Source organism: Methanoregula sp. (assembly GCF_035543475.1).
In the GTDB taxonomy this organism is placed as follows: domain Archaea; phylum Halobacteriota; class Methanomicrobia; order Methanomicrobiales; family Methanospirillaceae; genus Methanoregula.
Genome location: NZ_DATKKA010000001.1, coordinates 1 through 50,111 on the forward strand (window position 1 = coordinate 1; position 50,111 = coordinate 50,111).

General features: G+C 57.3%; 43 protein-coding genes. 23 read left to right on the forward strand and 20 right to left on the reverse strand.

Annotated features, from left to right (window positions below; translation table 11 throughout):
- The 6 genes from VMS83_RS00005 to thiC all read right to left on the reverse strand — a co-directional run.
- On the reverse strand, positions 1-1,516 hold a 1,516-nt coding region (locus VMS83_RS00005; protein WP_325408691.1), incomplete at its 3' end, for a DHH family phosphoesterase.
- 526 nt (positions 1,517-2,042) lie between these two features.
- Complete coding sequence (gene rnz, locus VMS83_RS00010) at positions 2,043-2,981, reverse strand: ribonuclease Z (protein WP_325408692.1); 939 nt, start codon at positions 2,979-2,981, stop codon at positions 2,043-2,045.
- Entirely contained in the window at positions 2,978-3,751 is a 774-nt protein-coding gene (locus VMS83_RS00015) for a sugar phosphate isomerase/epimerase family protein (protein WP_325408693.1), read from the reverse strand. The genes rnz and VMS83_RS00015 overlap by 4 nt, the downstream gene beginning before the upstream one ends.
- A complete protein-coding gene (locus VMS83_RS00020) occupies positions 3,748-4,296 on the reverse strand; it encodes a dephospho-CoA kinase (RefSeq protein WP_325408694.1) in 549 nt (182 codons plus the stop codon). Before VMS83_RS00020 ends, VMS83_RS00015 begins: the two co-directional genes overlap by 4 nt.
- Positions 4,293-5,105, reverse strand: coding sequence for an anaerobic ribonucleoside-triphosphate reductase activating protein (locus VMS83_RS00025; protein WP_325408695.1), 813 nt, complete (start codon positions 5,103-5,105; stop codon positions 4,293-4,295). Before VMS83_RS00025 ends, VMS83_RS00020 begins: the two co-directional genes overlap by 4 nt.
- Before the next feature lie 85 nt (positions 5,106-5,190).
- The gene (gene thiC, locus VMS83_RS00030) at positions 5,191-6,468 is read right to left on the reverse strand and encodes a phosphomethylpyrimidine synthase ThiC (protein ID WP_325408696.1); all 1,278 of its coding nucleotides are present in this window, start codon (positions 6,466-6,468) and stop codon (positions 5,191-5,193) included.
- 210 nt (positions 6,469-6,678) lie between these two features.
- Between thiC and VMS83_RS00035 the strand changes: the two genes are divergently transcribed.
- The 19 genes from VMS83_RS00035 (at position 6,679) to VMS83_RS00125 (ending at position 27,501) form a co-directional block, all read left to right on the forward strand.
- Positions 6,679-9,090, forward strand: a complete 2,412-nt coding sequence (locus VMS83_RS00035; protein ID WP_325408697.1) for a CDC48 family AAA ATPase — start codon at positions 6,679-6,681, stop codon at positions 9,088-9,090.
- Between the two features lie 147 nt (positions 9,091-9,237).
- The gene (locus tag VMS83_RS00040; RefSeq protein ID WP_325408698.1) at positions 9,238-9,693 is read left to right on the forward strand and encodes a hypothetical protein; all 456 of its coding nucleotides are present in this window, start codon (positions 9,238-9,240) and stop codon (positions 9,691-9,693) included.
- 152 nt (positions 9,694-9,845) lie between these two features.
- Positions 9,846-10,100, forward strand: coding sequence for a hypothetical protein (locus VMS83_RS00045; protein WP_325408699.1), 255 nt, complete (start codon positions 9,846-9,848; stop codon positions 10,098-10,100).
- Positions 10,101-10,318: 218 nt separating this feature from the next.
- Positions 10,319-12,910 (forward strand): ATP-dependent chaperone ClpB, encoded by a 2,592-nt coding sequence (clpB, locus tag VMS83_RS00050; protein WP_325408700.1) that lies wholly within the window; start codon positions 10,319-10,321, stop codon positions 12,908-12,910.
- Positions 12,911-12,954: 44 nt separating this feature from the next.
- A complete protein-coding gene (locus VMS83_RS00055) occupies positions 12,955-13,443 on the forward strand; it encodes a nucleotide exchange factor GrpE (protein WP_325408701.1) in 489 nt (162 codons plus the stop codon).
- A complete protein-coding gene (gene dnaK, locus VMS83_RS00060) occupies positions 13,436-15,307 on the forward strand; it encodes a molecular chaperone DnaK (protein ID WP_325408702.1) in 1,872 nt (623 codons plus the stop codon). Before VMS83_RS00055 ends, dnaK begins: the two co-directional genes overlap by 8 nt.
- A gap of 21 nt (positions 15,308-15,328) precedes the next feature.
- The gene (gene dnaJ / locus VMS83_RS00065; protein ID WP_325408703.1) at positions 15,329-16,396 is read left to right on the forward strand and encodes a molecular chaperone DnaJ; all 1,068 of its coding nucleotides are present in this window, start codon (positions 15,329-15,331) and stop codon (positions 16,394-16,396) included.
- A gap of 185 nt (positions 16,397-16,581) precedes the next feature.
- Positions 16,582-17,061, forward strand: coding sequence for an Hsp20/alpha crystallin family protein (locus tag VMS83_RS00070; protein WP_325408704.1), 480 nt, complete (start codon positions 16,582-16,584; stop codon positions 17,059-17,061).
- Positions 17,062-17,204: 143 nt separating this feature from the next.
- Positions 17,205-17,504 (forward strand): winged helix-turn-helix domain-containing protein, encoded by a 300-nt coding sequence (locus VMS83_RS00075; protein ID WP_325408705.1) that lies wholly within the window; start codon positions 17,205-17,207, stop codon positions 17,502-17,504.
- Complete coding sequence (locus tag VMS83_RS00080) at positions 17,505-17,966, forward strand: hypothetical protein (protein WP_325408706.1); 462 nt, start codon at positions 17,505-17,507, stop codon at positions 17,964-17,966.
- A gap of 138 nt (positions 17,967-18,104) precedes the next feature.
- Positions 18,105-20,402: a hypothetical protein gene (locus VMS83_RS00085; protein WP_325408707.1), complete on the forward strand. Its 2,298-nt coding sequence runs from the start codon at positions 18,105-18,107 to the stop codon at positions 20,400-20,402.
- A 251-nt stretch (positions 20,403-20,653) separates the two neighbouring features.
- A complete protein-coding gene (locus tag VMS83_RS00090) occupies positions 20,654-21,556 on the forward strand; it encodes a class 1 fructose-bisphosphatase (protein ID WP_325408708.1) in 903 nt (300 codons plus the stop codon).
- A gap of 17 nt (positions 21,557-21,573) precedes the next feature.
- The gene (locus VMS83_RS00095) at positions 21,574-22,713 is read left to right on the forward strand and encodes a class II fructose-bisphosphate aldolase (RefSeq protein WP_325408709.1); all 1,140 of its coding nucleotides are present in this window, start codon (positions 21,574-21,576) and stop codon (positions 22,711-22,713) included.
- 83 nt (positions 22,714-22,796) lie between these two features.
- On the forward strand, positions 22,797-23,894 hold the full coding sequence (gene fbp, locus VMS83_RS00100) for a fructose-1,6-bisphosphate aldolase/phosphatase (RefSeq protein ID WP_325408710.1): 1,098 nt from the start codon (positions 22,797-22,799) through the stop codon (positions 23,892-23,894).
- A 101-nt stretch (positions 23,895-23,995) separates the two neighbouring features.
- Positions 23,996-24,232, forward strand: a complete 237-nt coding sequence (locus tag VMS83_RS00105) for an LSM domain-containing protein (protein WP_325408711.1) — start codon at positions 23,996-23,998, stop codon at positions 24,230-24,232.
- Between the two features lie 23 nt (positions 24,233-24,255).
- A complete protein-coding gene (locus VMS83_RS00110) occupies positions 24,256-24,600 on the forward strand; it encodes a helix-turn-helix transcriptional regulator (RefSeq protein ID WP_325408712.1) in 345 nt (114 codons plus the stop codon).
- Between the two features lie 37 nt (positions 24,601-24,637).
- On the forward strand, positions 24,638-25,177 hold the full coding sequence (locus VMS83_RS00115; RefSeq protein ID WP_325408713.1) for a hypothetical protein: 540 nt from the start codon (positions 24,638-24,640) through the stop codon (positions 25,175-25,177).
- A gap of 146 nt (positions 25,178-25,323) precedes the next feature.
- A complete protein-coding gene (locus VMS83_RS00120; RefSeq protein WP_325408714.1) occupies positions 25,324-27,003 on the forward strand; it encodes a PAS domain S-box protein in 1,680 nt (559 codons plus the stop codon).
- A 90-nt stretch (positions 27,004-27,093) separates the two neighbouring features.
- A complete protein-coding gene (locus tag VMS83_RS00125) occupies positions 27,094-27,501 on the forward strand; it encodes a hypothetical protein (protein WP_325408715.1) in 408 nt (135 codons plus the stop codon).
- Between the two features lie 1,689 nt (positions 27,502-29,190).
- Here VMS83_RS00125 and VMS83_RS00130 read toward each other — a convergent pair.
- The 7 genes from VMS83_RS00130 to VMS83_RS00160 form a co-directional block, all read right to left on the reverse strand.
- Positions 29,191-29,688 (reverse strand): hypothetical protein, encoded by a 498-nt coding sequence (locus VMS83_RS00130; RefSeq protein WP_325408716.1) that lies wholly within the window; start codon positions 29,686-29,688, stop codon positions 29,191-29,193.
- A gap of 84 nt (positions 29,689-29,772) precedes the next feature.
- A complete protein-coding gene (locus VMS83_RS00135) occupies positions 29,773-31,845 on the reverse strand; it encodes an acetate--CoA ligase family protein (protein ID WP_325408717.1) in 2,073 nt (690 codons plus the stop codon).
- 92 nt (positions 31,846-31,937) lie between these two features.
- The gene (locus VMS83_RS00140; protein ID WP_325408718.1) at positions 31,938-33,050 is read right to left on the reverse strand and encodes a glutamate-cysteine ligase family protein; all 1,113 of its coding nucleotides are present in this window, start codon (positions 33,048-33,050) and stop codon (positions 31,938-31,940) included.
- Positions 33,047-33,541, reverse strand: a complete 495-nt coding sequence (locus VMS83_RS00145) for a YkgJ family cysteine cluster protein (protein ID WP_325408719.1) — start codon at positions 33,539-33,541, stop codon at positions 33,047-33,049. The genes VMS83_RS00140 and VMS83_RS00145 overlap by 4 nt, the downstream gene beginning before the upstream one ends.
- Before the next feature lie 6 nt (positions 33,542-33,547).
- Positions 33,548-34,420, reverse strand: coding sequence for an ATP-grasp domain-containing protein (locus VMS83_RS00150; protein WP_325408720.1), 873 nt, complete (start codon positions 34,418-34,420; stop codon positions 33,548-33,550).
- Positions 34,417-35,193: a hypothetical protein gene (locus VMS83_RS00155; protein WP_325408721.1), complete on the reverse strand. Its 777-nt coding sequence runs from the start codon at positions 35,191-35,193 to the stop codon at positions 34,417-34,419. Before VMS83_RS00155 ends, VMS83_RS00150 begins: the two co-directional genes overlap by 4 nt.
- A gap of 354 nt (positions 35,194-35,547) precedes the next feature.
- On the reverse strand, positions 35,548-36,030 hold the full coding sequence (locus VMS83_RS00160; RefSeq protein ID WP_325408722.1) for a YkgJ family cysteine cluster protein: 483 nt from the start codon (positions 36,028-36,030) through the stop codon (positions 35,548-35,550).
- A gap of 154 nt (positions 36,031-36,184) precedes the next feature.
- On the opposite strand from VMS83_RS00160, the gene VMS83_RS00165 reads away from it, so the two are divergent.
- Entirely contained in the window at positions 36,185-37,108 is a 924-nt protein-coding gene (locus VMS83_RS00165) for a DUF475 domain-containing protein (RefSeq protein ID WP_325408723.1), read from the forward strand.
- Between the two features lie 29 nt (positions 37,109-37,137).
- Here the strand turns inward: VMS83_RS00165 and VMS83_RS00170 are convergent, their stop codons facing one another.
- From VMS83_RS00170 to ercA, 7 genes are all read right to left on the reverse strand, one after another.
- On the reverse strand, positions 37,138-37,944 hold the full coding sequence (locus tag VMS83_RS00170) for an epoxyqueuosine reductase (protein ID WP_325408724.1): 807 nt from the start codon (positions 37,942-37,944) through the stop codon (positions 37,138-37,140).
- Between the two features lie 113 nt (positions 37,945-38,057).
- Positions 38,058-38,474 (reverse strand): secondary thiamine-phosphate synthase enzyme YjbQ, encoded by a 417-nt coding sequence (locus tag VMS83_RS00175; protein WP_325408725.1) that lies wholly within the window; start codon positions 38,472-38,474, stop codon positions 38,058-38,060.
- Positions 38,475-38,507: 33 nt separating this feature from the next.
- A complete protein-coding gene (locus tag VMS83_RS00180) occupies positions 38,508-39,032 on the reverse strand; it encodes a hypothetical protein (protein WP_325408726.1) in 525 nt (174 codons plus the stop codon).
- 81 nt (positions 39,033-39,113) lie between these two features.
- Positions 39,114-41,615, reverse strand: a complete 2,502-nt coding sequence (gene gyrA, locus VMS83_RS00185; RefSeq protein WP_325408727.1) for a DNA gyrase subunit A — start codon at positions 41,613-41,615, stop codon at positions 39,114-39,116.
- Positions 41,605-43,734 (reverse strand): DNA topoisomerase subunit B, encoded by a 2,130-nt coding sequence (locus tag VMS83_RS00190; RefSeq protein ID WP_325408728.1) that lies wholly within the window; start codon positions 43,732-43,734, stop codon positions 41,605-41,607. Before VMS83_RS00190 ends, gyrA begins: the two co-directional genes overlap by 11 nt.
- A gap of 146 nt (positions 43,735-43,880) precedes the next feature.
- Positions 43,881-45,005 carry a PAS domain S-box protein gene (locus VMS83_RS00195; RefSeq protein ID WP_325408729.1) on the reverse strand — a complete coding sequence of 375 codons (1,125 nt, stop codon included), beginning with the start codon at positions 45,003-45,005 and terminating at the stop codon, positions 43,881-43,883.
- Positions 44,989-46,146 (reverse strand): alcohol dehydrogenase-like regulatory protein ErcA, encoded by a 1,158-nt coding sequence (gene ercA / locus VMS83_RS00200; protein WP_325408730.1) that lies wholly within the window; start codon positions 46,144-46,146, stop codon positions 44,989-44,991. Before ercA ends, VMS83_RS00195 begins: the two co-directional genes overlap by 17 nt.
- A 379-nt stretch (positions 46,147-46,525) precedes the next feature.
- Between ercA and cbiM the strand changes: the two genes are divergently transcribed.
- From cbiM to VMS83_RS00215, 3 genes are all read left to right on the forward strand, one after another.
- Positions 46,526-47,254 carry a cobalt transporter CbiM gene (gene cbiM / locus VMS83_RS00205; protein WP_325408731.1) on the forward strand — a complete coding sequence of 243 codons (729 nt, stop codon included), beginning with the start codon at positions 46,526-46,528 and terminating at the stop codon, positions 47,252-47,254.
- A 10-nt stretch (positions 47,255-47,264) separates the two neighbouring features.
- Positions 47,265-47,612, forward strand: coding sequence for a PDGLE domain-containing protein (locus VMS83_RS00210; protein ID WP_325408732.1), 348 nt, complete (start codon positions 47,265-47,267; stop codon positions 47,610-47,612).
- 115 nt (positions 47,613-47,727) lie between these two features.
- Positions 47,728-50,111: MEMAR_RS02690 family S-layer glycoprotein (locus tag VMS83_RS00215; protein WP_325408733.1), on the forward strand; the 2,384-nt coding region annotated here is incomplete at its 3' end.

Consider the following 50,111-nt stretch of genomic DNA (forward strand, 5'->3'; position numbering starts at 1 on the left):
CGTCGAGGAGGAAGAGGCGCACGCTGTTTGGAAGCTTCCGCTCCTCCACGTGCGGCATCGAGGCCTCGACCTGCTCGGCGATGGCGAGGTTCGCCTGCTCGACGAGGTGGGCGACCAGGGCACGGTGCCGGTCGGTGTTGCCGTTCAGGTCGAGGAGGTCCTTCACGAGCTCCCGCCCGTCGTTGAACCGGAGCCAGAACTGGAGGTAGTCGAGGGCAAGGGCGATGTCCTTGCAGTGCGTCTCGGGGTACGCCTCGCCGGCGATGGCGAGGTACCGCTGCCGCTCGGGTGCCTCGGACCGGTCGCCGACGGCCGAGACCGCGGCGATGTGCCGGACGAGCGGCTCGACCGGCGCATGGACGAGCCGGGCGAGTTCCACGCCGAGCATCCCGCTCGTCACCCCGAAGTCCCCGCCGACGTGGTACGGGTTCACGTGTCCCTCGAGGAACGGGTCCACCACCTCGTCGGGGTGGTGGTGGTCCACGACGAGCATGGAGAGGTCGTACACGGCCGCCATGCGGAGGGAGGGGATGTCCTCCTCGGTTGAGCCGTTGTCCATCAGGATGATGAGGGGGAGCTTCTGGCCGAACCGCTGGAGGTCCTTTAAGGCGAAGTCCAGGTCCCGGGTGATATCCTCGATCTCGTAGAAGGGCGCCTTTGAGGGGGCACGCTTGAAGAGGTAGTAGTCGGCGTCGAAGTCCCCGCCAGACTCCTTGATGAGCGACACAACCGCCTGCTCGATCGCAACCGCGGAGCAGATGCCATCGGCATCGGCATGGTGCCGGAGGATGATCGGCTGGGCGGTAAAGACCGCCCGCCGGATGATCTTTGCCACCTTGCGCATCTCGGGCATGAGGCTGTCGAGGACATCGCTTTTCACCAGCGGTCTGATGTTCTCGGGCTCTGCACGCTCGTCAAGCGCCTTTTCGATCCGGGCCCGGACCGTTTTTTCCTCTTCATCGCTGAGCGCAGCAACCGCATCGGCCTCAATCTGGAGCTGGTTGTTGCGCATCATGACTTCCCCGATGACCTTTACGATCATGTTGAGTTCCACTTCGGGGTAGGCACGGACACCGGCTTCCACGAACGCGGCCACGTTCTGGGTCCCGGATTCATCAACGATAGTAAAGATGGTGGGGCCGCTCGTCTGCTTGATCTGGGCGACCTCTCCCTCGATGGCGACAGTTTTTCCCTGCTTGGTGCCGAGATCCGCGATCCTCACGGTGGTTGACGTGCGCTCAACTTGCTTTACCTGGTACACCTGGATCAGCTGTTCCTCAAGATCGATATTCCCGTTGGGCCGGATCTGGCGGACCCGTACAAGGACGGAATCCTTTTCCTTGTGCTCGGCCTTCATGCTGGTCTTGTGCACCAAGCCCTTGATCCGGTCATTGAGCTGGACAAACATCCCGAACGTGGCAAAACCCTGGACCTTGCCGAGGTAGATCTTGCCCTCCTCGACATCGGACAGGTCACAGCCGGCGGCCAGGCGAAAAACTTCAGTATCATTCTGCATTTTCTCTCTCCACACGCGATACGGCGAAACGAAACGATATGGTATGCGGCTTATTTTTTGTATTTGTATCGTTTTCTCGTTAACCGGCACACAGCAGTGCCAGCGTGTACCATGATTGGTCACCGGAGGGTTATGTTAGTTGTGATGGGTGTAGGTGGAGGATACTGGCGGGTTTGATTCTTTTCATTTTCACACGCGGAGTCGTTCTTTTTTGATTCTTCAGCTCGTGACCCGGACTTTTCCGGAAATGCCTGAACCAGAAAGTATGCTCATGATTGTGTTGTGGGGATATCGTGGGGGCTGTCATCCCCATACCCCCGCAAGCGAGGAGTGCAGCCGCCCCCGACAGGAAGCCCCCGTGGCGGATCGGGGGGATAAAACCGCACTCACCCCGCCGTGCCCCGGAGGGGCCCTGAGGCGGGGAGCCCTCGTATTTTATTCGCATGTGTTTACCGTTTTGGCGAATCCTAGTGCAAATGCATTTAGCTCATGCCCGGGTTCCCCAAGCAAAAAAATCGGACTCCGCTCAGTTCCGGTACGTAACATCCAGCATAACCAGATCGTCAGGGACAACAATCGTCCCGGCAAACGCAGCCTTTGCCTCAGCAGCGTGGCACGAGGTATCCGTGTACCGCGAACTGATATGGGTGAGGGCGAGGACACGGGCATTTACCGCTGCGGCTGCCTGCCCGGCCTGCGCTGCGGTGGCATGGTAGAACTCCGCTGCCCGTACCTTCTCGCTCTCATCGTACGTCGCATCATGGATAAGAAGGTCTGCGTCTTTTGCGTACGCGACAAGGGCCGGGACGATCGGGCGGGTATCCCCGGTATACACGACCTTCCGGCCCGAGCGGGGCTCTCCCATCACGTCCGAGGGAAGTACTTCGCACTCCTGCCCGTCTTTGGTGACTTTCACCATCTCGCCCCGCTGGAGCCGGCCAAAGAGTGGGCCGGGCTGGACGCCGAGTTCGATGGCACGTTCGCGATCGAACCGTCCCGGCCGCGGGTCTTCCTCGAGCACGTATCCGAGCGCCGGCAGGCCGTGGCTTGCAGCAAAAGCGGTCACCGTGTAGCCGTCAAAACGTACCCACGAGCCCTCCTCGAGCTCGACCGAATCGAGGGAAAACTTGAGGTTGAACCGGCTCACCTTCTTTACGGTCTCGACAAACTCGTGCACCCAGAGGGGGCCGTAGATGGTCAGGGGTTCGGTCCGGCCGTTAAAGGACATGGTCTGGACAAGGCCGAAGATCCCCAGGAAATGATCGGCATGCCAGTGGGAGACAAAGATGGCATCGACAGTAAACCCGCACCGGGCCCGCATCATCTGCTGCTGGGCCCCCTCCCCGCAGTCAAAGAGGAGAGTGTCGGTGCCGCGCCGGATCATGATGCAGGACGGGTTGCGCACCGGGGTTGGGAGCGCTCCCGCCGTCCCAAGGAAGTACACCTGGAGGGTCTCGCCGCTCATACGAAACACTCCTGAAAGACCGCAAGGCTCTTTTTGGCCTCCTCAACCGAACGGCCCTCAATCACGGCTACGCCGCTGTACCGGGCAGCGATTGCTTTTCCCACGCTCTTCCAGTCGATCGTCCCGGCACCCAGCATTAGGTGCTCGTCCAGGACGCCGCGGTTGTCGTGGATATGGATGTGGTTGGCCGAGCCGACCTGTGCGAGGAACTCGGGGACTTTGCCCACCGTGTTCGCGTGCCCGAAATCGAAGGTGAGGCCGATGCCCTCGATCCCCCCGGCCATCCCCATGAGCTCTCCCACGTCCCGGCAGAGGAACTCCTTTGCGCTGATCATGTTCTCTAGGCAGGCAAGCACCCCGTGTTCGACCGCGCACTTCCCGATCCGGCGCAGGGCCTCCCTCTGGAGGTCCCAGACCTTCCCGGGCAGGAGCTTGCCGGCAGGGGAGAGGTAGCCGGGGTGGATCGTGACCCGGTCGGTGAGGTCCCCGGCCCCGGCAATGCAGACCTCGATCTGCCGGATGGACTCGCGCCAGATCGGATCATTGAGCGTGGCAAGATTAAGGTCGCCGTACGGCGCATGGACGGTGGCCTTAAGGCCGGTACTGGCAAGCACTTCCTTAATCTTCTCCAGGTTTTCGGGCTGCTCGAACCGGTAGTTGCCATCCGCTACGATCTCCCAGCCGGCATAGCCGGCCTCCTCGATCCCGTACACCCACGTGATATCATCCCAGACCTTGGCCGAGGAGGAGAAGTACGGGCGGATGGTCACGGGTCACGCTCCATCGTGTGGATCAGATCGGTGACCCGTGCCGTGAACTCTTCAAGAGTCCCGTCGTTGTTAAGCCGGATGTCGGCGAGTTTGAGCGCGTTACCCAGGCCCCAGCCCAGCTCGCGCTTGTCCCGGGTAAGAAGCCCTTCTGCCGATCCCACATCGTCGCTCCGCCTGCGTTCGCACAGCCGGGAGAGCCGTTTTTCAAATGTGGTCTCGATGGCGATAAGCCGGAAGCCGGGGAAGTGATCCCGGAAGACCCTGACCTCCGCATCGCCCCGGATGCCATCGATCAGGACAAGCGGGGCCTTCTGTTCTTTTACCGCATCCACGCAGAGGATGGCAATCGCGTCCATGCCCCTCTCGGCCCGGAGGCGGTTGGCCATGGCCCCGAGGTTCTCATCGGTCGGGGTCAGGCCGGCCTTCTTTACCGCGTTCCGGATTACGTCCCCCATGACCACGACCGGGATCCCGAGGCCCTCGGCTATTTTCGAAAATTCGCCTTTCCCGCTCGCGGGAAGCCCGACCACACCGATCACGTTCACAGGAGGTACCTCCGGTTATATGCTATCTCACCGATCTCTCGGGTCCGGATCCGTACATCTCTCTTGAGCCCGTCTGCAATTGTTTTGATCTCTGCAAAGGAAAGAGGGGTATACTGCCCGAGGCCGGCCTGTTTCTCTGCCAGGTAGGCGGACGCGTTGGTTACCCCGCCCGGGACCATCGGGATCTTATGCTCTCCCTGCTGGAGGACGAGCGGGATGTCGCCAAACATGCGTGAAATCTCCTGTAAGTATTTCGCATTCTCATAAAATACGGTTACTACGATCTCGAACTCGGGAAGGCATTTTTCCCGGAACGCACCGGCTGCGATCTCTACCGACCGCCGCACGTTCTTCTGGTAATTTGCGGACGAGAGCCCGGTGCCGTTCCCGGTGCAGGAGAAGCCCTCCCACTGTGTCTTGTAATCGATGGCGACCCGGTCCGCGAGCCGCTCCCGGATGAGCGCATCCAGTGTACCGGGGAAGAGCCCGTTGGTCTGGATACCCACGACAAGGCCGAGGTCCTTTGCTGCCCGGGCGAGCACCAGGAGTACATCTTTCTGCATCGTGGGCTCCCCCCCGGAGAAGACCACGCCGCTTGCGGCAATCTTCGAACCTTTGATAAGATCAATGATCTCTTCTGTGTCACGCAGGTCCTCACCGGTCAGGATCGCGGCATTCTGGCAGTACGAGCACCGGAGCGGACAGCCCCGGAAAAAGACGGTACAGACCGACCGGCCCCGCCAGTCCACGGTCGAGAGCGGGAGAAAACCGCCAAAATTCAGCCTGATAGCATCACCGTTAGGGATCATTGTGAGACGGGATTATTTAGTATGCGTGGTTGAGGAGAGAGATGAGTTCAATCTGCAGGAAAAGACCGGGAAAAAAAGGATTGTCTTAAAATTTGAAATGGCGGTTGACAATCTTAATGGCACAGAAGTCGCCGCACATGGTGCAGCCGTCGGTATCGGCGGGCATCCGTTCTGCCCGGATCTTCCGTGCCCGGGCCGGGTTCATGGCTACTGCAAACTGGCGCTCCCAGTCGAGGTCGCGCCGGGCATGGCCCATCTCGAGGTCTGCGGCCCGGACTTTCTTGAGCTTGACCATGTCCCCGACGTGGGCTGCAATCCGCGAGCTGATGACGCCTTCGTACACCTCTTCGGGGGTCGGGAGAGCCAGGTGTTCTGCAGGGGTGACGTAGCAGATGAAGTCGGCTCCAAGTGAGGAGGAGATCGCTGCACCGATGGCCGATACCCGGTCATCGTAGCCCGGTGCGATATCGGTCACGATGGGCCCGAGCATGTAGAACGGCTTGTTGTTGGTAACCCGCTTCATGAGCTGGACGTTTGTGGCGATCTCGTCGATCGGGACATGGCCCGGACCCTCGACGATCACCTGGATGCCCTGTGCATGTGCCTTGTCCGCAAGTTCGGCGTTGATGAGGAGTTCCTGGATGCCGGCCCGGTCAGTGGCATCGTGGATGGCCCCCGCACGCATGCCGTTTCCCATCGAGAGCGTGACCTCGTGCTCCTTCATGATCTCCATGAGGTAATCAAACTCGGAGTAGAGCGGGTTCTCTTTCTCGTTGTGGAGCATCCATGCGGTCATGAACGCACCGCCCCGGGAGACAAGCCCGCAGTGCCGGCCCTGGTTCCTGAGGCGTTTTACTGTCTCCCAGTTGATGCCGGTATGGATCGCCATGAAGTTCGTGCCGAGTTTTGCCTGCTCGGCCGTGATCCGGAAGAGGTCGTCCTCTTTCATGTGGACGACAGCCCCGTCCTTTTTCACGGCCTCGATAAATGCCTGGTAAAGCGGGACACTCCCCACGGAAAGGGTGGTATTGGCGATCACCTGTTTTCTGATATCGGCAAAGTCCCCGCCGGTGGAGAGTTCCATGAGGGTGTCGGCCCCCGCACGCTCTGCCTGCCGTGCCTTCTCGATCTCCTCAGGGATATTGACAATATCGGTGGAGGTCCCGATCGAGGCGTTCACCTTGGTACGCAGGCCCTCGCCGATACCGCAGATCTTCACCTTGCGGTAGGGCGAGACCGGGATCACGATGTGGCCTTCGGCAACGCTACGCCGGACAAAGTCCTCGGTCACGCCTTCCTGTTTTGCGACCTGTTTCATCTCTTCGGTTATGATGCCGTGCCTGGCATCCTCAATGATACTCATGCCTTAACAGTACCACGAAATGACAAGATAAAGGCTCGGTTTTGCATTTCTGGACTAAATCTGGCTTGTTATGTAAACAAGTAAAATTGCGTTTAGAAAAATGAACCATCAATGGAACAGGTTCCGGATGCGCCTGGCTTCCCTGCCCTGAAGGGTGTTTTTATACCCCTCCGCACCCAAACAGAGGGTAGGAAGCAGTACGAGGCCCCGATGGCGGATTCAGACTTTTTCGAGGTAACGGTCAAGGAGGCGGCACATAACGATGCCAGCCGGGGGATCGCACGCTTAAGCGTGGATGTGATGAAGAAACTGGGGCTTGTCTCCGGTGACGTCATTGAGATCGTGGGGAAGCGGAACGCCGCAGCGATTGTCTGGCCGGGCTTTGCAGAGGACATCGGGTTTGCAATCCTCAGGATTGACGGGAGCATCCGGGCAAACGCAAACGCGGGCATTGACGAGAAGGTGAAGATCCGCAAGTCCGAGGCAGTGTACGCGACAAAAGTGGTGATCCAGCCGGCCCAGACCACCCGGCTTGTGGGCGGGGAGCAGTACCTCTCCCGGGTGCTCCGGGGCCGGTCAGTGGTGGAGGGCCAGACACTCCGCGTGGACATCATCGGGAACTCCGTCACGTTCGTGATCGTCCGGGTCTCGCCCCGGGCCATAGCGATCGTTTCGGACGATACCGAGATCGAGCTCAAGGACGAGCCCTTTAACCCCGACGAGGGAAAACGGGAGATCTCCACCACCCAGTACGAGGATATCGGCGGTCTCGAACGCGAGCTCCAGCTCGTGCGCGAGATGATCGAGCTCCCCCTGCGCCACCCGGAGATCTTCGAGAAACTGGGGATCAAGCCCCCCAAGGGCGTCCTCTTCTACGGCCCGCCGGGCACGGGAAAAACGCTCATTGCAAAGGCCGTGGCAAACGAGGTGGACGCCCACTTCAGCACGCTCTCGGGCCCCGAGATCATGAGCAAGTTCTACGGGGACAGCGAGAAGGCCCTGCGGGATAAGTTCCACGATGCGGAGGAGAACGCCCCGTCCATCATCTTTATCGATGAGATCGATGCGATCGCGCCGAAGCGCGAGGATGTGCAGGGCGAGGTAGAGCGCCGGATCGTGGCACAGCTCCTGGCCCTCATGGACGGCCTTGCCGGCCGGGGGCAGGTCGTGGTGATTGCGGCGACAAACCTCCCCAACTCCATTGACCCGGCGCTCCGGCGGGGAGGGCGGTTTGACCGCGAGATCGAGATCGGGATTCCCGACAAGAAGGGGAGGCTCGAGATCTTCCAAGTGCACACCCGGGGCGTGCCGCTTGCAAAAGACGTGGATATCGCCGCCCTTGCCGAGACCACGTTTGGGTTTGTCGGCGCTGATATCGCGCTTCTTGTCAAGGAAGCGGCAATGAACGCGATCCGTAAGATCATCCCCCTCATCGACATCAACAAGGAGATCCCCACCGAGGTGATTGGGAAGCTCCAGATAACGAAAAACGATTTTGATGCGGCACGAAAGCTTGTCCAGCCAAGCGCCCTCCGCGAGGTGCTCATCGAGGTCCCGGATGTGGCATGGGAGGACATCGCGGGGCTGGATGAAACCAAGGACACCCTGATCAAGATCATCGAGGGGCGCCTGCGGTACCCGAAGATCTTCGAGAAACTGAACTACAAGCCCCACCGGGGGATCCTCCTGTTCGGCCCGCCGGGGACGGGAAAGACCCTGCTTGCAAAGGGTATCGCAAGCAAGCGCCAGCTCAACTTTATCTCGGTCAAGGGTCCCGAGCTCCTCTCAAAAGGGGTGGGGGATTCCGAAAAGCACGTGCGCGAGGCGTTCCGCAAGGCCCGGCAGTCAGCGCCGTGCATCATCTTCTTTGATGAGATCGATGCGCTCTTCCCCAAACGGGGCACGGTGGCCGACAACACGCATGTGACCGAGAGCGTACTCTCCCAGTTCCTGACCGAACTCGACGGCATCGAGGAGTTAAAGGAGGTCTTTGTGATCGGGGCCACGAACCGCCCCGACCTGCTCGACCCTGCCCTGCTCCGTCCCGGCCGGCTCGAAAAGCACCTGTACATCGCCCCGCCCGATGAGGCAGCGCGAAAGGAGATCCTTGCTACTTATCTCAAGGGGCTGGAAGAGATCCTGGACCCTGACGTGAATGTCGATGAGCTTGCTGCCCGGACCCGGTTCTTTGTGGGCGCTGATCTAGAAGCGCTGGTGAGGGAGGCAAAGGCGATCGTGATCGACGAGCTGACCGGGGAGGGCGGAGCCGGGGAGGAGACAGAACCCGGGACGATCCGGATTACCCCCCGGCATTTCGCAGCTGCGCTCGAACGGGTGAAAGGGACTCTGGACGGGACGGACTTCGAGCGGTACGAGCAGAAGTCCTGGGAGCTCCTGTACGCGAAAGGAAAGCGCGAGATCCTGTACCAGGCTGTCAGCCTTGTCAACCAGGTCGAGTACCTCAAAGGGAAGCACGCACTCGATAAGGGGATCGTGCAGCAGGCAGATGAGCTGCGGGATCTCGTGTACTGGCAACGGAGGTCGTTCGATACGATCCGGGAGCGGACGGGAACGCTCCGGAAGACTCTGGAAGCATTTGTCCGGAAGCACTCTTCAGCCTGACCTTCAATATCCCCCCGGGGGAGACCTGTCACCTGCCGGAACAGCGTGGAGGTTTTCGAGCTCAGGCCGTGAGGGGGGTGATCAACAGGCAACAACCGGAACGCGTCTCAGGGACGTTTTATATGTTCGCCTGCCAGTTATTAATCCATGAAAATTCTTTACATCCTGCCTGTCCTCATGGCATTCATCGTAGTAGCAGGGTGTACGTCACTTCCCGGCTTACAACAACCGCTTACTCTCGGCCAGCAGGCGAAATTTTCGAATAACGGGCATACCTTTGAGGCAGGGATTGATCGTATCGGGATACAGGATAACCAGACAATCGTAGTAACCCTCAGAGTGGTCAACACCGGGACGAGCGGCGTAACTGTTTTTGCATATCCCTCGCTCCAAAATCCCGTTGGTGAGTCATACCCCGGCCCCGCTCTCTATTTCGGGGAGATTGCCCCCAACCACGAGGTAGCGCAAAAGGGAGCGATCTATCTCCCCGCCGGTGTTCTCGACCAGCTCAGTCAGGGATCAACCCTCAAAATCAGGTTTGAAATCGGTACTCCGGTTCCCGATGATGCGGTATGGAGTGTTGATTTTACCAATCCACCATAACAGATCACCACACCCCCGGATAACTCCCTCCTTTTGACAGCACTTTCAGAGGTGCCTTACCCCCCACCAAGTTAACAGAACCATTGTGGGATATCTTTATATACTATTTTATACTAACTTATGGTTAATCCTCGAAAGGGAGGCTTACGATTATGACAGATTCCAAAGGCGTAAAACTGACTGTGGAAGGACTGAGCAACGAATATCCCGGACGGAACATTGCGATCCTGCCCTGGCGGGTGATCGACCGGCTGAACGTGTCAGGCGGGGACGTGATCGAGATCGAGGGCCTGAACAAGACCTATGCGATCGCGAACCCCGGCCAGAGGACAAGCTTCATCCACATCGATGGGGAAACACGACGTGCTGCCGGGGTCGGTATCGGGGAAGCCCCGACGATCCCGTAAGCAACCGTGAAGACTGCAAGGGGCATCGTGTCTTAGGTCACCCCTGCCAAACACCTGTCGATGCGGATACCCTTAGCGCAATTCACCAGATGCAAAGGGGATCGCTCCCTATGGTTACAGGACTGAAACTTCCGCATTGCCAAACTATTTGACAGGAAGAAACGCTATTACGAATTACCGGTAGCGGACTACGAACAACGAATCAAACAACGATAACCATGAACTTCAATAATTTTACCCTCAAATCGCAGGAAGCCGTTTCGAAGGCAATCGAATTAGCCACGGCAAAAAAGAACCCGTCTATCGAGACGTCGCACCTCCTCAAGGGAATGCTTCTCGTTGACGAGAATGTCATCCCGTACCTCCTGAAGAAGCTGAATGTAGACCTCAACGGGTTTACTCCTGCGCTCGACAGGATTATCGATGCGTATCCCGAGGTGACTGGCGGGGATCAGCACCTCTCCAGTGATGCCACAAAAGCCCTGCAGAAAGCCACCGCACTTTCCCAGGAGTCCGGGGATGAATTTGTCTCCCTGGAACAGATCCTCCTTGGAATTCTTTCGGTAAACAACAGCACCTCGCGGCTGCTCAAAGAAAACGGGGTAACGGAAAAAGACCTCAAAACTGCCATCAGCCAGTTACGAAAAGGTGAGACCGTGAACAGCCAGAACGCCGAAGAGACCTACAATGCCCTGGAAAAATATGCCCGGAACCTCAACGATCTTGCCCGCAAGGGAAAACTCGATCCGGTGATCGGCCGTGACGAAGAGATCCGCAGGGTACTGCAGATCCTTTCACGGAGAACAAAGAACAACCCGATCCTCATCGGGGAACCCGGGGTGGGAAAGACGGCGATCGCCGAAGGTATCGCCCACCGGATCATCGACGAGGATGTCCCGGATAACCTGAAGACCAAGCAGCTCTTTTCCCTTGATATGGGGGCCCTGATCGCCGGGGCCAAGTTCAAGGGAGAATTTGAAGAGCGGCTAAAAAGTGTCGTCAAGGAAGTGACTTCCTCTGACGGTGAGATCATTCTCTTCATCGACGAGATCCACACCCTTGTCGGGGCTGGGGGAGGGGAAGGAGCGATGGACGCTGCAAATATCCTCAAGCCCGCGCTCTCGCGGGGAGAACTGCATGTCATCGGCGCAACAACCTTGAAGGAATACCAGAAGTATTTTGAGAAGGACAAAGCGCTCGAACGGCGTTTCCAGCCGGTGATGGTCAATGAGCCGGATATGCAGGATGCCATCTCCATCCTCCGGGGAATCAAGGAGAAGTACGAAACCCACCACCATGTGCGGATCAAGGATGAGGCGATCATCGCCGCCGTGGAACTTTCGCAGCGTTATATCTCCGACCGGTTCCTTCCTGACAAGGCGATCGACTTAATCGATGAGGCTGCCGCAAAGCTCCGTCTTGAGATCAACTCGAAGCCGGAGGAACTGGAAGGCATCGACCGTCGGATCCGCCAGCTGGAGATCGAGCGGGAAGCCATCAAACGGGAAAAGGACGATCAGAAACTCACATCGTTAAATGAAGATATTGCAAACTTAACCGAGAGACAAAAAGACCTGAAGGCAAAGTGGCAGTCGGAAAAAGAGCTCGTTGAGCAGATCCAGTCACGGAAAACCGAGATCGAGGACTTAAAATTCGAGGCCGAACATGCCGAACGCAACGGCGACCTCGGGAAAGTAGCCGAGATCCGCTATGGCCGTATCCCGGATAATGAAAAAAGCATGGTGGCGTTAAAGGAAAAACTCACCGAACTACAGAAGGATTCCGCGCTCGTGAACGAAGAGGTGGATGCCGAAGAGATTGCCGAAGTTGTTTCGCGCTGGACCGGAATTCCCGTGAGCAGGATGCTGCAGAGCGAGAGGGAAAAACTGCTCAGCCTCGAAGCCGAACTCCACAGGCGTGTTGTCGGCCAGGACGAGGCTATCGCAGCAGTGTCAAACGCAATCCGCCGGAGCCGTGCCGGGCTCCAGGACACAAAACGCCCGATTGGCTCGTTCATCTTTCTTGGGACAACCGGTGTCGGAAAGACGGAACTGGCAAAAGCCCTTGCAGAATTCCTGTTCAATAACGAGAACAGCATGGTGCGGATCGATATGTCGGAGTACCAGGAGCGGCACACCGTTTCAAGGCTGATCGGCGCACCTCCGGGCTACGTGGGGTACGAAGAGAGCGGGCAGCTGACAGAAGCGGTCCGGAGAAAGCCCTATTCCGTGGTACTGCTCGATGAGATAGAAAAAGCCCACCCGGATGTGTTCAACATCCTGCTGCAGGTTCTTGACGATGGCCGCCTGACTGACAACAAGGGCCGCACCGTGGATTTCAAGAACACCATCATCATCATGACCTCGAATATCGGGTCGCATCTCATCCAGGAAAACATGGAAAAGGCCACCGACAAAAACCGGGACGAGCTCTTCGAGCGCACCCGTGAACAGGTCTTTGACCTGCTCAAGAAGACCATCCGTCCCGAATTCCTCAACCGGATCGACGAGATCATCATGTTCAAACCGCTCACCGAGGATGAAATCCGGACGGTTGTCGAGATCCAGTTGGGCGGCGTGCAGAAGATGCTTGAAAAGAGCGATATCCGGCTTACGGCCACAAAGAAAGCCATCCGGTTTATCGCTGCCCTGGGCTTTGACCCTCAGTTCGGTGCACGGCCGATCAAACGCGTGATCCAGAAAAACCTGCTCAATGAATTGTCAAAAATGATCCTTGAGGGAAAAGTCCAGAAGGACAAGGAGATCGTGGTTGATGAGAAAGGAGGAAAACTGGTGTTCGGGAATGCCTGAAACCTGAACGATTGTGGTAATGCAGTTGTGTGATGGGGAGTATCATGGAAAATATCGAAGAGCTCAAAAAGGAACTCGCAGAACAGACCCGGCTCGCTGAGGAACGTCTCAATCAGCTGCAATACCTCCAGGCAGATTTCGACAATTTCCGCAGGTGGAGTGCAAAGGAAAAGGACACGATCACCGCCCTTGCAAACGAGAAACTGATCCACGATCTCCTCGTTATCCTGGATGATTTTGAACGTGCCCTGCCTTCCTTAGAGCAGGAGAAAAACCGGGAAGGAATGACCATGATCTATAAAAAATTTGCAAAAATCCTGTCAGACTACGGGTTGCAACCGATAGAATGCGTGGGAAAAAAATTCGACCCCCGTTATCACGAAGTATTATGTACAGAAAAATGTCCAAAAGAGCAGAATACGATTCTGGAAGACTTCGGGAAAGGCTACCAGTTGAAATCCAAAGTCATCAGGCCCTCGAAAGTAAAGATTGCAGAACATGTAGCAGAGAAAGTTGGTGAGAACAATGGCTAAAGAAAAAATCATCGGAATTGACCTTGGTACCTCAAACAGCGAAGCTGCCGTGATGGTCGGCGGTAAACCGACTATTGTGCCGTCCGCGGAAGGAGCAACGGTTGCCGGGAAAATGTTCCCCTCCTATGTGGCATTTACCCCGGATGGCCAGCTTCTCGTTGGGGAGCCGGCGCGACGGCAGGCAGTGAGCAACCCGGAGGGTACCATTACCGCGGCAAAGAGAAAGATGGGGACAAACCACGTCTACAAAATATACGGGAAGGAATACACCCCCCAGCAGATCTCAGCATTCATCCTCCAGAAGATCAAGCGCGATGCCGAAGCATTCCTGGGTGAAAAGATAACCAAGGCCGTCATCACCGTCCCTGCCTATTTCAACGACAACCAGCGGACTGCGACGAAGGATGCAGGAAAGATCGCCGGTCTCGATGTGGTCAGGCTGGTAAATGAACCCACCGCAGCGTCCATGGCATATGGTCTCGATAAAGGCGGCGAGTTCAAGATCCTGGTCTTTGATCTCGGTGGCGGAACGCTTGATGTCACTATCATGGAATTCGGTGGCGGGACGTTTACCGTTCTTGCGACCTCCGGGGACACCCAGCTGGGCGGCACGGACATGGACAATGCCATCTTTGAATGGATCGCAGACGAGTTCAAAAAACAGGAAGGTATCGATCTCCGGAATGACAAGATGGCCATCAACCGGGTAAAAGAAGCCGCAGAAAAAGCCAAGATCGAGCTTTCAACGGTTATGGAGACAGAGATCAACCTCCCCTATGTATCCGCGACCCAGGCAGGTCCCAAGCACCTCAACATTAAACTGTCACGGTCAAAACTCGAGCAGCTGATCGACCCGATCATAAGGAGGTGTATCAAACCGTTCGAGCAGGCGCTTAAGGATGCAAAACTGACCAAGAACGATATCCAGAAAGTGATCCTTGTCGGTGGACCCACCCGTATGCCTGTCGTCCAGAAATTTATCGAGGACAACGTGGGAAAGAAGATGGAGCGTGGTATAGACCCGATGGAATGCGTGGCCATGGGTGCCGCAATCCAGGGCGGGATCCTTGGCGGCGAGATAAGCGACATGGTGCTGCTCGATGTCACTCCCCTGACACTTGGCCTTGAGACCCTCGGCGGGGTCAGGACCGCCCTTATCGACCGGAACACCACGATCCCGACAAAGAAGAGCCAGATATTCTCAACGGCGGCGGATATGCAGACCGAGGTCACGATCCATGTCCTCCAGGGTGAGCGCCCCATGGCAGCCGATAACGTGAGCCTTGGTCAGTTCAACCTGGTCGGCCTGCCCCCGGCGCCCCGGGGAATCCCCCAGGTCGAGGTTACCTTCGATATCGACGCATCAGGTATCCTCAATGTCTCTGCAAAGGATCTAGGAACCGGAAAAGTGCAGAAGATGACCATCACGGCATCAACAAAACTGCCGGATGCCGATGTAAGGAAGATGGTCGACGAGGCAAAACAGTTTGAAGAGCAGGACCGGCAGAGGAAGGAGGAAGTTGAAAACCGCAACATCGCGGATTCCCTTGTCTACACAGCGGAAAAAACCAAGACCGATCTTGCGGATAAACTGAACCCGGACCTGGTTGAACGGCTGAATGCCGCTATCACCGGAGTCAAGTCAGCACTGGAGGGCAAGGATACTTCCAGCATTAAGGCAGAAACGGAAAAACTCCAGAAAGTCCTCGGCGAAGCAGGTACCGCGGCGTACCAGGCAGCAGCCCGGCAGCAGGCAGAACAGCAGGCCGCTTCCCAGGGCACGGAGCAGCCTTCGCAAAATGCCGGCGGTCCCGGCGGCGAGAATGTTGTTGATGCCGACTTCAAAGTAAAGGATGAAAAATAATTTTTTTCTAAAAAAAGACCCATGGCAGCGCGCGACTATTACGAGATCCTTGGCGTAAAACGGGATGCTTCAGCAGATGATCTCAAAAAAGCATTCAGGCACCTCGCACGAAAATACCACCCTGACCTGAATAAAGGGAGCAAGGACGCGGAAGAAAAATTCAAGGAGATCAACGAGGCGTACCAGGTATTAAGCGACCCCCAGAAGAAAGCCCAGTACGACCAGGGGGGCCATGTAGAGTTCACTCCCGGGGATACGGCCGGGTACCGGCCGCCCAGTTACGAAGACCTGTTCCGCGACTACGGCCTGGGGGATATTTTCAATGCGTTCTCCGGGGGATCCCGGGGGATGAGGCAGCGGGCCGGGGCAGATCTCCGCTATGATATCGAAATATCGATCGCCGATGCTTTCAACGGGACGAAGAATACCGTGGCCGTACCGCATGATTACGAATGCAGCACCTGCCATGGAACGGGTGCAGAACCCGGTCACGTGAAGGACTGTCCGACCTGCCACGGGACAGGTGAGATCCGGAATCCGCGGAAAGTCGGTAACCGTACGATGATGAGTATCGCCCAGTGCCCGGACTGCGGCGGAAGCGGCAAAATCATTGACAAGCCGTGCAGTAACTGCAAAGGTTCAGGAATTGTGCAGAAAATGCGGCGGATCGAAGTGACGATCCCGCGGGGCGTTGAGGACGGGCAGTTTTTACGTATTGCCGGGGAAGGTGAACCCGGGGAAAACCAGGGTCCTCCCGGCGACCTCTATGTTGTGGTTCATGTAAAGAAAGATGATATCTTCGAACGCCACGGTGCCGACCTGCAGACCACGGCAGTGGTCGGCCTTGCCACCGCGCTCCTGGGTGGGGAGATCACCGTACCGACCATAACCGGAAGTGCGTCCTTAAAAATTCCCCGCGGAACGCAGAGCCATACCCTCTTCCGGCTCCGGGGCCAGGGCATGCCGTCCATCAATTCCGGGAACCGCGGAGATCTCCTTGTCAGGGTAATCGTGAAGATCCCGGCAAACCTGACAAGCAGGCAGGAGCAGCTGATGAAGGAAGCGTTCGTGGGCGCACCTTCGGGATGAACCATGATACGGACTGCTGACACGGGGGTTCATTACCGGTGTTTGTCCCGGCATGCCTGTCTCCCGGGAGCGCGGACCAAAAGGGGAAACAGGGAGGAAGAACCGGCAGCAGGTCTGGACCGGCAAAAAGGATCGGGACAGGGTCCAGGTGCTGTTGATTCCCAACCCGGTGCGGGGAAAAACCTATGGTAACATGGTATTACCGGTCTGTCTTTGACGAACTTGAAGACATGAGAAAATACCTGGAGGTGCTGAACCAGCAGATATACGGGACCACCCCGGTGGCGTTATTACCCGCTGCCGGAGGGTCGGTAGTAAAAATGCTGCCCGTGCAACCGACAATTCGCCCGGTGGATGTTTCCGAGAACGATGACGAAGTGGTGATTACCGCCGGGATGATCGCCGGTATCGCGAAAAAAAACATCGTGCTTGAACTGATCAATTCCCGGGCGCTGGAAATTACCTGTGTACAAACGGATGAGACAACACAGGAAAACGGGGGGTATTATCACCGTGAGCATACGATACAATCGATGACCCGGATCGTCCCCCTCCCTGAACCGGTGACTGAAGATGGAGCGTCTGCAACGTTTAAGGACGGCGTGCTGGAAGTCCATCTCAAAAAGATCGCGAAGGGATCACGGGGAAAAATACCCGTTGACTGACGATTGTAAAAGAACCGTGAGAGGATGGTACGGCTGAAACGTATCGGTAACCTGTACATACGGTTCCGGCGAAGCGATGGCGTCAAGTATTAAACCAGACGACCACTACAGAATAACTATCAGGGAATTCTGGTGGGTATCCCGTGAAACAGGTACTTTGGTGGCTGATAGCCGGGTCCAGGGGCGGCATGAACCGGGCCCGGATTATCCTTGCCCTCCATACACGGCCGTACAACGCCAACCAGCTGACCCGAATGTTTTCTCTTGATTATAAAACGGTCCGCCATCATCTCGATGTCCTGCGCAGGCATCACGTGATCACGGCGATGGGCGAGGACTACGGGACCATGTATTTCCTGTCGGACCAGCTACGGACAAACTTTGATGATTTCCTGGAAATCTGGAAGCAGGTTGATGTACCTGAGCACAAAACGGAGGACTAAATGGAGAAGAAGAATCTTATCTGGATCATACTGATCACGGTCATTCTGCTGGTGATCATCAGTTTTGCCGTCCCGGCGCTGATGCCGGCGGGACAGGCCGGAACCGGGCAGGCCCTTCGGCAGCAACCTGCCGGCGGAAATCCTGCCGGCCAGGGTCAGCAGGCGCAACCCGCAGGACAGGAGGAGGCAAAACAGCTCAAGACCGTGATCTCCTTTATCAATCTCGGTCTTCTCATCCCGCTCTTTATCATCTACGCGGGGATCTACCGGGACCTGAAAAGCTCCTTCACGCTCGGGCTGCTGGCCGTGATATTTGCACTCGGCATGTACGCGGTTACCTCCAATCCCTTACTCATCGGTCTCCTGGGAGGGAGAGCCGGTGACATCGGGATCTTCCAGATCATACCCGACCTTTGTACAACAGTTGCCCTGATCATCCTGGTCCGGATCAGCCTTGAGTAAAGCCCTCTTTCCGGAATAACTCCGGGGAGATTTGGGTGGGATCAGGGTCTGATTCCGGGATTTCCTTATCTCTTTTTCCGTAAAAGCAACCGGGTAACCCCGGAAAAGGAGGGGTTTGTAATACAGGAGAATACAACCATGAAGCGTTTATCCACGATTGGCCACGCGCTTGCCGCCATCTGTATCCTTTTTCTGCTGGGTACCGCGGCCAGTGCAGCGGGCACGTCCGGTCTGACAGGACCGGGACAGGGCTCAGGGCAGGGAGAAAACAGCATCCAGAACTACACGATCAGCCAGACAATATCGGACCAGGCACAGGAGGATACGATTGCCTTTGACGGGCTCGCGTTCATGACCGGCAGTGCCTGCAGTGACACCTTCATTCCGCCCGGAAAAGTGGCAGACTATGCAGGGTTCCAGTACCTGCGGGACAATGATCCCACCGGCATGGGACACAACACGGACTTTGTCACCCGGACTGCGGATAATGTGCTGGTTATGCTGAATACCGACCAGCTGGCACAGTTTGTCACCCTTGCGCAGGAAGAGAATTCGCTGCAGGAACAGTATGCGCTCATGCGGTTCCCGCTCGCGACTGCGTTCCGCGATAACCTTGAGGGCAACATCCCCGCCGGGAGCAGCGGGCTCAATCAGTCTGCGGTGATGGCGTACTCGGCAAAACTCTATGACGTTGATGCGAGTATCAGCATCGCCCGTGCAAAGACCTATGCCAGTGTCATTAATTCGCTCAACCAGACCCAGCGGGCGTACCTTGACAAACTGAAATCTGAAGGTGAGGCCGACTATCCGGTCGTGGATGCGTCATCCGTGCTCGCGAACAGCGGCCAGGGCAATTCGGTAGCCATGAGAACCTATGCAAGCGAGATGTTTGCCTGGTATGCAGGCTCGGTCACGGCTGACACCTACTTCTGCCCCGAGAGGCAGGCAACCTACTTCGGGTCGTTCTATATGAAAGACCTCCCGGCGATGGGCAATGCGGATTATTCCATCAGCACAACGCTGACCGGAGATTCCGGAGCAAATTTCCTCAATCTCCTGACCGATACCCAGAGAAGCGAGGTCACGGGTCTTGTGGACCTCCAGAAATCTGACCTCAACGAGATTGTTGCAACACGGCAGGCAATTGCAACCGACCTGAGGGCTGCCCTTTCCGGCAATACCATCGATGAAACGGATGTGCGCAGCCTGTCGGCAAAATACGGGAAACTGGACGGCGAGATCTCGTATTACTATGCAACGCACTTTGCTGCTGTGGATGCTACCCTGACCGACAGCCAGAAACAGCAGATGGTAGCCCTCCGTAACCTGACCGGTTACACCTGCACCGGTGCATTCCTGTATTCCCAACCCATCAGTATGCCACAGAATATCCCCTCGGATTTCCTCTTTGGCGTGGGAACATACAATGCCACGGAGATGTCGGCATGGGTACAGGGCCAGGAGCAGGCGCTCTCCTCCCAGGATCAGGGTAATGGCCAGAATTCCCGGCAGGGTTCCGGACAGGGACAGACCACGCAGGGGAGCGTAACGTCCCCTGCGGGAAATTCCACTGCACCGGGCCAGAGCACCGGCCAGGGCCAGCAGCGCCGTATGCCGCTTGATATGATTATTACCCAGCTGGGGCAGAAGGGGTACGACATCTCCGGAGCAACAGCGGCGATCCAGAGCGGGGACCGCCAGGCGCAAAAGGCATGGCTGGACACATTCGAACAGAGCAACCCGGGTGTGGTTGAGGCCATCGAGGCCAACTGGACCGGAAACAGCCAGAACGGGAACGGCGGGTCGGGATCATCCCCCGCACCATCAGGCGGGCAGCCCCAGCCTGCCGGTACCAGCGGCTCAAACCCGGTCAATTCATGGTTCGCTGACTTCTGGCAGTCGCTCTGGAGCGCAAAGTCATCCGGCACACCACAGAACGGCCCGGTTCCGGCAGGTACCGGTGCAGGCACCTTCACGCTTATGAGTGATGCCGGTGCCGATGGCGGCACAATGTCAGCTGCATACACGTGTGACGGTGCAGGAAATACTCCCGAACTCTCATGGTCCGGGGCTCCGACCGGAACAAAAGAGTATGCCCTGATGATGACCACCCTTCCCGGTGACGGAACCACCCGGTGGAACTGGGTGCTCTACGGCATACCGGGGACTACGACGAGTCTTGCACAAAACAGTACAGGTACCGGAACGTTGGGGACGGGAAGCCACGGCACGGTTATGCAGTATGATCCGCCCTGTTCGCAGGGGCCCGGCCTGAAGACCTATACCTTCACGCTCTATGCCCTGTCCGGATCGCCTTCACTACCGGCTGATCCAGCACAGGTAACCGGCCCGGTGCTCACCAGCGCTATCGCCCCGGTCACCCTGGGCACGGCCTCACTGAACCTGAGTTACACACGACCATCAGGCACGGTGTAATATCGGGCATCTCTCTCATCTGTACCTGACACATTTCCTTTTTTTAAAACCCGGGGGATCCTGCCCGGACCCATGATCGGTTGACCGTACCGTAATTGTCCTGCCAGTTCCTGCCGGATCCATAACTCCACCCGATCAACAATCCTGATAAAGGCCGAAATCCAACGACTAACCACGAACCCGGTGCCTGCGATCACCCCGTGCTTCTCGTATGAGAAAAGATCGCGTGCAGCCGTGTCAGGAAATATACCATGTTGCTCAAGGAGTTTCTGGACAAAGAGGGAACGGAGAAGAACCTCGCAGAGCTCATCCTCTTCTTAAGTACACAGGCACGCGAGGTCAGAAAGGGCTTTCTTTCCACCTGCATGAACACCGGGGCCTGCGGTACCCGGAACATGTTCGGGGAGGACCAGAAGCCCCTGGACAAGTACGCGGATGACGTTTTCATCCATGCGCTCACGGAATCCCGCCTGGTCCGGTACATCGCAACCGAGGAGCAGGACCAGGTAATCGAGGTGAGCGGGGCAAAGAACCAGTTCGGCGTGGTCATCGACCCGCTGGACGGCTCCTCCCTCCTTGACGTCAACCTCTGCGTGGGTTCCATTATCGGCATCTATCCGGGCCATGTCCTCGCGAAGGGCACGACCATGATCGCCGCCCTCTACATGCTGTACGGGCCCCTGACCCTGCTCACGTTCACCACGAAACGCGGCGTCCATGAATTCGTCCAGTGCGAGGACGGCGAATTTGTCCTGCGCCACGAGAACCTGAAGATCCCCGAAGGGAAGATCCAGTCCCCCGGGGCCCTGCGCAAGGACTACCTCGCCCCCCATGCACGCTGGATCGCCTGCCTCGAAAACGACGGTTACAAGCTCCGGTTCTCCGGCTGCTTTGTGGCCGATGTCCACCAGATCCTCCATAAGGGGGGAGTGTTTACCTATCCCGGCTACAAGGGCAAAGAATCCGGGAAACTCCGTCTCCTCTACGAGGCAAACCCCATGGGTATGATCGTCTGCGAAGCAGGCGGGGCAGTGAGCGACGGGCGCGGGGATTACCGGGAGATCCTCCCCTCCGCCATTGGCCAGATCACCCCGATCTATATCGGTGGCAAAAAGGAGATCGCAAAGATTGAATCCTGCATGAGAGAAGGATAAGGGTAAGGAGCAAAACGATGAGAGCACACAGGTACGATCCAATCCCGGGGTCAACGATCCTTTCGGGGATTGCAGGAAAGAAAGCCATTGTCATGGCAGCAAACGTCCGCATCGCCACCGTTGCCGAGGGAATTTTCAGGGCAGCAAAAGACACCGACTCCGCGGTCTTCATGGAACTGGCCCGGTCCGAATCCGATCTCAAGGGTGGCTACACCGGGATGACCCCGCAGGTCTTTGGCGAGAAGATGCGGGCTGCAGCAGCGGCGGCAGGCTGCGACATCTGGGCGCTGCACGCCGATCACATCACCATCAAGAAGGGTGATGCCGCAGAGATCGCCGGGACAAAGGAGCTGATCGATGCACAGGTGAAGGCCGGCTACACCTCCTTTGCCATCGATGCCTCGCACCTCTTCAACTTCGAGGGAAAGACCGTTCGCGAGGAACTGGCCGAGAACATCGCGGTCACCACCGATCTCGCCCGCTACATCCGGCAGCAGATGAAGGGAAAGGAGTTCGGCCTTGAGGTGGAGGTAGGCGAGATCGGGAGAAAGGATACCGAAGGCCTGATCCTGACCCGGCCCGAAGAGGCGGTCGGGTTCATCAGGGCCCTCAATGAGAACGACGTATACCCTCACGTGATCGCGATCGCAAACGGCAGCTCGCACGGCCATGCGTACGATGCGAACGGCAACGTGGTGGAACAGCTCTCGATCGATATCAACCGCACAAAGGAGATTGCCCGGGCGCTCCGCGACAACCACCTGAACGTCGGGATCGCCCAGCATGGTATCACCGGCACCCCGCGTGACCTCATCAACCTGCACTTCCCCAAGGGGGACATCATCAAGGGAAATGTCGGGACCTTCTGGCAGGACGTAGCATTCGGGGTCCTGAAGATCTACGAGCCCGATCTCTACAAGAGCATCGTGGACTGGACGCTGGAGAAGTACCGGCCCGCAAACCCGGGCAAGAAGGACCGGCAGATCGTTGACGGCAACTGCAAGATGGCGATAAAAGAGTTTTACAAGGAGATCTACGCGGTTGACGATGCCACGAACAAGGCAATGCAGGCGATGGCCTATGCAGAAAGCCTGGTATTCTTTAAGGCGTTCAGCGCCTATGGCACCGCATCGGCTATCCGTAAGTCCCTGCACTGATTCTTTTTTTGCAGATTGTTTTAGTCTCCTTCTCCCCCAACCATTTTTAGGATCCCCGTGTGATCAGATAGATGTGAACACGTATGCCACGGACCACGATCTCCATTATTAAGGCGGATGTGGGAAGTTTCCCCGGCCACTCCCGCACCCATCCCAAGCTGCTCGAAACGGCAGCACAGATGCTGAAAGCCGAGCGGGGGAAGCTCCTCGTCGATTCCTTTGTCACCCACTGCGGGGATGATCTCGAACTGGTCATGACCCACCGCGAGGGGGTCGACAGCGAAGCAATCCACAAACTCGCATGGAACGTCTTCCTCGCATGCACGAAGGTGGCAAAGGAGCTCAGGCTGTACGGGGCAGGACAGGACATGCTCGCCGATGCTTTCTGCGGGAACGTCCGGGGCATGGGCCCGGGCGTCGCCGAGATGGAATTCGAGGAGCGGGGATCCGATCCCGTCCTTATCTTTGCGGCAGACAAGACCGAGCCCGGCGCGTGGAACTTCTACCTGTACAAGATCTTTGCCGATCCCTTCAATACCGCAGGCCTTGTGATCGATCCCTCCCTTACCGCTGGGTTTGTCTTCGAGGTCCATGACCTTGTCGGGAAACGGAAGATCTCTTTCTCCTGCCCGGAGGAGAGTTACAGCCTGCTTGCCTACATCGGGGCGCCGTCACGCTACGTGATCAAGCATGTATTCAAAAAGGACGGGACTATCGCAGCCTCGACAAGCACCCAGCGCCTCAACATGATGGCCGGGCGGTACGTGGGCAAGGACGACCCCGTCATGATCGTCCGGGCCCAGAGCGGTCTTCCGGCAGTAGGCGAGGTGCTGGAGCCTTTCACCATCCCGGTGCTCGTGGCCGGCTGGATGCGCGGGTCACACCACGGGCCGTTCATGCCGGTCGGCCTCTGCGATGCCAACTGCACCCGCTTCGACGGCCCTCCCCGGGTGGTCTGCTTCGGGTTCCAGGTCACTGACGGCAAGCTGATCGGCCCCGCGGACATGTTCGACGACCCCGGGTTTGACCGGGTACGGGCACGGTGCAACGAACTGGCCGACACCATCCGGGCACAGGGGCCCTTCGAGCCCCACCGGCTCTCTCTCTCGGAGATGGAGTACACAACCCTGCCGGCGGTGGAGAAGGCGCTGGAAAAACGGTGGGAGCCCCTGGAGAAATAAGGGCACAGGGCCGGCGATAATAGCCGTGTTCCATGCCGGCATACGCTCCTCCTTTTTACCCCGCGCAAACTTTAATTATCTTACGGCCCAAATCAGCACAGATGGTTAACGGAATTGTTTTGCCGATAAAGAAAGTATTTGCCCTCGTGGATTCCAAGATCCTGGTCGAGATCAAGGATGAGGGGCGCAAGCTGCAGGGCCGGCTTATCGCAGTCGACGAGTACCTCAATATCCACATGGACGAGACGATCGAGTTTGTCAACAACGAGCGCGGGAGAAGCCTGGGCACGGTCGTCATCCGGGGCAACAATATTCTTACCATTGCCCCGGTCCTGTAAAGGAAAAGGAGCGAGTACCAGCAATGCCTGAACCTGAAGACGAAGCACTCACCCTGATCCAGTCGCATCCTGAGGGCGTCCTCCAGAGCGAGCTCTGGAAGGAACTCGGGGTGGACAGCCGGAAGTGCTCCCGGATCGTCAAAAAACTCGAAGACAGCGGCCTTATCGACCGGGTGGAGTTCAAGAAAGAAGGCATCAAGACCTACCTTCTCAAGGCAAAAAGACAGCCGGTCCACCCGGAAAACCTGCTCGCCGGCGATGAGCTCATCCCCTGCATTGCCTGCGACCTTGAATGCGTTGTGGAAGAGTGCCATCCCCTGATGGACTGGATGTACCAGCTTGCCATTGTCGGGAGCAGCAACAAGTGAACAGATTTTTTTTCGGTAATACCTCCTTTTCTCTTTCATGACCCGCCTGACCCTGCCGCTGATCTGCGAGTGCCTGCTCCTGTGCATCCCCCTCAACATCTATGTGATCGGTGACAACCTGGCCCAGGGCGTGCAGTGGGCGCTTTTCCGGTACCAGCAGAGCTCCATGGGCAACAGCCTGATCCTGATCCACAAGGACCTCCACTATGTGACTGGCGGTATTTTGAAGGGAGCGAGTGCGTATTCGACCATTGTCTGGATTCTCGGGGCGCTCCTTCTTGTTGCTGCGGCGATAACCCTTGCCGTCGCTGCGTTCCGGCATCAGTCTAACCTTGTCTTCCCTGCCGGGGTGCTCACGGTGCTCTGCGGGATCCTGTTTTTTGCCGCGGTGATCGTGGAGTACGGCCCTGCCCTTGCCAACAGTCACGGCTCTTCGGTCCCGGTCGGCATCCCGGTGATCGTGGTTACCGGGTTCTGGCTCATGTACGGAACATTCGAGACCGGGGAGACCGAATTGGACAATTCCGATGATGGGCCGGAAGGGGAAACCGGGCAGGACGAAGATACCCGGAAATAATGCCCGGACGGGGAGTCCCCGGGTATTCCGGCCATAAATTGCGCCATATCGGCAATTTCCCCCCGCGAAAGTCAACTATTTATTTCTCCACCATCCATCTCATAAGTATACACCCCCGGTGAAAATCCGGGTCCCGCGGGTACCCGATGATCTCTGTCCTGTTTGTTGACGATAATACCGAATTCCTCGCCCAGTTCCGCCCGGTCCTTGAAAAGACCGGGGAGATGAGGCCGGAGATAGTTGCCTCCACCAAGCAGGCGATCGAGAAGCTCAAGAGCCGGACCTACGATGTCATTGTCTGTTACGAGGACATCTCACCGGTCAACGGGATCGAGTTTGTACCGGACATGGATGGCATCGGCTTTTTGCGCTATTTGCGTTCCATGGGCAACCCTACGCCGGTCATCCTCTTCCACCGGAAGGGCGAGAGCCGGGTTGCTTTTGTAGAGGTCAGCAACGGCTCCGAGATCGCTCTCCCCCGTGCAGCCGATCTGCGGTCACCGGCAGCGGATCTGGTCACCCTCATCAAGCAGGCGGCGCTGCGCAAGAAATCGGAGCGGGACATCAAGCTCCAGAACGACCAGCTGACCGCGATCCTCTCGGCAACACCGCTGGGCATCTTCCAGATGCGCAACGAGACGATCGAATGGGTCAACCACCCGCTTGCGGCACTCCTGGGTGTCCCGGAATCTGCCATCGTGGGAAAACCGGTGCGCTCGCTCTTTGTGAGCGACGAGGAATACGGGCAGGTCTGCCGGGACCTCCAGATCCACCGGGACGTGCTCGGGAACGGTTGTGCCGACTGCGAACTCGTCCGCCCGGGCGGGAGCATCCTTGCCTGCACCCTCCAGGCCCGGTTCCTCGACCCGCTCGATGCAAAGAAAGGCGGCACCGTAGTGGTCACCGATATCTCCGACAAAAAGAAGATGCGCGATGCCCTCAAGGAGAGCGAGGCAAAGTACCGCGAGATGATGCAGAACACCCAGAGCATCATCGTCCGGATGGACATGCAGGGCACCATTACGTATGTCAACACCTATGCGGCGGCGTTCTTTGATTATCCCGAGGCCGGCCTTCTCGGGAAGAACGTGGTCGGGACCATTGCTCCCGAGAAGAACCGGGGCGGCCACGACCTCTCGATGATGGCAAACGACCTCGGGTTCAATGCCGAGGGGTACGCGATCAACGTGAGCGAGAATATCCGGCGGAACGGGGACATTGTCTGGATTGCATGGATCAACAAGGCAATCCGCGATTCGCAGGGCCATATCGTAGAGGTGCTCTGCATCGGCCATGACATCACCGACCGCAAACGGACCGGCGAAGTGCGGATCAGCACCGATACCTGGAAAGACCAGGTCGTAGCCGATACCGATGTGCGGGAAGAGGTCTTTGATTCCGTCTTCCACATCTGCACCGAGATCTCGATCGAGGGCAGGGAAGGAAAACCGGTTGGAACAACCTTCCTCATCGGGGATACGAAAAACGTGCTCGCAAAGTCCCGCCAGATCATGCTCAATGCATTCGAGGGCCATGTCCCCGAGATGCGCATGGTCACCAACTCCGACCTCAAGGAGAACATCAAGGAGTTTGCCCAGCTCGACGGGGCATTTGTGGTCTCGGGCGACGGGTTCATCGAGGCATCAGGACGCTACATCACGGTGGACTCAAGCAAGGTGACCCTCCCCAAGGGGATGGGCACCCGGCACAACTCGGTTGCCGCCATCACGAGCGTGACCCGGGCCGTGGGCATCGTGGTCTCGCAGAGCGGGGGAGGGATCACGATCTTCAAGAACGGGCAGATCTTGAAGAAGATTACGTTGTGAGGGATGAGGTTTGGGGAAAAGAATACACGGCAAATTGTGATAAATATACAATGACAAAGTTAATCATTTGACATTAAGACAATAACCCACATGAGCTTTCCTTCAAAGCGATGGATCGAGACATATTTCATTGCCGTAATCATATTCATGATAGGCGCCATAATTGTCGAAACGCCACCTATCGATGGTATACGGAATATCCTAAACGCATATATAACGATAAATTTAGCAATAATTGCCGTAGCATTTGCGGCTATGGGAATAAATCCAAATTTCAAGGAATCGAAATCAAAATCTATATTGAAAATAAGTCTAGCATCATCATTTAGTCTATTTGCATGTCTTTTCTCCTATTTTGTTAGTTATGGTTCACTTACAACCATGGTTACAAACACCGTCCTTTTTGGAGCAAGTACCGCATTAACAGTATTTTCTATCTCCTTGGTTATTTCCCTCATTTTTGATTATATGCCTGAAAATAGTTTACAGTTACAATGATTTTTTTTAGCTGTGACTTTTTAAATGAACTTATAGATCTAAACTGATGAGCCGAGATATTACTGTGCGAGCATGCGCCCCCTCCGCCCCCTCGCGCTCGACGGGTGGCACAGCCACACCCGTCTCGCTAGGGGGAACAACCGGACAAGTGCCTTGATCAAAATCCGGATCCCGGTAAGTGCGTAGCGCAAAACCCGGCGAGGCGTTTTGCGCGTTGGACATCGCTCTGCCCCAAAGCCCGGAAAAAATCTTGAAGGGATTCCGTACGCTGGCATCTTCGACATTTTTGCCCCATGCATTTGAATATCTCTCACCCGCCACAGGGTATCCTACATCGAAGGTGATGCAGGCATAACCCCCCCAATCCACCCGATCCGACCTACCCTATTCCGGGCCCGAATTGAGCCCGGATGACCCTTTTCGGGAGACCATCGGAGCCCGTATCGGGCTCCGTTTATAAATAAGCCCAAATCAGCCGTATTTTTGCAATCGGACAAAATATAGCGTTCACGTATCGCGATTCTAAGGCCCGATCCTGGGCCCGGACGGGTGTTTGTTCAATCCCGGAAAAAGAGGCTGCCGGAATGGCTTTATGGACCGTTTATGCGCATTATATGGGCCTCAATTTGGGTTTATTTTCACGAATAACGCGCAATAAAGGCTCAAAAAAGTTCCCCTTGGAATCGGACGGTTTTACGGGCTTTTTTTAGGCAGAATACTGAAATTATCTCATTCGCGATTCTACCCCCTCTTCTCTCGTGGGGGTAGGGGGCGACAGCCCCCATGCTCTGGATCCGTTTCCCCATCCGGCAGCTCCGTACGGCCACCCGCACTTTTCCGGAAAAGATCAGTTCAGGAGCTGGCAATTCCAAAAAAAGATCGATCACGCTGCTGAGGATTTCTGAAAATGATCGGATCACGGGCCGGCAATTTCTAAAAATGATCGATCAGACAGCGGAGGATTCCGGAAAATGAACGACTCAATAGTTGAAGATTTTTGAAAATGATCGATACGGTTTTGCGGAAAAACGCCCTGACCCACGAATAATTATCACATTCTCCGGCGGAGCCATGCCAAACCGTACGCCAGTTCGGTAAAAAAGTCCGGCCAGGGTGCGAAGGATTTCAAAAAAAGATCGGGTCACGACCTGAAGATTTGTAAAAAAGATCGCATCACGGGCCGGCAATTTCTAAAAATGATCGATCAGGCAGCGGAAGATTTCCAAAAATGATCGGATCGCGAACGGTTAATTCTGAAAAAACTGGCACCCCTTCGAAAAAATCGTGGGTCCCCTCTACCCCCCATGGGGGTCTCTGCAAAAAAATAACCGGGACCCGCTTTGCTCAGCATAAAGCGGGAGTCCCTTTACCAGTTCCAGTTTAAAAACCTGTATTTCCACTGAACCTTCAGGTGAGAGGGGATCGGGGCTTCCCCTTTCCTCAATGATAAGCGGGACCCCCTTGATTGGACCCTAAGGGGGAGTCCCTTTCAACATTCGCAGATCAAAGGTACCCCCTTTATCCCAATGGGGGTCCTCGCAAAAACAGAAGGGGACCCCCATGATAGCATCCAGACTCACAGTTTTCGGAAACGCCCGGGTCAAGAGCGAAAAGATTCCGGAAAAGGATCGATTACCCGGCAGGAAATTAAAAAAAAGAAAGATGTTCCCCGGCTTTTCACAAGACCCGTTATCCGGTATTATAGGACCGGAACGGCACATACTGGTCAAGGATCTTGACCGCATCTCCCTGCGGTGTGATCGCCCAGGCCTCGGCCCGGTCCTGGTAACCGGTGGTTGCGGCAAAGGTAACACTCTGGCCCATAGAGAACGGTTCGTCCATCTCCCCGGTCTCGACAACACCATCCGACCGCGTTACCTTGAGCTTGATCTGCGGGACGAGGTTCATGCCCTGCCCGCCCCGGAAAGCGATGATGATCTCCGGGTTGATGGCCATGCCGTTGCTATAGGCCTGCACGTTCACGCTCCAGTAGGAGGGAAGGACCCCTGTCGGCTCCGGTGTGGCGGAATCCGGGGGCAGGGTGGCCGCGGCTGCGGTAACGGCGGTAACGGGAATCACGGTGGGCGTAGCAGGCACTGCCGGGGTGGTATCCGGCTGGGTGCAGCCGGCAACACACAGCCCCAGCACCAGGAGAAGGACGGGAACGAGGAACAGTCGGAGGTTCATGCGTGAACATGATCCCCTCCGGTATATATGATAATAGGATGGCTGGAGTTACGGGAGAGAAAGCCCGGCCGTTCAGGGACGAGATTATTTCGGGCACCCGGGATGCCCGTTTGCATTCCGGCAGGTGTACCGGCAGATGTTTCCCACGGCGCGGAAGGCATCCTCGAGGTCGGGGAAGTTGGGGATCTTTGCCTCCCGGAGGATTCTTTGCGGGGTCTTCATGGAATCCCCGCCAATCATGCAGCCCACGATCATCTTGTTCGTGTGGGTCGAGAACCGGATCAGCTCGTTTGCTACCCGGATGGGGTTCGAGATCGCGGTCGGGACCGCGATCACAAACGCGATGTCCCAGAGGTCCTGGTGCCGGATCAGGATATCAAAGGTCTTTGCGTACTGGTCCGGGTGGGAATCGCCGACCATGTCCATGGGATTGGCCCGGTTCCATGCCGGGGGAAGGACCGCGTCCAGTTCACGGACAAGGTCATCCGGGAAGTGCACGAGCTCGATCCCGAACCGTTCGGCATAATCCGATGAGAGCACCGCAAACCCGCCCGCATTGGAGATGACCACGGCCCGGGTACCGGTGGGGTAGCCTTCGGACGCGAGGAGTTCTGCAGCCTGGAACGCCTCCCGGATCGAGCGGACCGGGATCATCCCCGCCTGCCGGAACGCCGCGAGGTACACCTCCGCACTGCCGGCGAGGGAGCCGGTGTGCGACGAGGCGGCTTTCTGCCCGATCGCGGATGAACCGGATTTGATCACGATCACGGGCTTGGTGGGGGTGATCCGGCGGACCACGTCCAGGAAACGCCGCCCGTTGCGGATCTCCTCGACATACAGGATGATGGCGTTCGTTGCCGGATCGGCGCCCGTCCAGGCAACGAAGTCCTCGAACGTAAGATCGAGCTGGTTTCCCACCGAGATGACCGCGGAGAACCCGATCTCTTCGGGCAGGCTCCAGTCAACGATCGTGGTTATGATTGCCCCGCTCTGCGAGACAAACGCAATGGAACCGGTCCGGGGAGAGACAGGATCGAAGGTGGTGTTGATGCCCTGCGCCGGGAGCATGAAGCCCAGGCAGTTGGGGCCCATCACCCGGATACCGTACTTCCGTGCAGCGGCGATCACCTGGTCTTCCAGTGCCTTTCCTGCCGGCCCGGTCTCCCGGAAGCCCGAGGAGACGATGATCGCAAGCGGGATCTTCTTCTTGCCCGCCTCCTCGACGATCGCCGGAACGCCGGCTGCCGGGATCGCAATAACCGCTGCATCTACCGGTCCCGGGATGGCAGAGAGCGACGGGTAGGCAGTCCTCCCCAGGATCGCTGCATTGCCGGGGTTGACCGGGTATAAGGCGCCGGGGAAGGCGAGCATGTTCCGGCAGATGGCATACCCGACCTTGTCCGGGTTCTGGGAAGCACCGACGACGGCCACCGATCCGATCCGGAACAGGCTGTCCCGTGGCACCGCATCGGCCGGGTCTTCCCGGGACGTTACCGGGAGATCGCTTGTGTATATCCGGGCATCCACCGCACAGGCACCCTTCTTATACAGGATCACCGGGTTGATATCGAACTCCTCGATCTCCGGGTGCTCGAGGAACATCCGCCCGAGCGCCCCGGCGACTGCAAGGAGTGCTGCTTCGTCCCGGGGCGGGGTGTTCCGGAAACCAGCGATCAGGGGATATCCCCGCAGGCCGAGGACCAGGGAGCGGATCGCTTCATCGCTCGCGGGGAGGAGATGGATGGCCACGTCGCGGATCAGTTCCACAAGCGTTCCTCCCATGCCGATCGTAATGACCTTCCCAAACGCCGGGTCGGTCTTCCCGCCGATGATCAGTTCCAGGCCGGGGTCCTGCTGCGCTTCGAGAATAATCCCCCGGATCTCCGCGTCAGGGTACGCTGCTTTTACATTCTGCACAATGGTACGGAATGCTGCCGGTGCGGCTGGGGCTGACGTGATCCCGGTGACCACACCTCCCGCATCGCTCTTGTGGACAACCTGCGGTGAGAGGATCTTTGCCACGAGCGGAAAATCCATCCCTGCTGCTGCCTTCTCTGCCTCATCCGCGGTGGTGACGACCGCAAACCGGGGTACCGGGATCCCGTAGTGTTTCAGCAGTTCGTAACCTTCCGCTTCCGAGAGCAGGGTGCGTGTCATAGAGCAGGTCTCCGTTTAAGGAAAGTATTGCCGGGGCAGGGTAAAAGAGGATTGTCCCTGATGTGAGGATACTCCCAAAAAGGGGCGGGATCTTATCTCATCCCGTATGGCTTGTTCTGCCTGAGGCACCGGGCCATCCCGGCTAGGACCGGTCCGGTTGCCTGCTCCTCCCGGAACTGCCCGGCCATCTGCTCGGCGAGGCTGCCATGGTCAATCCGGTGCCGGATGACCGGCAGGTACTGTCGCTCTTCGGCGGTTGCCTCCTGCCATGCGTGCCGGTAGAGTGCCTCCAGTTCCTCCCGGAGACCGGCAGTACCCTTCCCGATCGCAGCCTCAGTAAGGGCAAGCAGGGCATCCTGATCGGTCTCCACCGGGAGCGCCGGGCAGCGGAGGAGGGAGGAAACAAATGCGACAAAGGCCATATCGGAACGAACGCATTCCTGCTCATCCAGCGCCTTGATCTCCAGGCAGCCCCGGGAGAACCGGATAATAAGCCCGCTCGAATTGAGCCATTCCTCGCAGAGGATCCCGGCGTCCCGTGCCCGGAGCTGTGCGTAGATCTCTTCCTGCGCTGTCCGGTACTCTCTGACGGACCGGAGCCGGGGCGGGATGATCCCGTTACAGATCCCCGGGATCTCCTTCTGGTTCTCCCGGTAATAGACCAGGCGGTTGTCCATGGTCCCGGTCAGGCGGCCCTCGACCATGGGCGACGAGGCCGCAAGGGCGATGAAGTACGGGAGGAGGCTGCGGATCCGGTTGTACTGCCGAAGCAGGTCTTTTTCCCCGGCATAGGAGAGATTGATCTGGAGTGCCTGGATGTTCAGCCACCCGTGCTGCCGGATATTGAAGAGACGGTCGTAGGTCCGGTAGTATTCTCCCTCGTCATGGTCCCAGACAACGGCCCGGTCCAGGGTAAGGGCAGGGTGCATCCCCAGCCCGAGGAGGTGGTACTGGTCAGGAAAGACGCGGTAGAATTTGGCGATACCCGAAAGAAGCATGGCCTCCAGCGCCGCCGGGCCGGCCGCCGGGGTCCGCGGGACAAATTCAAGCACGGTCTTCTGGAGTTCCTTTCCCAGGTTCACCTCGCCGAAACGGATCTCGCTTTCAAACCGTCCGCTGATCGATTTCAGGATCTGGTCGGAGACCGGAAGCGCCGTAAAGTGCGGGTCGTTGATCGAATACTCGTGCTCTGTCCCGACCGTCATAAGAACCGCTGCCCCCATGGAAGTTCTGCAACCAGTTCCGTCTCCGGCTCTTCGATCCGGTTGATCGCCTCAATCTCTGTGCCCGACAGGCCGGTAACGAGGTGCACAATATTTTCTGCAGCCCGTTCGTACTGCAGGCGGAATGCAGCAGGTTCTTCTTTGAGGAGCGGGACGAGGGGACAGATGGAGGCATGTTTTAAGAAGATCCGGATCCGTTCACCTTCCACATCGAACGTGAACGGCCCGGCCCGGCAGGTCTCGGGCTTGACCGCATGGCAGGTACACTTCTGTTCCTTCATGAGGATACAGGTGCCATCGGGCCGGGCGCGGAGCCGGAGGTATCCCTCGTGTTCGAAGCAGGTGTCCGGGATACCGGCAGCGATCAGGGACTGGTACCGGTCCCGGGTAATGGGGGGATGTGCCTCATCGCAGCAGTGTCCCCCGCAGGCCATGCAGATAGCCTCAGCACGAAGCAGCCAGTTCTCCGTCATGGCTGATCACGCTGCAAAAAGGTGGCTGATGATCTGTTCGTAGATCCGCGGGTAGCAGGCATCCTCGCCGCTCTCCAGCGACGGGTTGTCGTTTACCTCGATCACGCAGGCATCGCCATTGTTGTTCTTGATATCCACACCATACAGCCCGTTCCCGATGGCATGGGCCGCATCGATCCCGAGCTGCACCACGTGGGGCGGGACGGAGGCTTCCGGCATGCTCTCCACCCCGCAGTACACAATATGGCCGTTCACCGAGGCCTGGATCTTAAACGTCACCGAGGGGATCGTGTACTTGCAGGCGTACAGGAGTTTCCCGCCCAAGACCCCCACCCGCCAGTCGTACGTGCTCTCCACGTACTGCTGGACTACGATCCGGTCCGACAACTTGATGAAACGGCGGGCTACCCGGAAGAATTCCGCAATATCGGCAACCTTCTCCACCCGGAGCGAGAACGAGGTCGACGGCTCCTTAATGATGAGCGGCGTTCCCAGTGTGTCGAAGAGTTCCGTGACCCGTTCGACGGAAAGATCGTTTTTGGAGAGGAACACGGTTCTGGGGAGGGCAACCTTCCTGTTGAGCAGGTGGGAGTACATGTTGACCTTGTCCCCGCAGACCTGGATGGAATTCGCGTCATCGATCACGGGAATACAATGGAACTCCGCCATCCGTGCCGCCACGTAGGTGATGTTCTTGGGATCGGTGCGGGCACGGATGAAGAGCGCGTCCATCCTCGGGATCTTGCTGATGTCCACCGGGAAGAGGAACTCAGCGTTGTGCCCCATTGCTTCCGCCACGTCCCGGCAGTGGATAAGGGCCGTCAGCTGCTCCGCGTTGGAGAGGGTTTTCCGGTCCACGAAGATGCCAAGGCGGCTCATAGGAACTCCTGGTGATCCCGGTATGCGGCAAGGAAGGCCCGCTCGCCCGGGGAGAGGCGCGTGTACCGCGTGGGGGCGAGGGAGGAGAGGGCAAACTTTTCGCCGGTCCGCACAAAGACCATGTTGACGAGGGGGAGAGAAAAGATCTCATAAAGTTTCTCCGCGTAGCCGGCGATCGGTGCGCAGCTCCCCGTGGTCCTGCCAAAGACCGCCGTGCAGGTGCTGATCGCAGCCTCGTCCTCGATCTTCTGGTAGCAGAAGGGGTACTTGCCCTTGTTGGTGATGTGCTTGATCACGTCCTTTGCCTGATCAGCATCCCGGACCACGGCATAATCGGTTGCCGTGGCAAAGTAGTTGATACCATACAGGATGGCCGGCAGGGGAACATAGGCCTGGGAGATCCCCCATTCGACCACCGGGATACCGGCCCGCTCCGCCCGCTCGAGGCAGACCGGCACGACAAAGGCATCGAGCACGTCGCGGCTGGAAGGCCGGATCGGTTCGCCCGCCTGTTCCCGGGCAAGGATGGTGTAATAGGCCTCGGACTTGTACGAATAATCCTCCGCCACCACATGGCTGACATGATCCCTCCGGATCACCGCAAGCGAGTCCCGGACCATCGGGCGATCCTTCCGGGGATGAACCTGCGCCGGGGCATCGGGCATCCCTGCCCGCTTTCTCAGGGCGGACCGGGCAATCGGGCCGGAGAGTGGGGTGTCCCCGGGTTCAGGAAGGGATCCGCTCCCTGCTGAAGCGTCCAGCCTATCGTTCATCGGCAGATCAGCCCGCAGGTAATCCCCGCTGATCTTCCCCGGGGGCCGGGTAGTTCCGGTACAGCAGGAGCAGCCCGGAGAAAAGACAGTTCACAAACCCTGATCGCTGCAGGAATGGCACAGCGTTTTACCATAAAAAGAGGAGAGAACGCAACCCGTTTATCCTCTTCATCATCGTCATCGTTGCTGACACAAACGGTCATGGTCAACACTAATCCGGCTCAAGCGCCGGGTTTTCTTCTCTTTTCTTCTATAAGCAGAGGCCCTGTAATGTATCTTTTGGTGATCCACCCCGCAAATATGAGTATGGTTCATATTGTTGAGAGCGGTATGCGCCCGGGCGCGGCAGCAGACCTATTTTTTTACCGTGTACCCCCGTTCCATCAGCACCCTGATGACGAGGTCATCCCATTTTGCATCGTCGGGTTCCTGTACCGGATCAATGCATTCTTCGAAAATCCGGCTCACCAGCGGATCCTCCGAACAGAGGAACCGGGAGAACATGATCCTGCCCGCCCGGCGGCCGGTCCGGGAGATGATCAGGAGTCGCCAGCAGCCGTAGTCCCGGCAGATTTCGGGGCGGGTGAGGTGCACGGTACAGAATGCCTTTTCCGATCCGGGCTGGTGCCGGAAGAAGGGGCAGGCCTCGGGCAGTTCAAGAAAAATGCTCCGGTCGTCATAGAGGGCATGCTTGTCCGGGTCCACCACAACCACGTCAGACTCGTTGGTGTACCGGTTGAAAACGACAAACTCGTAGTTCCCGTGATCCGCGGTGATACTGTGCACCAGACCAAGGTGGCTGCAGCACTCCCCACACTGCTGGCAGTCGAAGACCATATCCAGACCTGCTGTATACCGGATTGCGCCATGCGGCGCTTTAATAACAGCGGTAACGCCGGGTCATGCCCGATGACCTGCACGGTTGTTTTGGGGGAACCTTCGGGGGTCTGCCAAGATTAATACCGGTGTGGCGCCAAATGGATACTGTTGCATGGAGATCCTCTCGATCCTCTTAACCATCGCCGGGCTCTGTCTCTTTGAGACCATCACAAGCATCGATAATGCCATCATCAACGCCGAGGTGCTCTCGACCATGTCGGAGAGGGCGAAGCGCTGGTTCCTGGTCTGGGGTCTTCTCTTTGCCGTCTTTGTCATCCGGGGCATGCTGCCCTGGCTGATCGTCTGGGCCTCGGCACCTTCACTGGGGCCGGTCGGGGCACTTACGGCAACATTTTCAAGCGATCCCGCGGTCATCGCCGCGGTAGCAGAGGCTGCCCCCGTCCTTCTCGTTGGCGGAGGCACGTTCCTGGTCTTCCTCTTCTTCCACTGGCTCTTTCTGGAAAAAAAAGAGTTCGGGATCCGGGGCGAACGCTATATCGCCACGAAAGGGGTCTGGTTCTTCGCCGTGGTCTCGATCCTTCTGGCAGCGATTGTCTGGCTTGCCCTTGGGAGAAATCCGCTGATGGCGTTTGGGGCAGTGATCGGGTCCTCCGCATTCTTTATTGTCCACGGTTTCCGCCAGAGCGCTGAGGAGCAGGAAAAGAAGATGGTCACAGGAGACCTGTCCGATATCAGCAAGCTCTTCTACCTTGAGATCATCGATGCCACGTTCTCCATTGACGGGGTAACGGGAGCGTTTGCCTTTACCCTGTCGGTCCCGCTCATCATCATCGGAAACGGGATCGGGGCACTGATAGTCCGGGAACTCACGGTCAGGAACGCGGAGAACATCCGGAATTACCGGTATCTCAAGAACGGGGCCATGTACTCGATCTTCTGCCTTGGCGTGATTATGCTCCTCGACAGTTTCGGGGCAGAGATCCCGGCGTACGTATCCCCGGTCATCACGTTTGCCATTGTCGGGTACTTCCTTTTTATGTCCATCCGTGCGGGACCGCCTGAAAGTACGTCATGAACGCCGGATAAAACCGGGCCTGGAAAGGTTTACCGGGAACCGTAGGAACGGACATGGTCCCGGATGCTGCGGTACGGTCCGGACAGGGGACTGTTGTCATCATACATCCGCATATCCTCCCGGTTATACCGATGCCGGTCATCCCCTACCGGGCAGACCCTGATGCAACAGCCGCAGGGGGAGAGATACCGCTCTTTGAGGGTTCCGGCACGGACAGCACAGGCATGCTTATCGGTAAGGTTCTCCGGGTACTCTCCTCCGCCGATCGCCGAGACCGGACAGATCGTGGTGCACCGCCGGCAGTGAGTGCAGAGTGGTTCCTCAATAAGAGGGTCGCCGGGGATCTCGGCAGTGGTGAGGATGGAGACAAACCGGGCCCGCGGGCCGTAGTGCGGGGTGAGGAGCATATTATTCTCCCCGAAGTTCCCAAGACCGGCACAGAAGGCCGCGTGCCGGTGCGAGAAGAAGGCAACAGGCTTCTCTTTGAGGACGTCAATCGATCCGTACCCGTCACGGGGCACCCAGACCGAGGGATAACCCTTCCCGGTTAAAAACAGCGCAAGCCGGTAGCCGCAGGAATCAAGCATCTCATTGACCACGTGGTACAGCTCGTGGTACCAGATGGACGGGGCAGTGTCCAGGATCGGCAGGCTGATCGGAAACCCGAGCACGATCACTGTCTTTGTTCCGGGAAAGATGGCGGCAGGCCGGAACGGTTCCGGGACCCAGGGTTCAAACGGCGGGTGATTCCATCGATCGGCCGGCGCAAATCCGACAAGGGGAACATCCATGCTGGTGCATTTCCTGAGGATCTGACGCCGGAGGATCGAGCTCATGGAATACGTGTTGCATGGGAAAGGTAAAGAGGGTTTTTCCTGCGGCAGCAGCGAGCCCTGGTGATCGGAAACGTTCTTCCCGAAAAGAGGTTCACGCAGGGGTTCCCCGGGTATCAGTCTCCGGTCACCGTGCACACGACCTGCCGCTCCCGGCCGGCATTCACGTCCAGTTCCAGGAGCACGATCTGCTGCCACGTGCCGCAGCCCAGGGCTCCGCCCGTCACCGGCACGGTCAGCGACGGGCCGACCAGTGCCGCCTTCACGTGCGATCGCCCGTTACCGTCACCCCATCTCGTGTTATGGGCATATTCTTCACGATCTGGGGCAAGTACGGACAAGGCCCGTGACAGATCCGCAAGGACGCCCGGTTCATGCTCGATCGTGGTCAGTGCGGCCGTCGAGTGCCGGACGAAAAGATGGACCAGACCTTCCCGTACCCCGCTCTCATGGATTACCGCAGTTACCTGCCCGGTCAGGTCAACAATCTCTCCTTCGCTGTGTGTTGATATGCTGATGATCTTCCGGAACATGAGAATCACCGTCTTTTTGACAAATGGGTCTGATCAGACCGTCACCGCCAGTGAGTTGACGACAACCTGCGTCTGCTGGTCCGTAATGTAAATGATCCAGATCCCTGACGGTATATCGGTGATTCCGCCGGACCCGTTCTTTGCGATCAGGGACGTAAGGTTATCGGCGACCCAGAAGCGGGAACCGTCGTAATAAATCGTCGCCGTCCCTCCTTCGGTCCACAGGTTTGTGCCCATCCCCGGGGAGGGATGTACCGCAACTTTTACGCCATCGGGGGATTCGAGGGTAAAAAAAACTCCTGCAGACGAGCCTGTTGCGGACTGGTTAACCAGGGCAATCGGGTCACCTTCCAGGTGATACAGGGTGATAACACTTTTACCGGGAAGGGGTGAGGATGCTTTTGCCTGAACGGCAAAGACCGGAGGTTTCTGGAGAACCACGGTAACAAACCCGCTGGAAACGGACAGGATAAGAGCAACGCCTATGCAGATCAGCACGATGATCAGGACGATGGTGTAGAATTCCGTAATGCCATGGTCGCGATGCCGGGGAGTCAAGAGATCATTCCGTCAACCATGCTTGGAAAAGAGAGATTAAAAAAGGTTCTGATAAGGTTCGGAACAACCGGCAGGAAAAAATTACGGGGCCGGCGGGGGGGAGGCCAGAGGATCCTTGTCTTCATCGACACTGGATTCCGGATTCACGATCGCAACCCCGATGACCTTGTCGTTTTCGCCAAGGCGCATGACCTTGACACCCTTGGTTCCCCGGCCAATGATACGGATATCGCTGACCGGTGTCCGGATGACGACACCTGAGGCCGTCATCACAAAGATCTCGTCGGTATTGGCAACGGCCCGCGACTCGATCACCACGGCCTCGCGCTCGAGGACCATGATCCTGACACCCATCGTGGCCCGGCCGTGGCCGCGGAAATCATCGAATTCGGTCCGCTTGCCAAACCCTACATCGGAGACTGTGAGGAGGGTGTGGTCCTTGTCCACAACCGTAAGGGCACAGACGGTGTCAGCCTTCTCCCGTAAGCGTATCCCGATGACACCTGACGCACCCCGGCCGACGATCCGTACGGTGTCCTCGTGGAACCGGAGACCGTACCCGAAACGGGTCGAGAGGACAACCTCCTTGGTGTTGTCCGTGGCGATGACGTCCACGAGCTGGTCCTCCTCCCTGAGCCGGATGGCGTTTGTCCCGGTAGACCGCGGGTTGGCAAACTCGGACTGCGGGATCTTGATTACCTGCCCCAGCTTTGTCGCAAAGAGCAGGTACCGGTCGGGCCGGAACTCCCGGATCGGGATGACGGTCGTGACAACCTCGTCTTTCAGGTTCAGGAGGTTGACAATCGGCTTGCCTTTGGCCACCCGCGAGCTCTCGGGGATGGAGTACACCTTCAGCCAGTACACCCGGCCAATGTTCGTGAAGCAGAGAAGGAAGTCCTTCATCCCGGCCGCGAAGACCGAGCTTACCACGTCGTCCTCTTTTGTGGTCATACCGGTGATTCCGTGACCGCCCCGCTTCTGCTTCCGGTAAGTGTCGAGATCCATCCTTTTGATGTAGTTGGTCTTGGTGATCGAGACGAGCACCATCTTGTCCTCGATCAGATCCTCGGTAGAGAGTTCGCTTGAGTCGAGCGCGATCTCCGTTCTTCTCGCATCGCCGAACTTAAGCGCGATCTCGGAGGTCTCGCGCCGGATCTCGTCCTTGATGTTCTCCTCGCTTGCGAGGATTGTTTTGAGCCTCGTGATCTCGGCCTCGAGCCCGGCCTTCTCGTCCGTAATCTTCTGCTGCTCAAGCGCCGCGAGCCTGCGGAGCTGCATCTGGAGGATTGCGTTTGCCTGGAGTTCATCGAGCCCGAACCCGGAGATGAGCGCAAGCCGTGCGTTGTCCACGGTGTCAGAACCGCGGATCGCTGCGATGATCTTATCGATGCTTGCAAGAGCGGCAAGGAGGCCGTTTAAGATGTGGACCCGCTCCTGGCACTTGTTGAGATCGAACTCTGACCTGCGCCGGATGACTTCGATGCGGTGGTGCACAAAGTTCCCAAGGAGGGCAGGCAGGCTGAGGAGCTTCGGAGTGCCGTCCACAATCGCGAGGTTATATGCCGAGAAACTGGACTCAAGCGCGGTAAACCGGTACAGGTTGTTGAGGATGACTGCCGAGATCGTGCCCTTGCGGAGCTCGAAGACGACGCGGATCCCGTCCTTGTCAGACTCGTCACGGATGTCGCTGATCCCATCGAGTTTCTTATCCTTGACCATATCGGCGATGGCCGTGATCCACTGGGCCTTGTTGACCTGGTACGGGAGCTCGGAAACAATGATCCGGTCGCCCCGGTTTCCACCATCAGTCTCCTCGATCTCAGCCACACCCCGGACCACGATCCTGCCCTGCCCGGTCTGGTAGATGTTCTTCACGCCCTCGATACCCATCATGATGCCGCCGGTCGGGAAGTCCGGGCCCGGCATGATCTTCATGAGTTCTTCTACCGGGACGGTTGGTTCATCAAGGAACCGGTTGACCGCTGCACAGACCTCGCGGAGGTTGTGCGGCGGCATCTTCGTCGCCATCCCGACCGCGATCCCATCCGTTCCGTTGACGAGAAGGTTCGGGATCTTCGAGGGAAGTACTGTCGGCTCCTTCAACGACTCATCGTAGTTGGGGACAAATTCCACCGTCTCCTTATCGAGATCCTCAAGGAGCGCCTCGGCATAGGGGAAGAGCCGTACTTCAGTGTACCTGCTCGCTGCTGCTGCATCCCCGTCCACGGAACCGAAGTTTCCCTGCCCCTGCACGAGCGGGTGCCGGTAGGAAAACGGCTGGGCCATCTTGACAATGGTGTCGTAGATGGATGCATCACCGTGCGGGTGGTACTTACCCATCACGTCACCAACCACCCTCGCGCTCTTTTTCGTGGGCTTGTCGCTCGTGTTGCCCATGTCCCACATCGCGTACAGCGATCGGCGGTGGACCGGTTTGAGACCGTCACGGACATCGGGAATGGCACGCTGGATGATGACCGACATCGCGTAGTTGATGAACGATGTCTTCATCTCCTGCTCGATGCTGATCGGTTCTGTCTTGTGGGTCTCGGGGGTGCCTGCTGGCGGGACTTCAGATGTCAAGGTTCGTCACCTCCTTTGCATGGCGCATGATGAAATTTTTCCGTATCTCCACGTCCTTGCCCATCAGGGTCTTGAACATCTCGTCCGCTTCGTACGCGTCCTCGATCGAGACCTTGAGGAAGATCCGGTTTTCGGGGTCCATGGTCGTGTCCCAGAGCTGCTGGGCGTTCATCTCACCAAGACCCTTGTACCGCTGGATGGAGACACCCTTTTCTCCCATGGCGGCGGAGACCTTCTGCATCTCGGCCTCTTTGTACACGTATTTTTCCTCCTTTCCTTTCGAGACGCGGAAGAGAGGAGGCTGGGCGATGTATACGTACCCGAGCTCGATGAGTTTTCTCATGTACCGGTAGAAGAACGTGAGGAGGAGCGTCCGGATATGCGCCCCGTCGACATCGGCATCAGTCATGATGACGATGCGGTGGTACCGGGCCCGCTCGGGATCGAACTTCTCCCCGATCCCGGTGCCAATAGCGTTAATCAGTGTCTGGATCTCGGCGTTTTTCAGGATCTGGTGCTCGCCGGCTTTTTCCACGTTGAGGATCTTGCCCCGGAGCGGGAGGATTGCCTGGAACTTCCGGTCACGGCCCTGCTTGGCGCTGCCGCCGGCAGAGTCCCCTTCTACGATATAGATCTCGCTTTTTGCGGGGTCGCGCTCGGAACAGTCCGAGAGCTTCCCGGGCAGGCCGGCAGATTCGAGCGAGCTCTTGCGCCGTGCGAGTTCGCGGGCGTTCCTCGCGGCTTCACGGGCCTTTGCTGCCGAGAGTGCCTTCTCGATGATGATCTTCAGAACGTTCGGGTTCTCATCGAAGTACTCGGTAAGTGCAGCATAAACGAGCGAGTCGACAATGCCTTTCACGCTGCTGTTCCCGAGGCGCATCTTGGTCTGGCCTTCGAACTGGGGGTTGGCCATCTTGACCGAGACGACCGAGGTCAGGCCTTCGCGGACATCCTCGCCCCTGAGCGTTATCTGGGCATTCTCCTTGATGATGCCGTTCCTCTTCGCGACCACATTGATGCCCCGTGTAATGGCGCTCCGGAACCCTTCGAGATGGGTGCCACCCTCACGGGTGTTGACCGAGTTGACATAGGTATAGAGTTTCTCGTCGTACCCGGTCGTGTACTGCATCGCGACTTCGAGGTCGAGCTTGTTTTCGGCGTCTTTTTTGGTGATGTAGATAGGATTCGGGTGAAGGACTTCATTGCCCTCATTTAAGTATTTCACGAACTCAGAAAGCCCGCCCGCGTAACAATACGTGGCCGAGTCGCCGGTCCGTTCATCGGTGATGATAATGGTGAGGCCGGCATTGAGGAACGCAAGTTCCCGGAGCCGGTGGGAAAGGACGTCATAATCGAACGTCGTGGTCTCGAAGATTGAAGCATCAGGAACGAAGTGGATCCGGGTTCCGGTCAGCTTGTTGCCGAGGGTCGCCAAAAGCGATGCCCGGTCTTCCTGTTCATTGCCGGGAGGATAATTGGTGGCGGTCGTAAGATCGAGCTGACCGGTAATGGTGCCGGGTGTTGTAACAGGAACCTGGCCCGTGACAGCACCGGAAGATGAGGCGGCCAATACCGGTGAGGCCCGGACAAACGGTGCCGGTTCGCCATACCACTGCTGGTACCGTGCGAGAAGTTCGGCAAGGGTCTCTACCCGGGTCGTGAGGGGCGACGTGGTTTTTCCCTGCGAGAACCGCATCTCGTAGATATTGCCGTCCCGGTACACCCGGGCGGAGAGCCAGTTCGAGAGGGCGTTCACGACAGAGACGCCGACGCCGTGGAGACCGCCTGAGACCTGGTAGGTCTCCTTGTCGAATTTTCCGCCTGCATGGAGTACGGTCAGGACGACTTCGAGGGCACTCTTGTGGTTCTTCTCCATCGTGTCGACCGGGATACCGCGGCCGTTATCTTCCACCGAGAGCGACCCGTCTTTGTTGATGACAACGCTGATACGGTTGCAGAACCCGGCCAACGCCTCATCGATGGAATTGTCGACGACTTCATACACAAGGTGGTGGAGCCCCCGGGTATCAGTACTCCCGATATACATGGCGGGGCGCTCGCGTACCGGCTGGAGCCCTTCAAGTACCGTGATGTGGGATGCATCGTAAGTATCAGTCAAGGAAAACCTCCCTCGTAAAAATCAATAAAAAATTCCCTGAGATTATCACAATTATTATTGGTTTTCCGACATTAAAATCCTGTTCATCCCGAAGATCCGGCGTGAAATTCCGGCATAAAAAAACCTGACTTCTTAAAAGGGGGAGATCACGAGATGCGGTACCCGCCCCGGGGAACGCGGATCTCAAAACAGAGGAGGCCCGGGTCCCCGGTCTCTGCAATACTGATACCGGTGATATCGAGGATCTCCCGGATAAAAAAGAGGTTGGGGCCCCCGGTCTTTGCAGGCGCCCAGACAAACAGGGATCCCTTCTGTTCCGGGAGGATACCGGTGCCCGCCTTTTGCAGGGAAATAACAAGCCCGTTACCGGCTTCACGGATTGCAATCCGCACCGGCTCTGCAATCCCGCCGCAGGTATAGATATATTCCATCAGGTGGGTGAGCCCTTTTTCGAGCAGGGGGTCGGCGAGAATTTCCAGCCGGTCCGTACCCGTAGTACGGGTAAGGGGGATTGGCGGGAGATGAGAGAGCGCATAGAGCAGGATCTCATTGAAATTCTGCCAGCGGGGGGTCTGCACCCCGAGTTTCTGGTAGTTTTCGGCCAGTTCTATGTGCGTCTGTATCTCGCCGGTAGTATCCCGGAGCTTGTCCAGGATCGTAATCTCCTCGGGGTGTTTGGCGATATGGCGGAGGACATCGAGATACGCCCGGACAATAAAGACCTGACTTTTGATCTCCGTGCGGGTGAGGGAATTGATCAGGTTGAGTTTTTTCTGGGTGGCCACAAGCTCCCGCTCGTACCGTATCCGCTCGCTGATATCCCGGGCGACAATAACACCGTACCGGTGACGATCGAACGTTACAAACCGGATCAGGAGCTCTGCCGGTATCGTCTCTCCATGCAAGGTACAGAGGTCTGTTTCGATCTTCTCCTGGTCGCCGGTTGCTGCTGCACGGGAGAAGGCCTCACGGAACGGTTCGCGCTTTGCGGGGGCGATCAGGTTGAACGGATCCATGGCAAGCAGCCGGGCGGTTGCATACCCCAGCCGGACACTGCAGGCATGGTTGACATCCACAAACCGGTTTTCAGGGATCTGCACTACGAGGATCATATCGTTTGTTTCATCGATAAGCGCCCGGAACCGTTCGAGATCGGCAAGGCGCTGCTGGAGGAGAGGGTAGTAACTCTTGTGAAGCGAAGTCTCCCCCATCCCGATGATCCGTTCCCGGAGAATGTCGCGGGTTTCGGCCGGTTCAGAGGGCGGATTCATAGAGTGCCTCGATCTCCTGCCGGAGGGGGTTGCGGGGATTGGTGGCCATGCAGGCATCTTTCATGGCATGGTCGGCGAGCACCGGGATCGCATCGCCGGTGACACCGAGGGATCCCAGCGTTTCTGTCACCCCCAGTGACCTGCGGAGCCGCTGGATCTCCTGGCAGATCGCCGTGCACCGTTCCTCCTCGGCCATCGTGTGGACAGGAAGTCCCAGTGCTTCGCCGATGTCGGTATACCGGCGGGATGCCGACCGGTAGTTGTATTCCATGACACAGTCAAGCAGCAGGGCATTGCATTTGCCATGGGGGAGGTCGAGGAACCCGCCCAGGCTGTGTGCCATGGCATGGACTGCACCCAGACTGGCATTGGAAAACGCAAGGCCGGCATACAGGCTGGCAAGCATCGTCTCGACCCGCAGCTGCAGGTCGTGGGGAGATTTCACGGCAGGTTCGAGGTTCCTGCTGATGAGCCGGATCGCTTCGAGCGCATGGAGGTCGGTGAGCGGCGAACTTGCATTGGACACGTAGGCCTCGATGGCATGGGTGAGCACATCAAGACCCGTATACGCGGTGAGATCCTGCGGGAGGGTGAGCAGGGTCTCCGGATCGATAAGGGCAACATCAGGAACAAGCGCCTTGGAGATGATTGCGATCTTGACCTTGCGTACGGGATCGGAGATGATGGCAAACTGGGAAACATCGGCACTTGAGCCGGCAGTCGTGGGAATGCAGATCAGCGGAGGGGGCGGAAGGGTGATCCGGTCGACCCCTTCGAATTCGGTGATCGGGCGGTTTTCGGAAGAGACAATGCCGATCCCCTTGGCACAGTCAATGACCGAACCCCCGCCAACGGCAACGAGGGCAGTACAACCCGCCTGCGAAAAGATCTCAGCGCCCTGCATCACATTTTCAACCCGTGGGTTGGGCTGGACTGATGAATAGATCTCGTACTCTATCCCGGCCATCTGGAGGTCATTGCAGATCCCATCGACGAGCCCGGTCTTCTTCACTCCCGGGTCCGTGACAAGCAGTACGTTTTTTGTCCCGAAATTTTTTGCATACCTGCCGGCCAGATGGCGTGCGCCAACACCGACGAGCAGTTCGGGAGCGACAAATTTCCGTAGTTCAAGGGAGCTCATAGGGTATGCACACCACTGCACGGGAACGGGATTGTTTATCCCCCCGGCCTTATGTTTCTTCATAAGAGGTTTACCAGTATTAAAAATGATGTAAATCTTTTACCGGGACCAGTATAGTGGTCCGCCCCAAAAGTACAGGGTCATCCACTATTATTACAGGGGGTAAACATTCATTCGCGAACAAATCCCTAAAACCCGGAAGTTGTACAAAACAAACAATGATGCCACGATTCCTGATAAAATAATGAAAGAAATAACGACGATGCGTCTCTCAGGAATCCCCCAATAAGTAATACCTTTTTGATATTTTGTAGTAGTCAGTGTTACTAAATCGACAGTTTTTTATAACTCCCTATGAGTATACTATTCAGGTGATGTTATGCATATTCCGGATGGGTATTTAGGACCAACGACTTTTATCGTCATGTACCTGATTATGATCCCGATTTGGCTGTACGCCGGGTACTGGGTACAGAAATCTCTTCGTTCGCGACAGGTGCCGTACCTGGCACTGGCAGCCGCGTTCTCGTTTGTGATCATGATGTTCAATGTCCCGGTGCCCGGGGGAAGCTCAGGACATGCGGTGGGAAGTGCACTCGTTGCAATTATTCTTGGCCCCTGGGCGGCTGTTGTGACAACTTCAGTCGCGCTCCTCATCCAGTGCCTCGTTTTCGGGGATGGCGGGATCACGGCTTTTGGAGCGAACTGCTTCAACATGGGCACGGTTATCCCGTTCGTAGGATACTTCCTCTATAAACTTATCGCCGGGAAGTCATCGATCGCCTCAACCCGGAGGATCATCGCCGCAGCGCTTGGCGGGTACTTTGGATTAGGCATTGCCGCAGGAGTTGCCGGGTTTGAGATGGGCATCCAGCCAATCCTGGAACACACGGCTGACGGGGTTCCTCTCTACATGCCTTACGGGCTCAACGTTACCGTACCCGCAATGCTGATTGATCATTTCGGTTTCTTCTGCTGGGTGGAATTACTCGTTACCGGCCTTGCGTTTGCATACATTGCGAAAAACAGTCCGGAGGTCATCTTCAATTACAAAGAAATTGAAAAAAATTCAAAAATGGAGGCCAGCCCGGGAGGGGCACCGGCGTGAGGTGATGGGAATGGATGTTATGAGTGTATTCAACAATATGGACAAGACCTTTAAAGTTCTCGTCATTGCCCTGATTGGTCTTATAGTACTTGTGCCCATCGGACTTATCGCAAGCGGGACTGCCTTTGGGGAATGGGGCCCCGATGAACTCCAGCAGGCAGTAGGATTTGTACCGGCAGGACTCCAGCAGATGACCGGTCTCTGGAGCGCTCCTTTAGACGGCTATGATTTACCCGGCGATCATGAAACCATTCCAACCCAGACCCCCGGGTATTATGTCTCGGCGATTGTGGGGGTTGTTGCCGCCGGCCTGATTGCATATGGGGTCGGCAAGGTCATCATCAAAAGAGATGATTGAAAATTTTTCACATTTTTTTTTAACGTGGGAATGGATCTCACTGAATTGTTATTCGGATATTTCGAAAAATCTTCTCCGACTTGAAATGTAGGATGTAACCTTTGGAGGAAAACGAATGACCAAGCGATTAACGATTGCACTTATTGCACTCGTCGCGTTTGTACTTGTTGCAGTACTGCCGGTTTCGGCATCGTACTCCGATGTAAACAACACGATTATCAGCAGGGGTGCAGTGGTATATATTGGAGAACAGCAACTGAACCTCACTCCCATTGCAGGTACCCTTGCGGGAGATGACTCGATCGGCTGGTGGGCATCAGCTGCAGATCTAAGCACAACCGCGCCGACAACATCTTATCCATTGAGTTCCCTCAACCTGGGCTCTCTCTATGTCTCACCCACTGCCTTCGGCAACTACCCGGGCAACTGGTATGGCGTAAAGGCCGGAGTATATGATGGAAAGGGTGCAGTTTTCAATGTACAGGACCCGAGTATCCAAGTCGATGTCTGGGATCTCACCACCGGAACCGTTGTAACCGGTGGTACCGCGATCCAAGGGGACAACCTCGCCTTCCGTATCAACACGAACATGCAGTCTGCACTCGATCCGGCCACTCGTAACAATGATATTACCCCCGGTGCGGCACAGACCGGTAACATCGATATTAATCTGGTCAGCCCTTCAGGAACCACATTCACCTCCGTGTACAATGACAGCGCTCTCAACACGGTTTCGCTTACCCAGCAGAATGTTACCCTGCCCTCGTGGTTCTGGGGTACAACCGATGGTAACGTCCCAACCGCAGCCAACATCGCACCCAACTGGTCCACGGGTGCAGTTGACGCAACCGGACAGCCCGCCTACCCGGCCGGCGTGTATACCATTGATGCTTCGTCCGATCTCAACGGCATGCAAGACAACTACCTCAACGGTGGCGCAACCTACACCGGCAAGACGGACAGCCAGCCCGTAACAGTCACCATTGTGTCCAACACGGTCTCGATCTCATCAAACGTTAACTCTGTTGTCCGCAGCAAGCCCTTCTCGGTCACGATCACCGGCAAGCCCAACGCGGTTTACCACCTGTGGGTAAAGGGCACCAGCTCGATGGACGGCACCTACGACAACCAGCCGCCCATCATCACCCCGAACCAGGCAGGTATCGTGCAGGACCCAGCAATTACCACTGGTGCCTTATGGACGCCCGTCCTTGATCCAACCGATGCAACTCCGATCGCAGACAACGGTGGATATTATTACCAGAATGGTGTTGCAATCTGGAACGATGTTGCACACGGTGCCTACACCAACGGTGCAACCACGTCCGCTGCCCTTGGTAACGGTACTTATGAGTACGCCAACGTGTCCCTTGACCAGACCGGTACCAGGACCGTCCAGTTCACCACGACCAACTGGACCAAGGCCCAGCAGTACACCATCCGTGTCGAGCAGTACTTCGGTGGCGCAACCGGCTACAAGTACGATGAGGTAAAGGTTCAGGTCCAGAAGGGCGCAGTCACCATCGTGGCCGCCGGCTCACAGAGCTACTACCTCGGCGAAGAGGTCCAGTTCTCCGGTACCAACACCGAGTCACAGACCACCTTCCTCTTCATCACCGGTCCGAACCTGCCCACCAACGGTGCCCAGATCGGAACCCTTGACCCGAGAAACAATGCTGTCGTTAACGGCGACCCGACCACCTTCCAGAATGTTGCAGTCAATGGCGACAACACCTGGTCCTGGAACTGGGGAACCGCGGACGTTGCGCTTGACGCAGGAACCTACACGGTCTATGCAGTCAGCCAGCCCAACGATGCAAACAACCTGAACAATGCAGCCTACGGCACGGTTTCCATCATCATCAAGAAGCCGTTCGTCAGTGCAACTGCCTCGCAGTCCACTGTTGCCCAGGGAGACCCGGTCTACATCACCGGTACCGCAGAGGGCCAGCCCTCTCTCGGTGTTGCGATCTGGATCCTCGGCAAGAACTTTGAGAACTACGCCACTGAAGCCGTGAACTCTGACTCCTCGTTCTCGTACGAAGTCAAGGGCGCAACTAACTCGGGCATGTATGCAGGCCAGTACTTCATCGTCGTTCAGCACCCGATGCAGAACGGCGTATTCGATGTCTACCCGGCACAGATGACTGTTGGTGCCAACACGTACACCATCGTCAACACCAGCGTCCCGCAGGGAGGCTCAGGTAACCCGACTGAAGACTTTGCACTCACCGGCCCAGGAAGCTTACAGGGATCCGATGCAGCAGAAGCATTGGTACAGGCCATCAACAGCCCGAATGTCGATGATACCTACACCAAGCTCCAGCTCCTCATTGAGACCCCGGTTATCACCGTCAACCCGGTTGGCGACAGGCACGTCGGTGACAAGTTCACCATCACGGCAACCACCAACCTCGCAGTCGGTGACAACATCCTCTTCACGGTCTACTCATCATCATTCCAGCCGACTGACAAGACCCAGAGCGGCCAGTTCAGCGG

Excerpts from the sequence above, each read along its gene's own strand:
- rnz (WP_325408692.1), bottom strand. The coding sequence starts at position 2,981 with ATGAGCGGCGAGACCCTCCAGGTGTACTTCCTTGGGACGGCGGGAGCG.
- VMS83_RS00025 (WP_325408695.1), bottom strand. The coding sequence starts at position 5,105 with ATGATCCCTAACGGTGATGCTATCAGGCTGAATTTTGGCGGTTTTCTC.
- thiC (WP_325408696.1), bottom strand. The coding sequence starts at position 6,468 with ATGAGTATCATTGAGGATGCCAGGCACGGCATCATAACCGAAGAGATG.
- VMS83_RS00035 (WP_325408697.1), top strand. The coding sequence starts at position 6,679 with ATGGCGGATTCAGACTTTTTCGAGGTAACGGTCAAGGAGGCGGCACAT.
- VMS83_RS00040 (WP_325408698.1), top strand. The coding sequence starts at position 9,238 with ATGAAAATTCTTTACATCCTGCCTGTCCTCATGGCATTCATCGTAGTA.
- VMS83_RS00045 (WP_325408699.1), top strand. The coding sequence starts at position 9,846 with ATGACAGATTCCAAAGGCGTAAAACTGACTGTGGAAGGACTGAGCAAC.
- clpB (WP_325408700.1), top strand. The coding sequence starts at position 10,319 with ATGAACTTCAATAATTTTACCCTCAAATCGCAGGAAGCCGTTTCGAAG.
- VMS83_RS00055 (WP_325408701.1), top strand. The coding sequence starts at position 12,955 with ATGGAAAATATCGAAGAGCTCAAAAAGGAACTCGCAGAACAGACCCGG.
- dnaK (WP_325408702.1), top strand. The coding sequence starts at position 13,436 with ATGGCTAAAGAAAAAATCATCGGAATTGACCTTGGTACCTCAAACAGC.
- dnaJ (WP_325408703.1), top strand. The coding sequence starts at position 15,329 with ATGGCAGCGCGCGACTATTACGAGATCCTTGGCGTAAAACGGGATGCT.
- VMS83_RS00070 (WP_325408704.1), top strand. The coding sequence starts at position 16,582 with ATGGTAACATGGTATTACCGGTCTGTCTTTGACGAACTTGAAGACATG.
- VMS83_RS00080 (WP_325408706.1), top strand. The coding sequence starts at position 17,505 with ATGGAGAAGAAGAATCTTATCTGGATCATACTGATCACGGTCATTCTG.
- VMS83_RS00085 (WP_325408707.1), top strand. The coding sequence starts at position 18,105 with ATGAAGCGTTTATCCACGATTGGCCACGCGCTTGCCGCCATCTGTATC.
- VMS83_RS00090 (WP_325408708.1), top strand. The coding sequence starts at position 20,654 with ATGTTGCTCAAGGAGTTTCTGGACAAAGAGGGAACGGAGAAGAACCTC.
- VMS83_RS00095 (WP_325408709.1), top strand. The coding sequence starts at position 21,574 with ATGAGAGCACACAGGTACGATCCAATCCCGGGGTCAACGATCCTTTCG.
- fbp (WP_325408710.1), top strand. The coding sequence starts at position 22,797 with ATGCCACGGACCACGATCTCCATTATTAAGGCGGATGTGGGAAGTTTC.
- VMS83_RS00105 (WP_325408711.1), top strand. The coding sequence starts at position 23,996 with ATGGTTAACGGAATTGTTTTGCCGATAAAGAAAGTATTTGCCCTCGTG.
- VMS83_RS00110 (WP_325408712.1), top strand. The coding sequence starts at position 24,256 with ATGCCTGAACCTGAAGACGAAGCACTCACCCTGATCCAGTCGCATCCT.
- VMS83_RS00115 (WP_325408713.1), top strand. The coding sequence starts at position 24,638 with ATGACCCGCCTGACCCTGCCGCTGATCTGCGAGTGCCTGCTCCTGTGC.
- VMS83_RS00120 (WP_325408714.1), top strand. The coding sequence starts at position 25,324 with ATGATCTCTGTCCTGTTTGTTGACGATAATACCGAATTCCTCGCCCAG.
- VMS83_RS00125 (WP_325408715.1), top strand. The coding sequence starts at position 27,094 with ATGAGCTTTCCTTCAAAGCGATGGATCGAGACATATTTCATTGCCGTA.
- VMS83_RS00130 (WP_325408716.1), bottom strand. The coding sequence starts at position 29,688 with ATGAACCTCCGACTGTTCCTCGTTCCCGTCCTTCTCCTGGTGCTGGGG.
- VMS83_RS00135 (WP_325408717.1), bottom strand. The coding sequence starts at position 31,845 with ATGACACGCACCCTGCTCTCGGAAGCGGAAGGTTACGAACTGCTGAAA.
- VMS83_RS00140 (WP_325408718.1), bottom strand. The coding sequence starts at position 33,050 with ATGACGGTCGGGACAGAGCACGAGTATTCGATCAACGACCCGCACTTT.
- VMS83_RS00145 (WP_325408719.1), bottom strand. The coding sequence starts at position 33,541 with ATGACGGAGAACTGGCTGCTTCGTGCTGAGGCTATCTGCATGGCCTGC.
- VMS83_RS00150 (WP_325408720.1), bottom strand. The coding sequence starts at position 34,420 with ATGAGCCGCCTTGGCATCTTCGTGGACCGGAAAACCCTCTCCAACGCG.
- VMS83_RS00155 (WP_325408721.1), bottom strand. The coding sequence starts at position 35,193 with ATGAACGATAGGCTGGACGCTTCAGCAGGGAGCGGATCCCTTCCTGAA.
- VMS83_RS00160 (WP_325408722.1), bottom strand. The coding sequence starts at position 36,030 with ATGGTCTTCGACTGCCAGCAGTGTGGGGAGTGCTGCAGCCACCTTGGT.
- VMS83_RS00165 (WP_325408723.1), top strand. The coding sequence starts at position 36,185 with ATGGAGATCCTCTCGATCCTCTTAACCATCGCCGGGCTCTGTCTCTTT.
- VMS83_RS00170 (WP_325408724.1), bottom strand. The coding sequence starts at position 37,944 with ATGAGCTCGATCCTCCGGCGTCAGATCCTCAGGAAATGCACCAGCATG.
- VMS83_RS00175 (WP_325408725.1), bottom strand. The coding sequence starts at position 38,474 with ATGTTCCGGAAGATCATCAGCATATCAACACACAGCGAAGGAGAGATT.
- VMS83_RS00195 (WP_325408729.1), bottom strand. The coding sequence starts at position 45,005 with ATGAATCCGCCCTCTGAACCGGCCGAAACCCGCGACATTCTCCGGGAA.
- ercA (WP_325408730.1), bottom strand. The coding sequence starts at position 46,146 with ATGAGCTCCCTTGAACTACGGAAATTTGTCGCTCCCGAACTGCTCGTC.
- cbiM (WP_325408731.1), top strand. The coding sequence starts at position 46,526 with ATGCATATTCCGGATGGGTATTTAGGACCAACGACTTTTATCGTCATG.
- VMS83_RS00210 (WP_325408732.1), top strand. The coding sequence starts at position 47,265 with ATGGATGTTATGAGTGTATTCAACAATATGGACAAGACCTTTAAAGTT.